This window comes from Pseudooceanicola aestuarii (assembly GCF_010614805.1).
Lineage (GTDB): Bacteria > Pseudomonadota > Alphaproteobacteria > Rhodobacterales > Rhodobacteraceae > Pseudooceanicola > Pseudooceanicola aestuarii.
This window is the reverse complement of record NZ_JAAFZC010000001.1, coordinates 342,997-397,794: the sequence shown is the minus strand read 5'-3', so window position 1 is coordinate 397,794 and position 54,798 is coordinate 342,997. Positions and strand designations below refer to the sequence as shown.

The 54,798-nt window shown below is 66.9% G+C and carries 60 protein-coding genes (2 of these 60 cut by a window edge); 38 read left to right on the top strand and 22 right to left on the bottom strand.

Going from position 1 to position 54,798, the window contains the following annotated elements:
• A protein-coding gene (locus G5A46_RS01760) for a DksA/TraR family C4-type zinc finger protein (protein WP_163846718.1) crosses the window boundary here: on the bottom strand, window positions 1-93 show its 5' end (the start). The gene continues 177 nt to the left of window position 1, outside the view; the window shows 93 of its 270 coding nt (coding positions 1-93); its start codon is at window positions 91-93; its stop codon lies off the left edge, out of view.
• Window positions 94-213: 120 nt separating this feature from the next.
• On the opposite strand from G5A46_RS01760, the gene G5A46_RS01755 reads away from it, so the two are divergent.
• A complete protein-coding gene (locus tag G5A46_RS01755; protein WP_163846716.1) occupies window positions 214-1,104 on the top strand; it encodes an alpha/beta fold hydrolase in 891 nt (296 codons plus the stop codon).
• 283 nt (window positions 1,105-1,387) lie between these two features.
• On the opposite strand, the gene parE is transcribed toward G5A46_RS01755, so the two are convergent.
• Window positions 1,388-3,346 carry a DNA topoisomerase IV subunit B gene (gene parE / locus G5A46_RS01750; RefSeq protein WP_163846714.1) on the bottom strand — a complete coding sequence of 653 codons (1,959 nt, stop codon included), beginning with the start codon at window positions 3,344-3,346 and terminating at the stop codon, window positions 1,388-1,390.
• Between the two features lie 222 nt (window positions 3,347-3,568).
• Between parE and G5A46_RS01745 the strand changes: the two genes are divergently transcribed.
• Window positions 3,569-4,927 (top strand): MATE family efflux transporter, encoded by a 1,359-nt coding sequence (locus tag G5A46_RS01745; protein WP_239520576.1) that lies wholly within the window; start codon window positions 3,569-3,571, stop codon window positions 4,925-4,927.
• A 53-nt stretch (window positions 4,928-4,980) separates the two neighbouring features.
• On the opposite strand, the gene G5A46_RS01740 is transcribed toward G5A46_RS01745, so the two are convergent.
• Window positions 4,981-5,394: a hypothetical protein gene (locus tag G5A46_RS01740; protein WP_163846710.1), complete on the bottom strand. Its 414-nt coding sequence runs from the start codon at window positions 5,392-5,394 to the stop codon at window positions 4,981-4,983.
• A complete protein-coding gene (locus G5A46_RS01735) occupies window positions 5,394-6,596 on the bottom strand; it encodes a pyridoxal phosphate-dependent aminotransferase (protein WP_163846708.1) in 1,203 nt (400 codons plus the stop codon). Before G5A46_RS01735 ends, G5A46_RS01740 begins: the two co-directional genes overlap by 1 nt.
• Before the next feature lie 85 nt (window positions 6,597-6,681).
• Here G5A46_RS01735 and G5A46_RS01730 point away from each other — a divergent pair, with 85 nt between their 5' ends.
• From G5A46_RS01730 to G5A46_RS01720, 3 genes are all read left to right on the top strand, one after another.
• Window positions 6,682-7,071, top strand: coding sequence for a helix-turn-helix domain-containing protein (locus tag G5A46_RS01730; RefSeq protein ID WP_163846706.1), 390 nt, complete (start codon window positions 6,682-6,684; stop codon window positions 7,069-7,071).
• Complete coding sequence (locus G5A46_RS01725) at window positions 7,071-7,316, top strand: FAD assembly factor SdhE (protein ID WP_163846704.1); 246 nt, start codon at window positions 7,071-7,073, stop codon at window positions 7,314-7,316. The genes G5A46_RS01730 and G5A46_RS01725 overlap by 1 nt, the downstream gene beginning before the upstream one ends.
• Window positions 7,317-7,406: 90 nt before the next feature.
• Window positions 7,407-7,907: a MarR family winged helix-turn-helix transcriptional regulator gene (locus G5A46_RS01720; protein ID WP_163846702.1), complete on the top strand. Its 501-nt coding sequence runs from the start codon at window positions 7,407-7,409 to the stop codon at window positions 7,905-7,907.
• A gap of 91 nt (window positions 7,908-7,998) precedes the next feature.
• On the opposite strand, the gene G5A46_RS01715 is transcribed toward G5A46_RS01720, so the two are convergent.
• The 5 genes from G5A46_RS01715 to G5A46_RS01695 all read right to left on the bottom strand — a co-directional run bounded on the left by G5A46_RS01715 (window position 7,999) and on the right by G5A46_RS01695 (window position 13,253).
• Entirely contained in the window at window positions 7,999-8,628 is a 630-nt protein-coding gene (locus tag G5A46_RS01715; protein WP_338050033.1) for a DUF1194 domain-containing protein, read from the bottom strand.
• Between the two features lie 56 nt (window positions 8,629-8,684).
• The gene (locus G5A46_RS01710; protein WP_163846700.1) at window positions 8,685-9,113 is read right to left on the bottom strand and encodes a VOC family protein; all 429 of its coding nucleotides are present in this window, start codon (window positions 9,111-9,113) and stop codon (window positions 8,685-8,687) included.
• 75 nt (window positions 9,114-9,188) lie between these two features.
• Window positions 9,189-10,658 carry a surface lipoprotein assembly modifier gene (locus G5A46_RS01705; RefSeq protein ID WP_163846698.1) on the bottom strand — a complete coding sequence of 490 codons (1,470 nt, stop codon included), beginning with the start codon at window positions 10,656-10,658 and terminating at the stop codon, window positions 9,189-9,191.
• A gap of 1 nt (window position 10,659) precedes the next feature.
• The gene (locus G5A46_RS01700; protein WP_163846696.1) at window positions 10,660-11,724 is read right to left on the bottom strand and encodes a hypothetical protein; all 1,065 of its coding nucleotides are present in this window, start codon (window positions 11,722-11,724) and stop codon (window positions 10,660-10,662) included.
• A gap of 152 nt (window positions 11,725-11,876) precedes the next feature.
• A complete protein-coding gene (locus tag G5A46_RS01695; RefSeq protein ID WP_163846694.1) occupies window positions 11,877-13,253 on the bottom strand; it encodes an FAD-binding oxidoreductase in 1,377 nt (458 codons plus the stop codon).
• Between the two features lie 121 nt (window positions 13,254-13,374).
• Between G5A46_RS01695 and G5A46_RS01690 the strand changes: the two genes are divergently transcribed.
• From G5A46_RS01690 to G5A46_RS01670, 5 genes are all read left to right on the top strand, one after another.
• A complete protein-coding gene (locus tag G5A46_RS01690; RefSeq protein ID WP_163846691.1) occupies window positions 13,375-14,166 on the top strand; it encodes a thymidylate synthase in 792 nt (263 codons plus the stop codon).
• Window positions 14,166-14,642, top strand: a complete 477-nt coding sequence (locus G5A46_RS01685) for a dihydrofolate reductase (protein WP_163846689.1) — start codon at window positions 14,166-14,168, stop codon at window positions 14,640-14,642. Before G5A46_RS01690 ends, G5A46_RS01685 begins: the two co-directional genes overlap by 1 nt.
• A 50-nt stretch (window positions 14,643-14,692) precedes the next feature.
• Window positions 14,693-15,100 (top strand): DUF2177 family protein, encoded by a 408-nt coding sequence (locus G5A46_RS01680; RefSeq protein ID WP_163846687.1) that lies wholly within the window; start codon window positions 14,693-14,695, stop codon window positions 15,098-15,100.
• 69 nt (window positions 15,101-15,169) lie between these two features.
• Window positions 15,170-15,451 (top strand): hypothetical protein, encoded by a 282-nt coding sequence (locus G5A46_RS01675; RefSeq protein WP_239520570.1) that lies wholly within the window; start codon window positions 15,170-15,172, stop codon window positions 15,449-15,451.
• 151 nt (window positions 15,452-15,602) lie between these two features.
• Window positions 15,603-15,929: a hypothetical protein gene (locus G5A46_RS01670; protein WP_239520568.1), complete on the top strand. Its 327-nt coding sequence runs from the start codon at window positions 15,603-15,605 to the stop codon at window positions 15,927-15,929.
• Between the two features lie 47 nt (window positions 15,930-15,976).
• Here the strand turns inward: G5A46_RS01670 and G5A46_RS01665 are convergent, their stop codons facing one another.
• Window positions 15,977-16,183: a cold-shock protein gene (locus G5A46_RS01665; RefSeq protein ID WP_163846685.1), complete on the bottom strand. Its 207-nt coding sequence runs from the start codon at window positions 16,181-16,183 to the stop codon at window positions 15,977-15,979.
• A 173-nt stretch (window positions 16,184-16,356) separates the two neighbouring features.
• On the opposite strand from G5A46_RS01665, the gene G5A46_RS01660 reads away from it, so the two are divergent.
• Both G5A46_RS01660 and G5A46_RS01655 read left to right on the top strand, forming a co-directional pair.
• Window positions 16,357-16,704, top strand: coding sequence for an ArsC/Spx/MgsR family protein (locus G5A46_RS01660; RefSeq protein ID WP_239520566.1), 348 nt, complete (start codon window positions 16,357-16,359; stop codon window positions 16,702-16,704).
• Window positions 16,705-16,718: 14 nt separating this feature from the next.
• Complete coding sequence (locus G5A46_RS01655; protein ID WP_163846683.1) at window positions 16,719-17,087, top strand: hypothetical protein; 369 nt, start codon at window positions 16,719-16,721, stop codon at window positions 17,085-17,087.
• Here the strand turns inward: G5A46_RS01655 and G5A46_RS01650 are convergent.
• The 5 genes from G5A46_RS01650 to thrS all read right to left on the bottom strand — a co-directional run bounded on the left by G5A46_RS01650 (window position 17,014) and on the right by thrS (window position 22,169).
• A complete protein-coding gene (locus G5A46_RS01650) occupies window positions 17,014-17,601 on the bottom strand; it encodes a DoxX family membrane protein (protein ID WP_163846681.1) in 588 nt (195 codons plus the stop codon). The two genes, G5A46_RS01655 and G5A46_RS01650, sit on opposite strands and share 74 nt — an antisense overlap.
• A complete protein-coding gene (locus G5A46_RS01645; protein ID WP_163846679.1) occupies window positions 17,598-18,353 on the bottom strand; it encodes an HvfC/BufC N-terminal domain-containing protein in 756 nt (251 codons plus the stop codon). Before G5A46_RS01645 ends, G5A46_RS01650 begins: the two co-directional genes overlap by 4 nt.
• Window positions 18,350-19,201 (bottom strand): MNIO family bufferin maturase, encoded by an 852-nt coding sequence (gene bufB / locus G5A46_RS01640; protein ID WP_163846678.1) that lies wholly within the window; start codon window positions 19,199-19,201, stop codon window positions 18,350-18,352. Before bufB ends, G5A46_RS01645 begins: the two co-directional genes overlap by 4 nt.
• Window positions 19,202-19,320: 119 nt before the next feature.
• On the bottom strand, window positions 19,321-19,647 hold the full coding sequence (locus G5A46_RS01635) for a BufA1 family periplasmic bufferin-type metallophore (protein ID WP_163846675.1): 327 nt from the start codon (window positions 19,645-19,647) through the stop codon (window positions 19,321-19,323).
• 575 nt (window positions 19,648-20,222) lie between these two features.
• On the bottom strand, window positions 20,223-22,169 hold the full coding sequence (thrS, locus tag G5A46_RS01630; RefSeq protein WP_163846673.1) for a threonine--tRNA ligase: 1,947 nt from the start codon (window positions 22,167-22,169) through the stop codon (window positions 20,223-20,225).
• Window positions 22,170-22,272: 103 nt separating this feature from the next.
• Between thrS and G5A46_RS01625 the strand changes: the two genes are divergently transcribed.
• The 3 genes from G5A46_RS01625 to G5A46_RS01615 all read left to right on the top strand — a co-directional run bounded on the left by G5A46_RS01625 (window position 22,273) and on the right by G5A46_RS01615 (window position 25,566).
• Window positions 22,273-23,562 carry an MFS transporter gene (locus G5A46_RS01625; protein WP_163846672.1) on the top strand — a complete coding sequence of 430 codons (1,290 nt, stop codon included), beginning with the start codon at window positions 22,273-22,275 and terminating at the stop codon, window positions 23,560-23,562.
• Between the two features lie 182 nt (window positions 23,563-23,744).
• On the top strand, window positions 23,745-24,491 hold the full coding sequence (locus tag G5A46_RS01620; RefSeq protein ID WP_163846670.1) for an alpha/beta hydrolase: 747 nt from the start codon (window positions 23,745-23,747) through the stop codon (window positions 24,489-24,491).
• A gap of 364 nt (window positions 24,492-24,855) precedes the next feature.
• Window positions 24,856-25,566, top strand: coding sequence for an alpha/beta fold hydrolase (locus tag G5A46_RS01615; RefSeq protein WP_163846668.1), 711 nt, complete (start codon window positions 24,856-24,858; stop codon window positions 25,564-25,566).
• Between the two features lie 47 nt (window positions 25,567-25,613).
• On the opposite strand, the gene G5A46_RS01610 is transcribed toward G5A46_RS01615, so the two are convergent.
• The 3 genes from G5A46_RS01610 to fsa all read right to left on the bottom strand — a co-directional run bounded on the left by G5A46_RS01610 (window position 25,614) and on the right by fsa (window position 28,040).
• Complete coding sequence (locus G5A46_RS01610) at window positions 25,614-26,534, bottom strand: tyrosine recombinase XerC (RefSeq protein WP_163846666.1); 921 nt, start codon at window positions 26,532-26,534, stop codon at window positions 25,614-25,616.
• A 12-nt stretch (window positions 26,535-26,546) separates the two neighbouring features.
• Window positions 26,547-27,254 (bottom strand): DUF484 family protein, encoded by a 708-nt coding sequence (locus G5A46_RS01605; RefSeq protein ID WP_163846663.1) that lies wholly within the window; start codon window positions 27,252-27,254, stop codon window positions 26,547-26,549.
• A gap of 132 nt (window positions 27,255-27,386) precedes the next feature.
• A complete protein-coding gene (gene fsa, locus G5A46_RS01600; protein WP_163846661.1) occupies window positions 27,387-28,040 on the bottom strand; it encodes a fructose-6-phosphate aldolase in 654 nt (217 codons plus the stop codon).
• Window positions 28,041-28,132: 92 nt separating this feature from the next.
• Between fsa and G5A46_RS01595 the strand changes: the two genes are divergently transcribed.
• The 4 genes from G5A46_RS01595 (at window position 28,133) to G5A46_RS01580 (ending at window position 33,310) form a co-directional block, all read left to right on the top strand.
• Window positions 28,133-30,334, top strand: a complete 2,202-nt coding sequence (locus G5A46_RS01595; protein ID WP_163846658.1) for a primosomal protein N' — start codon at window positions 28,133-28,135, stop codon at window positions 30,332-30,334.
• Window positions 30,335-30,590: 256 nt separating this feature from the next.
• On the top strand, window positions 30,591-31,826 hold the full coding sequence (locus tag G5A46_RS01590) for an MFS transporter (RefSeq protein WP_163846657.1): 1,236 nt from the start codon (window positions 30,591-30,593) through the stop codon (window positions 31,824-31,826).
• Window positions 31,827-31,975: 149 nt separating this feature from the next.
• Entirely contained in the window at window positions 31,976-32,848 is an 873-nt protein-coding gene (locus tag G5A46_RS01585) for a 50S ribosomal protein L11 methyltransferase (RefSeq protein WP_163846655.1), read from the top strand.
• 93 nt (window positions 32,849-32,941) lie between these two features.
• Window positions 32,942-33,310 (top strand): hypothetical protein, encoded by a 369-nt coding sequence (locus G5A46_RS01580; RefSeq protein WP_163846653.1) that lies wholly within the window; start codon window positions 32,942-32,944, stop codon window positions 33,308-33,310.
• A gap of 114 nt (window positions 33,311-33,424) precedes the next feature.
• Here G5A46_RS01580 and G5A46_RS01575 read toward each other — a convergent pair whose 3' ends face one another.
• Entirely contained in the window at window positions 33,425-33,628 is a 204-nt protein-coding gene (locus G5A46_RS01575; protein ID WP_239520564.1) for a DUF1127 domain-containing protein, read from the bottom strand.
• A 352-nt stretch (window positions 33,629-33,980) separates the two neighbouring features.
• Here G5A46_RS01575 and ruvC point away from each other — a divergent pair, with 352 nt between their 5' ends.
• From ruvC to folD, 18 genes are all read left to right on the top strand, one after another.
• Entirely contained in the window at window positions 33,981-34,487 is a 507-nt protein-coding gene (gene ruvC / locus G5A46_RS01570; RefSeq protein ID WP_163846651.1) for a crossover junction endodeoxyribonuclease RuvC, read from the top strand.
• Window positions 34,484-35,149, top strand: coding sequence for a Holliday junction branch migration protein RuvA (gene ruvA, locus G5A46_RS01565; RefSeq protein ID WP_163846649.1), 666 nt, complete (start codon window positions 34,484-34,486; stop codon window positions 35,147-35,149). The genes ruvC and ruvA overlap by 4 nt, the downstream gene beginning before the upstream one ends.
• Before the next feature lie 108 nt (window positions 35,150-35,257).
• Complete coding sequence (ruvB, locus tag G5A46_RS01560; protein WP_420821360.1) at window positions 35,258-36,268, top strand: Holliday junction branch migration DNA helicase RuvB; 1,011 nt, start codon at window positions 35,258-35,260, stop codon at window positions 36,266-36,268.
• A gap of 106 nt (window positions 36,269-36,374) precedes the next feature.
• Window positions 36,375-37,007: a hypothetical protein gene (locus G5A46_RS01555; protein WP_163849833.1), complete on the top strand. Its 633-nt coding sequence runs from the start codon at window positions 36,375-36,377 to the stop codon at window positions 37,005-37,007.
• A 128-nt stretch (window positions 37,008-37,135) separates the two neighbouring features.
• Window positions 37,136-37,525, top strand: coding sequence for a tol-pal system-associated acyl-CoA thioesterase (gene ybgC, locus G5A46_RS01550; protein ID WP_163846645.1), 390 nt, complete (start codon window positions 37,136-37,138; stop codon window positions 37,523-37,525).
• 170 nt (window positions 37,526-37,695) lie between these two features.
• On the top strand, window positions 37,696-38,391 hold the full coding sequence (tolQ, locus tag G5A46_RS01545; protein ID WP_163846643.1) for a protein TolQ: 696 nt from the start codon (window positions 37,696-37,698) through the stop codon (window positions 38,389-38,391).
• 1 nt (window position 38,392) lies between these two features.
• The gene (tolR, locus tag G5A46_RS01540) at window positions 38,393-38,869 is read left to right on the top strand and encodes a protein TolR (RefSeq protein ID WP_163846641.1); all 477 of its coding nucleotides are present in this window, start codon (window positions 38,393-38,395) and stop codon (window positions 38,867-38,869) included.
• Window positions 38,870-38,876: 7 nt separating this feature from the next.
• Entirely contained in the window at window positions 38,877-40,037 is a 1,161-nt protein-coding gene (locus G5A46_RS01535; protein ID WP_163846639.1) for a hypothetical protein, read from the top strand.
• On the top strand, window positions 40,037-41,365 hold the full coding sequence (tolB, locus tag G5A46_RS01530) for a Tol-Pal system beta propeller repeat protein TolB (protein ID WP_163846637.1): 1,329 nt from the start codon (window positions 40,037-40,039) through the stop codon (window positions 41,363-41,365). Before G5A46_RS01535 ends, tolB begins: the two co-directional genes overlap by 1 nt.
• Before the next feature lie 74 nt (window positions 41,366-41,439).
• On the top strand, window positions 41,440-41,949 hold the full coding sequence (gene pal, locus G5A46_RS01525) for a peptidoglycan-associated lipoprotein Pal (protein WP_163846635.1): 510 nt from the start codon (window positions 41,440-41,442) through the stop codon (window positions 41,947-41,949).
• 48 nt (window positions 41,950-41,997) lie between these two features.
• Window positions 41,998-42,852 (top strand): tol-pal system protein YbgF, encoded by an 855-nt coding sequence (gene ybgF / locus G5A46_RS01520; RefSeq protein WP_338050016.1) that lies wholly within the window; start codon window positions 41,998-42,000, stop codon window positions 42,850-42,852.
• 46 nt (window positions 42,853-42,898) lie between these two features.
• The gene (tilS, locus tag G5A46_RS01515) at window positions 42,899-44,161 is read left to right on the top strand and encodes a tRNA lysidine(34) synthetase TilS (protein WP_163846631.1); all 1,263 of its coding nucleotides are present in this window, start codon (window positions 42,899-42,901) and stop codon (window positions 44,159-44,161) included.
• A 78-nt stretch (window positions 44,162-44,239) separates the two neighbouring features.
• Complete coding sequence (gene ftsH, locus G5A46_RS01510) at window positions 44,240-46,150, top strand: ATP-dependent zinc metalloprotease FtsH (RefSeq protein WP_163846628.1); 1,911 nt, start codon at window positions 44,240-44,242, stop codon at window positions 46,148-46,150.
• A gap of 244 nt (window positions 46,151-46,394) precedes the next feature.
• Window positions 46,395-47,165, top strand: coding sequence for a methyltransferase domain-containing protein (locus G5A46_RS01505; RefSeq protein ID WP_163846626.1), 771 nt, complete (start codon window positions 46,395-46,397; stop codon window positions 47,163-47,165).
• A 16-nt stretch (window positions 47,166-47,181) separates the two neighbouring features.
• Window positions 47,182-47,781 (top strand): MOSC domain-containing protein, encoded by a 600-nt coding sequence (locus G5A46_RS01500; protein WP_163846624.1) that lies wholly within the window; start codon window positions 47,182-47,184, stop codon window positions 47,779-47,781.
• 436 nt (window positions 47,782-48,217) lie between these two features.
• Window positions 48,218-49,894: a formate--tetrahydrofolate ligase gene (locus tag G5A46_RS01495; RefSeq protein ID WP_163846622.1), complete on the top strand. Its 1,677-nt coding sequence runs from the start codon at window positions 48,218-48,220 to the stop codon at window positions 49,892-49,894.
• 163 nt (window positions 49,895-50,057) lie between these two features.
• Window positions 50,058-50,399 (top strand): chorismate mutase, encoded by a 342-nt coding sequence (locus tag G5A46_RS01490; protein ID WP_163846620.1) that lies wholly within the window; start codon window positions 50,058-50,060, stop codon window positions 50,397-50,399.
• On the top strand, window positions 50,396-51,298 hold the full coding sequence (gene folD, locus G5A46_RS01485) for a bifunctional methylenetetrahydrofolate dehydrogenase/methenyltetrahydrofolate cyclohydrolase FolD (RefSeq protein ID WP_163846618.1): 903 nt from the start codon (window positions 50,396-50,398) through the stop codon (window positions 51,296-51,298). Before G5A46_RS01490 ends, folD begins: the two co-directional genes overlap by 4 nt.
• Window positions 51,299-51,384: 86 nt before the next feature.
• Here the strand turns inward: folD and G5A46_RS01480 are convergent, their stop codons facing one another.
• Complete coding sequence (locus G5A46_RS01480) at window positions 51,385-51,819, bottom strand: PaaI family thioesterase (RefSeq protein ID WP_239520560.1); 435 nt, start codon at window positions 51,817-51,819, stop codon at window positions 51,385-51,387.
• A gap of 240 nt (window positions 51,820-52,059) precedes the next feature.
• Between G5A46_RS01480 and G5A46_RS01475 the strand changes: the two genes are divergently transcribed.
• Window positions 52,060-52,872, top strand: a complete 813-nt coding sequence (locus G5A46_RS01475) for a LytTR family DNA-binding domain-containing protein (protein WP_163846616.1) — start codon at window positions 52,060-52,062, stop codon at window positions 52,870-52,872.
• 7 nt (window positions 52,873-52,879) lie between these two features.
• Here the strand turns inward: G5A46_RS01475 and pdeM are convergent, their stop codons facing one another.
• Complete coding sequence (gene pdeM / locus G5A46_RS01470; RefSeq protein ID WP_163849831.1) at window positions 52,880-53,593, bottom strand: ligase-associated DNA damage response endonuclease PdeM; 714 nt, start codon at window positions 53,591-53,593, stop codon at window positions 52,880-52,882.
• A gap of 32 nt (window positions 53,594-53,625) precedes the next feature.
• On the bottom strand, window positions 53,626-54,798 hold the 3' portion of the coding sequence (locus G5A46_RS01465) for a ligase-associated DNA damage response DEXH box helicase (protein WP_163846614.1). Its footprint extends 1,230 nt past the window's final position; the window shows 1,173 of its 2,403 coding nt (coding positions 1,231-2,403); its start codon lies beyond the right edge, outside the window; its stop codon occupies window positions 53,626-53,628.

Below are 54,798 nucleotides of genomic sequence, written 5' to 3'. Positions count from 1 at the left end.
GGTCGGGCGGGCTTTCAGCCGGGCCAGTTCCTCCGCGATGGAAGCCTCAATCTGTTCGCTGACCGCGCCGTCGCGGCTCCATCCTCCGGCCATGACACGTCTCCCTGCTTGGGGACATAGATAGGGGCACGGGGCTGTCGGGCAAAGGGCGGCGTTGACATGCGCCCCCGCGCGGGGGACCGTCGCCGGCGGATGAACGGGGGGGAACAGCCGATGCGCGACCGGCAGCTGATCTTGGACGGGCAGGTGATACACCTGCGCGAATGGGGCGCGGTAGGATTGCCGAGGCTGGTGATGCTGCACGGATTCCCGGAATACGGGGCTGCCTGGGACGACCTGGCGCCGCTGCTGGCCGACAGGTTCCACTGCATCGCCCCCGACCAGCGTGGCTATGGCCAAAGCGCCGCGCCCGAAGAGGTGTCGGCCTACAAGGCCCGGCATCTGGTGGCCGACATGGCGGCCCTGATCGGCGCGCTCGACGCCGAGGCGCCACAAACCGCGCCGCTGACCGTGCTGGGCCACGATTGGGGGGCGGCGGTGGCCTATGGGTTGGCCATTGCGCGGCCCGACCTGGTGGCGCGGCTGGTGATCCTGAACGGTGTGCATCCCGGCCCGTTCCAGCGGGCGTTGAACCGGGGCGGGGCACAGGCGGCAGCCTCGCAATATTTCCACGCCCTGCGTCGCGACGGGGCAGAGGAGCACCTGGCCGCCGACGGCTACGCCCGACTGCTGGGCCTTTTCGGGCATGCCATGGACATGTCCTGGCTGAGTGGCGCGCGCCGCGCCCGCTACCTGGCGGAATGGTCGCGCCCCGGGCGGCTGCGCGGGATGCTGAACTGGTACCGCGCCTCGCCCATCGTGGTGCCCGAGCCGGGCCGGACCGCCGACGCGTCGGTCCCCGGCCCGGACCACCTGCCGGTGACCATGCCCCACCTGCTGATCTGGGGAGAGGCCGACACAGCTCTCCTCCCCGAGGCCACCGAAGGGCTGGAGGCCTATTGCACCGACCTGACCCGCGTCACGATCCCCGGCGCCGACCACTGGCTGATCCACCAGCAACCGCAGCGGATCGCCCGGATCCTGCGCGACTGGCTGCCGGGCTGAAAAACCGGCCACCGCCTTCGGGCAGAAATACCGCAGGGGTGAATTGAGCCAACGGCTCAAGAGGGGGCAGAGCCCCCTGCATTGTCTCGACCCTGGACGACATTCAGGCACGGGCCGGACGATTCTGGTTGCGGCATTGACACGCTGCGGCATGTTCGCGACCGGGGCGGCGCGCATCGTCAACGCCACCCCGTGCAATATACGCCACCTGGGTCACACGCCGCCGGGGCGGACGGATTGCACGGGCCTTTCCCAATCGCAGCCCGGTCAAGGGCCGTTTCGATCAGACGTCCAGTTCCTCGACGAAGCGGGCATTCTCCTGGATGTACTGGAACCGCAATTCCGGTTTCTTGCCCATCAGCCGTTCCACCAGGTCGCCGGTTTCGCCCGGCTCGTCCTCGTCGATGGTGACGCGGATCAGCTTGCGGCTGTCGGGGTCCATGGTCGTGACCTTCAGATCCTTGGCATCCATTTCGCCCAGGCCCTTGAACCGGCTGACGTCGATCTTGCCGCGCCCGCCCAGCCCCGATTCCAGCCAGCGATCGCGCTCGGCCTCGTCCTGAGCGTAGACATGTTTCGCGCCCTGGGTCAGACGGAACAGCGGCGGGCAGGCCAGGTACAGGTGGCCACGGTCGATCATCGGACGCATCTGGGTGAAGAAGAAGGTCATCAGCAACGAGGCGATATGCGCCCCGTCGACATCCGCGTCGGTCATGATGATGATCTTGTCATAGCGCAGGTCATCGACGTTGAACCGGCTGCCCAGCCCGACACCAATGGCCTGACACAGGTCGGCGATTTCCTGGTTGGATCCGATCTTGTTGGACGCCGCCCCCAGTACGTTCAGGATCTTGCCGCGCAGGGGCAGCAGAGCCTGGGTCTTGCGGTCGCGCGCCATCTTGGCAGATCCGCCGGCGCTGTCGCCTTCCACCAGAAACAATTCGGTGCCGTCGCGGGTGTTGGAGGTGCAATCGGTCAGCTTGCCCGGCAGGCGCAGCTTCTTGGTGGCGGATTTGCGCTGCGTCTCCTTCTCCTGCTTGCGGCGCAGCCGTTCCTCGGCGCGCAGGACCAGGAAATCCAGGATCGCACCGGCACTTTTGGTGTCATTGGCCAGCCAGGTGTCGAAATGGTCGCGCACCGCGCCCTCGACCAGTTTGGCGGCTTCTACCGTGGCCAGCCGGTCCTTGGTCTGGCCGACGAACTCCGGTTCGCGGATAAAGCATGACACCAGCGCGGCGCCGCCGGTCAACAGATCGTCGCGGGTGATCTGGGCGGCCTTGCGGTTGTTGACCAGCTCGCCATAGGCGCGGATGCCCTTCAGCACCGCGGCCCAGAAGCCCATGACATGGGTGCCGCCCTCGGGGGTGGGGACCGTGTTGCAATAGGATTGAATGAATCCGTCGCGGGTGGGGGTCCAGTTGATCGCCCATTCCACCCGGCCCGGCACGCCGAACCGTTCCTGAAAATCGACCCGCCCGGCAAAGGGATTGTCGGCATAGGCGGTGGCGCCTGCCAGCGTTTCGTTCAGGTAATCGGCCAACCCGCCGGGAAAGTGGAACGTCGCTTCGGTCGGGGTTTCGCCGTCGTCGATTTCGGATTTCCAGCGGATCTCGACGCCGGAAAAGAGATAGGCCTTGGAGCGGATGGATTTGAACAGCCGCGCCGGCTTGAACCTGTGAGAGCCGAAGATCTCCGCATCGGGATGAAAGATCGTCGTGGTGCCGCGCCGGTTCGGGGCGGCGCCGATTTCCTCAAGCGGGCCCTGCGGGATCCCTCGGGAGAACCGCTGTTCCACCAGTTTGCGGTCGCGCGCGACCTGCACGACCATCTTGTCCGACAGGGCGTTCACCACCGAGGCACCAACCCCGTGCAGACCGCCCGAGGTCTCGTAGGCCTTGCCCGAGAACTTGCCGCCCGCGTGCAGGGTGCACAGGATCACCTCCAGCGCGGATTTGCCGGGGAACTTGGGATGCGGGTCAAAGGGCATCCCGCGCCCGTTGTCGCGGATGGTGATGGAATTGTCGGCATGCAGCTCCACCTCGATCCGGGAGGCATGGCCTGCGACGGCCTCGTCCATGGAATTGTCGAGGATCTCGGCCACGAGGTGATGCAGCGCCCGTTCATCGGTGCCGCCGATATACATCCCGGGCCGCTTGCGCACGGGTTCCAGCCCTTCGAGCACTTCGATGGAGGATGCATCATACGTGTCCGGCTGCGCGCCGGCGAGGAGGTCGTCTGCCATGATCTGCCCGGTTCGATGTGAGTGGCGGACATTATGTCAGCCCGCGCCGCCCGTTGAAAGGGCCAACCGCGCCACGTCATCCCGGCAGGGGCCACGGCTGCTGGCCGACGGCACGGGGAAGGCGCATTGCGGAAAGGTCGGCAGCGCGGCTGCGGATATCGGCGCCGGGCCAGTCTTGCCCGATTGTGTTCGGGGGCGTATGGCCAGCGCATGACCGGACCGATGACATATCGACAGCACGCCGTCGCGACCCTGGCCCTGGGCCTGCCGCTTGCGGGTGGGCAATTGGCGCAATTCGCCATCACCCTGACCGATGCGGTGATGCTGGGCTGGTACGACGTGACCGTTCTGGCGGCCGAGATCCTGGCCGGGACGCTGTTCTTCGTGCTGTTCATCTTCGGGTCCGGCTTTGCCTTTGCCGTCACGCCGCTGGTCGCGGCGGCGGAAGGGCGCGGCGACACCACGCAGGCCCGGCGTGTCACCCGGATGAGCCTGTGGCTGTCCATGCTCTATGCCGTGCTGACCCTGCCCATCCTGCTGAGCGCGGAGCCGCTGCTGATCCTGCTGGGACAGAAGCCCGAGCTGGCGGCGCTGGCGGCGGATTACCTGGATATCCTGGGCTGGGGCATCTTCCCGGCGCTGGCGGTGATGGTGCTGAAAAGCCACCTTGCCGCACTGGAACGGACCAAGGTCGTCCTTGTGGCGATGCTGGTGGCTGCGGTGGTCAACGGGCTGTTCAACTACGCGCTGATCTTCGGTGCCTGGGGCTTCCCCGAGCTGGGGATCACCGGTGCGGCCATCGCCTCATTGGTCATGCACCTGGCCTCGTTGATCTTCCTGGTGATCTACGTCCAGATCGCGACGCCGGAACATGCGCTGTTTCAACGGCTGTGGCGCCCCGATTGGGAGGCCTTCGGCCAGGTGTTCCGCCTGGGTTGGCCCATCGGCACCACCACGGTGGCCGAGGTCGGGCTGTTCGCCGCCTCTTCCGTCATGATGGGCTGGCTGGGTGAAGTGCCGCTTGCGGCGCATGGCATCGCGCTTCAGATATCATCGTTGATCTTCATGGTGCACCTGGGGTTCAGCCAGGCTGCGACGGTGCGCGTGGGCCGGTTGCACGGGCGCGGCGCGGTGGCGGAGATCCGGCGCGGTGCGGTGGTGGCGATCACCATGTCGGGGATCGTCGTGGCCTTTACCATCGTGGCCTACCTGGCGCTGCCGGCGTTTCTGATCGGCCTGTTCCTGGACCCGGGAGATCCGGCGCGAGCCGAAGTGATCGCCATCGGTACGCTGCTGCTGGCCGCCTCGGCGCTGTTCCAGCTGGTGGATGCGGCCCAGGCCATGGCCCTGGGATTGCTGCGCGGATTGCAGGACACGCGGTTGCCGATGATCTACGCGGCGGTGTCCTACTGGGTTGTCGGCTGTCCAGTGGCCTATGTGTTGGGCTTCGTGCTGGATTGGGGCGGCGTCGGTATCTGGTTGGGGCTGGCCACGGGGCTGGCCTGTGCCGGGGTGCTGATGATGGGCCGGTTCTGGCGCACGGTGCTGCCGCAGCTGGCGGCCCAGCCGCAGACGGGCTGACGCGCGGGTGCGTGGCTGACGGGCCGGGCCGGCGCGCCGACCGGCCCCTCGGCTCACGTCTCCCCGGTCTTCTTCATCAGCCGTTCCGCCTTCTTGCGAACCAGCAGGGAGCGCAGGTCATGCATGGCCAGCAGCAGCTCGTCCGTGACCTCTTCCAGCTGGGCATCGGTGGCGCGCGATTGCGCCCAATGGGCGGCGAGGCCCATCTGTTCCGAAAGGCGGAAGATGTCCTCCATCTCCCGCGCCGCCAATGTCGCGCGACGATCTACCATCCAGCGGGCGATGGCCTGTTCGTCCGCTTCGGTCAGTTGGCGATCGCCATGCGGCTTCACCTCGCCATTGCGGATGTTGACCACGGCGATCTGGTCCATTTCGGACCGCCGCTGGCGATCCTCGGCGCCCACACGAAAGACGAAGGCGCCGTTCTCCCGCAGGCGGAAGTAATAGGAGGGCAGGTCGCCCGTCATCAGCGCATCCCGGCGCAAAATTCCTGAATCCGGCCGCAGGCGTCTTCCAGCGTGCTGTCCGCGGTGGCGTAGGAGATGCGGAAGTTCGGGGACAGTCCGAAGGCCGCGCCAAAGACCACGGCGACGCCGGTTTCCTCCAGCAGCGCGGTGGCGAATGCCTCGTCATCGGTGATCTTCGTCCCGGCCGCGCTGGTCTTGCCGATCAGGCCGGCGATGGAGGGATAGACATAGAATGCCCCCTCCGGCACCGGGCAGGTCATGCCCTCGATCCCGGACAGCATGGACAGGACCAGATCGCGCCGCCGGACAAAGACGGCATTGTTCTCGGCGATGAAATCCTGCGGCCCGTTCAGCGCCTCCACCGCCGCCCATTGGCTGACGGAACAGGGGTTCGACGTGCTTTGCGACTGGATCTTGCGCATCGCGGTGATCAGCGCCTCGGGTCCGGCGGCATAGCCGATGCGCCAGCCGGTCATGGCATAGGCCTTGGAGACGCCGTTGACCGTCAGGGTGCGATCGTACAGGCCCGGCTCCACCTCGGCGGGGGTGCAGAAGGTGAAATCGTCATAGGCCAGATGTTCGTACATGTCGTCGGTCAGCACCCAGACATGAGGATGCCGCATCAGCACGTCGGTCAGGCCCTTCAGCTCGTCCCGCGTGTAGCCTGCGCCGGTCGGGTTGGAAGGGGAGTTGACGATCAGCCACTTCGTGCGCGGGGTAATCGCCTCCTCCAGCTGGGCGGGCGTGATCTTGAACCGGGTGTCCAGCGTCGCCTCGACGACGACCGGCTCTCCTCCGGCCAGTTTCACCATGTCGGGATAGCTGACCCAGTAGGGCGCGGGGATGATGACCTCGTCACCGGGGTTCATCGTGGCCATCAGTGCGTTGTACAGCACCTGCTTGCCGCCCGTGCCGACATTGACCTGCGCGGGGGTGTAGACCAGCCCGTTGTCGCGCTTGAACTTGGCGCAGATCGCCGCCTTCAGCTCGGGGATGCCATCCACGGCGGTGTATTTCGTTTTCCCGTCCTCGATTGCCGCAATCGCCGCCTGCTTTATGCTCTCGGGTGTGTCAAAGTCCGGTTCACCGGCACCCAGTCCGATGACGTCCTTGCCTGCCGCCTTCAGCTCGGCCGCCTTGTTGGTGACCGCGATGGTGGGGGAGGGTTTCACACGGGACAGCGTGTCGGACAGGAAGGCCATGAGGGGGCTCCGGTTTGTAATTGCGCTGCTGGTGTCTTAGGGATTGCGCACAGGCCGATCAAGCGTGATCGGCGGAGAGGGAATGATGTCAGACGACTGGTTTGCCGCCGAAAATGCCACTTTCGGTGACCGTATCGAAGCCGCCCGCGAGGCGGCCGGAATGACCCAGACGCAGCTGGCCCGCCGGCTGGGGATCAAGCTGAACACCCTGCGTTCGTGGGAGCAGGATCTGAGCGAGCCGCGCGCCAACAAGTTGTCCACCATGGCGGGACTGTTGAACGTGTCGCTCACCTGGCTGCTGAACGGCGAGGGCGATGGCGTGACCCCGCCCCATGACGAGACGGTCCTGCCCCCGGATGTGACCGCGAACCTGAATGAAATCCGTGAGTTGCGCACCCAGATGGTCACCTTGACCGACCGTCTCGGGGTGTTGGAAAAGCGCCTGCGCACCATGCTGAAGGACCCCGGCATCTGATGAGCGAGACCCCTGAAATTCGCCGCAAGCGGCTGTACATGCGTTCCATCCGGCGCGGGATCAAGGAAATGGACATCATCCTGACCCGCTTCGCCGACAGCCACCTGGACAGCCTGTCCGCCGATGACCTGGACCTTTACGAACGCTTTCTGGCGGAGAATGATCAGGATCTTTACCAATGGGTCAGCGGCCAGGCCGCCGGGCCGGGGGAGTATGCGCCGCTGATCGGTCGGATGGTCTCCTGATTCCGTTTCCGTCGAAGGCGGCCTGATTTTAACGCAATATTCGTGATTTTGCCCGAGGTTCCACCCGGTGGGAGACGGCAGGAGACGAATATGACCATACACGATTCCTTCGCCCCCGGCAGCGAGCTGAACGGCTTCCTGGGCAGCTACGTGGATGCGCTGGCCCTGGTGGAACGGATGCACCGGCTGTTGCTGGACGTGATCAAGGACGAGTTCGAGCGGGTCGGCCTGCTGGAAATCAATGCCGTGCAGGCGCTGTTGCTGTTCAATGTCGGCGATAACGAAGTCACCGCCGGAGAGCTGAAAAGCCGTGGCTATTACCAGGGCAGCAACGTCAGCTACAACCTGAAGAAACTGGTGGACCTGGGTTACATGCACCACCAGCGCTGCGAGATCGACCGCCGTTCCGTGCGCGTCCGGCTGACCCTGCGCGGTCGGGAGGTTCGCGACAAGGTGGCGGAGCTGTTTCAACGCCACGCCATGAGCATGCAGGAAAAGGAGGTAATGAGTATCGACGGGCTGGACCGGGTGACCTCCTCCCTGCGCCGGATGGAACGTTTCTGGAGCGAGCAGATCCGGTATATCTACTGAGCGTGCGGAGCCGTCGCGAACGCCTGGCTGGCCGCGATTCGCCCGATCCTTTCGATCCGCCCGCGACATGTGGCGTCGATCTGCCGGCCAGCTAGCCGCGCCAAGGGGCCGCGCCTTGGATTCCAATCATCAGGTCATTGATCTCTCTGAATAATTTTCGGGTCATCGCGGATTGGAAGTCGGCGAAACCGGCGGCCCGCGCGACAAAGGCGCCGGGCCCGTGGGGCACGTTGCGGTCGTAGTATTCTTCCACCCCGGCCTCCGATCCCAGGATCGCCAGGCCGTTCACCGTCACACCCTCGAAGGGGAAGTTGCGATAGGCGGCCGCGGGGTGGAACCCTTCGTTGTTCTCTCCGTCCCCGGAGATGTCGAGCACCCTGCGCGCGCAATCCGGCCCCTTTTTCAGCAGGCCCGCGCCATAGCCCAGCGCATACCCCATGGCGGTGGGGAACTGGTCATAGCTGCGGCGGCTGGCGGCCAGCCGGGCGACGGCGATGTCGATGCTGCGGGGGCTGTCCAGCACCGCCCAGGGCAGGACCACCTGCTGCTGGTAGCGGCCCGACCATTCATAGACGATCAGCGCCACATGGCCGGGCGCGCCCTGAAGGATCGCGCGCCGGACATCGTCATGGTCCAGCGCGGCAGCCAGCCCGTCGCGCTGCATCCGGTATTCCGCCGCATCCACGGAGGCCGAGATATCGACCGCCAGCGCCAGCGCCAGCCGGCACTCCGCCGCCGCGAGCGACGGGGCGAGTGCCAGCCAGATCAGAAACGGGCCTACCAGTGCCCGGTGTTTTCCATGCTCGCCCAGGGCTCTTCGGGAGGCAGGGCCTCCCCCTCCTGCAACAGCTCCACCGAGATATTGTCGGGAGAGCGGACAAAGGCCATGTGGCCATCGCGCGGCGGACGGTTGATCGTCACACCGTTGTCCTGAAGATGCTTGCACATTTCGTAGATATTTTCGACCGCATAGGCGAGATGCCCGAAATGCCGGCTGTCATCGGGCAGGGCCTCGTCGCCATCCCAGTTCCAGGTCAGTTCCACGGGGCATTCTTCCTGGCCTTCGGGCGCCATGAAAATCAGGCTGAACCGGCCCTGCTCACTGTCGATGCGGCGGGTCTCCTTCAGGCCAAGAAGGCTGTAGAAGGCCATGGATTTCTCAAGGTCCTTCACCCGGACCATGGTATGCAGATACTTGACGCGCATGTCGTCCCCTTTTCACGCAGGCGGTTGAACTGGGGCGCAACCTAATCCCGCCGTTCGGCATGTCGAGCGGAAAGCCTAGAAGGCGGAACGGATGGTCAGGCCGATGCCGCTGCGGCGCGCGTCATGCAGGTCCAGGTTGGAGCGGGTGCGCGCCGTCTCCACACTGAGCACGGGGTTGAACCCCATGTAGTCCAGGTTGGAGAACTGCACCTCGATCGTGGCCGAAATCTCGCTGTCCTGGCGGCCGGTGCTGGACAGGCTGTAGCGGTCGTAATCGCGGTGCCGCCAGTCCAGGGCGATCCGGGGCATCAGACCGTGCCAGGCCTGCGCTGGCGACAGGGAGGCGCCCGCCCGCAGCTCCTGGAAATCGGCTCGGATGGCGCCGGACTGGCTGAGCGTATAGGCCGAATAGAGCCCAAGCCGCGCGCCCGCCTGCAAGGCATGGCTGTAGCCCAGGGAGACCTGGCCACGCACGGCCTCGGGCTCCAACGGGCCGCCGCGCCATTCCACCGACGCCCCGCCTGTCACCGCCGCGCGTGGGCCGGGACGTTTGCGCAGGGTGGCCTGAAAGCGCAGGAATTCACCGTAGGGATCGCCGCCATACCAGCTGCGCCCGGCCAGGGCGGTCAGCGTCGCCTCTTCGCCCCGGTCATTCAGCTTGATCGAATGTGCATAGCCAAGTGATGCCGTTGTCTCGGAAAAATCGGTGCCAGAGGTGCCGGGCGCCAATTGCCGCGCTTCTTCGGAAAGACGATAGGTGCGATGGCTGAGCCGAAACAGCAGGTCGTCGGCGCGCTGGCCGGTCTGGGCCAGCCGGTAGCGGGTGGACAGGCCGCTGTCGATCTCCGTACCCGACAGCGCACGGGCAGAGCCCAGCAGCGTCAGCTCGAAGGGCAGGCCCTCGATCGTGATGCGGTCATGGGTGCTGCCATTGTTGATATTGCTGCTGGGCGAGACGCCAAAGCGCAGCTCTGTCGCCCAGGGGTTGCGGGCGCGCAGGTAGCGGAAATCGCGCAGGGCGCGGTTGCGGGTGGTGGTGCCCGGTGCGGTCTCCATCGCGCGACGCAGCCAGAACTGCGCCATGGTGCGTCGCCCGTTCGACGACAGGGCCTGCGCACGGGTCATCGCGGCGGTATAGGATTGCGCGTCGCTGTCGGCCAGCGCCCAGGCGCGGCGCGACAGGGCCAGCGATTCGTCTGCCCGGCCCAGGTCGCGCAGGGCGCGGGCGCGCAGGATCAGCGCATCCACATCTGCCGGATCTCGGGCCAGCAGGGCCTGGGTCAAGGTGTCGGCCAACGTCGGCTGCCGGGTGCGCACGGCGATGATCGCCAGCCGCCGCATCTGTTGCGGGGACAGCTCCTGCCCGGCCTCGGCTCGCGCGATCAGTGCGGCATCGGGCAGGGGCGCGGACTGGTGTCGGACTTGGGGTGCGGTCGGGGGTGCAGATTGGGCGGTGGCGGGCGCGGTCAGGGCCAGCGCCACCGCCACCACCCCTGCCAGGCGGGCAGGCGCCCGCCCAGTATCGCGATGCGCGCCGCGCGTCATCTCAGCGTTCGGCGATGAAGGCGCCGGTTTCACGCACGGTGATGCCGTCGACCCGAGGATCGGAGGATTCGATCACGACCACGCCCGTGATCTCGTCCGGGGCGGCACCCGAGAGAACGGCATAATAGCTGCCACTTTCCAGAACTTCGGTGCCACTGGTGGTGACGATGGTGGATTGCAGCGTGCCCGAGGCCTCGCCGTTCACGTCCACCGTGTTGGGTCCGATATCCATCAACAGGACCGGCAGGCTGTTGTAGGTCACGCCGTTCTGCGCCGTCAGCGCATCCAGGATGTCCTGCGTCACCTCGGTCCCGTTGGTGTCATAGACGTGGCGGTCGTAGATGCGACCGCGAATCGCATCCTGGGCGTTGTCGCCATTGAAATCCTCGAAATCCACGTCGACGGTGATGTTGGCCACGGTGTATTCCAAACCGCCCTGACCGTCGAAATCACGCAACCCGGCATAGGCGCCTTCGAACCGGGCCTGGCCGGTTTGCGGGATCACGACAGAGGCCCCGTCGTTGCGCTGGTAGATGAACCCGCCAAAGCCGTAGGGGATGAACCCGCCGGTGCGCACCACGACGACCTCGGTATCGCCCGACGTGCTGGCAGCGTAGATCGCCTTGTAGGGCAGCTGGTCGATGTCCTTGCCGTTGACCGGGTCGGTCACGGTTTCGGGGTTCTCGTAGACGGCAAAAGGGCCGCTGCCCCCCGCCGGGCCAAGGCTGGGCACCACGTCGTCGCGGTTGAACAGGTTGGCGCCGTCGAAGGCCAGGTTGTCAAAGCTGAACGTGTCGGAGGAGGCCGAATACATCGGACGCAGGGCGAAGCCGTCGCCGTCCTCCGTCATCTCCTCGTACCGGTACAGCCCGGTGTCGGGCGTCGGATTCGCCGTGCCGGGCAGGGTGACATTGTCACCGTTGATCTGGTCCAGACCGTCGTCGGTCGTGGTGTCCTCGTCGGTGGTGGTGTCGGTTGCTTCCGTCGTGTCGAACGGATTCGTCTCGTTCCCGCAGGCCGCAAGGCTCAGGGCGACGGAAAGCACGATTGCGCTACGCCAAATCATTGAAACTGCCTCATATGCTCCGGGGCTTTGCCCTCTTGCCGGCAGGATCGGCGGGAGATTGCCGATAGTCAATCGTTTCGATGGCCGGGCGGGTGCTTCTGCGGGGGGTGTCACGAAATGGCACCTATCGGCCGGCCAGCCGCCATCGCGGATCAGCCCCGTGGCACGACCTTGCCGGGGTTCAGGATGCCCTGGGGGTCCAGCGCTGCCTTCAGGCGGCCCATCACCTGGTGGGCAGGGCCATGTTCGGCCGCCATGTAGCCCAGCTTGCCCGTGCCGATGCCGTGTTCGCCGGTGATCGTCCCCCCCAGCCGCAGGGCCAGCTCGTTGATCCGACCAGCCAGAGAGCGGGCGGAGGCCAGGTCGTCGGCGCTGTCGGGGTCAATCAGGATGACCAGGTGGAAATTGCCGTCGCCCACATGGCCCAGAATCGGCGCCCAGAGGCCGGAGGCGGTGATCGCGGCCTTGGCCTCCGCGATGCTTTCGGCCAGCGCCGAGATCGGGACACAGCAATCGGTGACCAGCGCCTGCGATCCCGGTTTCAGCGCCCGGCCCGCGTAATAGGCCTGATGGCGGGCCTGCCACAGGCGGTTGCGGTCCTCCGCCCGCGCAGCCCATTGGAAATCCTGCCCGCCATGATCGGTGGCGATGTCGCGGAACAGGGCCACTTGTTCGTCGACGCTCCGTTCAGTGCCGTGGAACTCCAGAAACAGATGCGGCAGTTCCGGCAGCGACATGTCGGGGTTGTAGAGGTTCAGCCCTTGCATCTGGACCTCGTCCAGCAGCTCGATCCGAGCCATGGGGATGCCGGTCTGAATCGCGGCGATGACCGCGTCCACCGCGCCCGCCACCCCGTCAAAGGCACATGTCGCGGCCATGATCGTTTCGGGTTGGGGATGCAGGCGGACGGTCAGGCGGGTGATCACGCCCAGCGTCCCCTCCGACCCGACGAACATATGCGTCAGGTCGTAGCCGGCTGCGCTTTTGCGGGCGCGGCTGCCGGTCTCGATCACCGTACCGTCGGCCAGCACGACCTCCAGGGCCAGCACGTTCTCCCGCATTGTGCCGTAGCGCACCGCATTGGTGCCCGAGGCGCGCGTGGCGGCCATGCCGCCCAGCGTGGCATTGGCTCCGGGATCGACGGTGAACATCAGCCCGGTGGCGCGCAATTCGGTGTTCAGCCCCTCCCGCGTCAGGCCGGGCTGAACCACGGCGTCCATGTCCTCGGGATGGATTTCCAGCACGCGGTCCATGCGATTGAAATCCATGCTGATTCCGCCGTGGATCGGCACCACGTGCCCTTCCAGCGATGTGCCGACGCCAAAGGGCACGACGGGGCAGCGCGCGGCGTGGCAGGCGGCCATGATGCGGCTGACCTCCGCGGTCGTTTCGGGAAAGACGACGGCGTCGGGCAGGGCGGCGGGGCTGTAGGCTTCGTCCCGGCTGTGCAGGTCGCGCACGGATTGGCCGGTGCTTAGCCGGTCGCCCAGCCAGCTGCGCAGCTCTTGGATCAGGGTGTCGTGGGGCATCGGGATCTCCTCTTGCCTCATCTGGTAGCGCGCGGCAGGCTGCGACCACAAGGGGCCGGATCCGGTGGCCATCCGACCGGTCCTTGCGTATACCGCGCCGAACCCTGGTCCGGAGCCTGCGATGCAGCAATATCATGACGCCCTGAACACCATCCTGCGCGACGGAGAGGTCACAACCGACCGCACCGGCACTGGCACCACCTCCTTTTTCGGGATGCAGATGCGGTTTGACCTGGCGCAGGGCTTTCCCCTGGTCACGACCAAGAAACTGCACCTGAAATCGATCATTCACGAATTGCTTTGGTTCCTCGCCGGGGACACCAACATCGGCTACCTGAAGGAAAACGGTGTTTCCATCTGGGACGACTGGGCCGATGAGAACGGCGATCTGGGGCCGGTTTACGGCTACCAGTGGCGCCACTGGCCCGGCCCGCACGGCAAGATCGACCAGATCGCGGATCTGGTCGAGGCGATTCGCACCACCCCCGACAGCCGACGCCTGATCGTATCGGCCTGGAACCCCGCCGACGTGCCCGATATGGCGCTGCCACCCTGCCACACGCTGTGGCAGGTGCGTATCCTGGGTGGCAGGATGCACCTGCAACTTTACCAGCGCAGCGCCGACATGTTCCTGGGCGTGCCCTTCAACATCGCCTCCTATGCGCTGCTGCTGAAAATGCTGGCCCATGTCACGGGGTACGCGGCAGGCACCTTTGTCCATTCCATCGGCGACGCGCACATCTATTCAAACCACATGGACCAGGTGCGGGAGCAGCTGTCGCGCTCGCCCAAACCCTTGCCGCAGGTGCAGATCCGGCGACAGGTGGACAGCCTGTTCGACTTCCGGTTCGAGGATTTCGAGGTCATCGGATATGATCCCGATCCCGCAATCCGCGCCCCGGTGGCCGTCTGATGCTGGCGCTGGTGGCCGCCCGATCGCGCAACGGCGCCATAGGGAAGGAGGGTACGATCCCCTGGCACGCGCCCGAGGATCTGCGCGCTTTTTCCAGGGAGACGCTGGGCGGGGCGATCATCATGGGGCGGCGCACCTGGAACAGCCTGCCGGCCACGCCGCTGAAGAACCGGTTGAACATCGTCATTTCCTCGGATCCCGATTGCGCGCCACTGGTCTTTGCCAACCTGGATGCGGCGATGGAACATGCGCGGGACCAGGGGTATTTCCGTCTCTATGGCATTGGCGGTGCGGGGATCTACCAGGCGTTGCTGCCGCAGGCCGACCGGCTGCTGGTGACGGATGTGGATGTCGATGTGCCAGATGCCGACACGTTCTTTCCCGAGATCGGCCCTGAATGGGTCGTGGCCCACAGCCGCGTCATCCAGACCGAGGCGCCGCGCTGCACCCTGCGCGAATGGGTGCGAAAAGACTGATCCGCCGTGGAGGCCGGCGCGTATTCCCCGCATCACTGCCGGAGACGCCCATGACCCCTGTTGCCCTCTATCTCGTGACCGCCGTGCTGTTCCTGGCTGTCGATGCGATCATGCTGAAGACCGTGCTGCGCCCAGTGTTCGAGGCACATCTGGGCGAGGCCCTGCTGGACGATCTGCGGCTGGGACCGGCGGCGCTGTTTTACCTGTTCTACGTCGGCGGGCTTGTCTGGTTCGTCTCCCTTCCCGCGCTGCGGGAGGGCGCGGTGGGGCAGGCGTTCCTGAACGGGGCGCTGCTGGGCGCGCTGGCCTATGGCACCTATGAATTCACAAATTTCGCCACCCTGCGGGACTGGTCGTGGAAACTGGTGCTGCTGGACCTGACCTGGGGCACCCTGCTGACCGGCGGAGCGGCGGCGGCGGGTGTTGCGCTGCTGCGTCTGGCGGGGCGCGCGGGGTGAAAATTCTTCGCCTCTGGCAACTTGGGTGCTAACATCCGCGTGATGACCAAAGCGACTTCGAGGACCAGAATGTTCAGATCCCTTTTCCGCGCCTCGGCCGCGCTGATGGTGCTGGCCGCGCCGGCGGCCGCCATGGACGCCAAGATTTTTCCCTATCCGGCGGCGGCGAATTATTGCCCCTATGGTCTGCAACCCGTGCAAATCAACGGCGTGATCTGCTGTGGCTCTCCCAATCAGGGGGCGACCTACCAGCAATGGAACCGACATCCGGTACGCAAACGCCACGTGGCGAAGCGCTATTACTACGACGGCTCCAAATCGCCCGCCACCTACGGCTCCAAATCGCCCTGAATTAGCGCGCTTCGACAGGCGGACAGATCAGGCGCGTCGCGGATTCGCGGCGCGTTTTCGCGTTGAAAGGCAATTGCCGCTCGGTGGATTGTCATCAAACTGTTACACTGAGGGTCCCGCCGGTCGCGAACGGCGCTGCGAAAGGACCGCCGTGTTCCACATCCCCATCCCTGCACCGCATCACCTGATCCTGTCCGTGATCGCCGCCCCGCTTCTGTGCGTTGCCCAGCCTGCCCGCGCCGCGGGGCCGATCGCCGATGTCATTTGCGACACCCGGCCGCGAATGGAACAGCGGCTGGCCGTGCACCACCGGGCGCGGCGCCATGCCATGGGCCTGCGCGGGCCGGAGCAGGTGATGGAGGTCTGGACAGCGGAGGACGGCGATTGGACGCTGGTCGTCAGCTACGCCAGCGGTCGCTCCTGCATCGTTGCAATGGGAGAGCATTGGCAGGGCCTTCGCTCGGAAGACCCTGCCTGAAGTGATTCTGACAACACCGGAGGGACGAAAACGTCCGCGCCGGTGGGTTACAGAAGTGTCAGATCGCTGGCCATTTCGCGGCCGTCACGCCCTTCGGCCAGTTCGTAGCCCACCTTCTGATTGTCGGCGAGGCCGGTCAGCCCCGATCGCTCCACAGCCGAGATGTGGACGAAAACGTCCTTGCCGCCACCTTCGGGGGCGATGAAGCCGTAGCCTTTAGTCGTATTGAACCATTTGACGGTGCCCGTCGGCATTCCCGTGTCTCCTTCTGCCGTTCCACCCGCATCGCGGGACATGCCGAAGATCCGCAGCGGTCCCGGCGTGAGACCCCCCGAAATCCCATGGCATATGGCCAAGGATTGCAGGGCTTTTGTAAAAAGCAAGCAAAACCGATAGTGATCTGACCAAGTGCAAAAGGATTAATCTGATGACCACCGGCTCTGTCCCTATTCTCGTCTACGGGCTGAAAACCTGTGACACGACGCGCGCCTGCGTGAAAGCGATTGAAAACGCTGAACTTGTAGATGTGCAGGCGCAGGGGGTGCCGGCCGCATTGCTGGCCCGGGCGGAAAAGCGGTTCGGCGCGGCGCTGCTCAATGCGCGGTCGACGACATGGCGCGGGCTGGACGCCGAGGAGCGCGCGCGGCCACCGCTGGACTTGTTGGCGGAATACCCCAAGCTGATGAAACGCCCCCTTATCATTCGGGGCGACGATCTCTATCTGGGGTGGACAGACGACACCCGCACCGCCCTGACGGCATCAGCGGACATTTGACGACGGAGGGGCACATGCGCAACGCCGCACTGATATTGGGCGTGATCGGGGGGCTGATGGGGCTGGTCGTCGGGTTCCTCAGCTATGGCTACACCGAGGCGGTGAATGCCGTTGGCGAGGTTGACGGCCTGTTTCAACAGGTTGAAAATGTTCCGCTCGTGCGGGCCGCCGGAGTGGTGTCACCGATCCTGGCGCTGGCGGGTGCGGGTATGGCCAAGGTCCGGGCGCTTTGGGGCGGCATCCTGATGCTGGCGGGTGCAGGGGGCATGTACATGGGCTATGGCCTGGGCCTGTTCACCATCTTTCCGATCAGCTTCTGCGTGGTCGCGGCGCTGCTGGCGCTGGCCGCCGGTCAGCCGGATGAGCCGAAACCGCATTTCTGAACAGCAGCGCGTCCAGCGACAGGGCGCCGCCGCCCTTGACCACCAGCAGCATCAGCAGCAGAAACCACAGCCCGCGTTGATCCAGGATCAGCCCGTCGGGCGCCCGGTCGAACCACGCGCCCAGCGTCTCGGCGTGGGCGATGCCACCGTGACCATACAGATCCGTCAGGGTCTGCACGGTGACAAAGCCGATCATTGCCAACGCCGACAGCCGCGTCAGCAGACCCAGCACGATCAGGGCGGGCAGGATGAATTCGGCCAGAGTGCCGGCCACCACCACCGCCCATTGTAGCAGACCCAGCTGGCTGGCATCGTAGCCCGCGGCTTCCATCTGGCGGGGAAAGATCTGTGCATAGGCCCCCAGCGAGGGCGAGAAGACGCCCAGCAGCCCCGCGCCCGTCTTGGTCATGGCGGAGGCCCAGTAATAGGGCAGCAAGACAGCGGCAAACAGGAACCGTGCCAGCAGGGGCAGGATCGGTTCCATCCGGGAGAGCGGTTGCGTCGGGTCGGTCATGGCGTGATCTCCACATCGGTCAGGGCGCCGGCGCCCAGCAGCAGGGACAGCAGGGCGGTCAGGTCGAAATCCGGTGCCTCGGCCATGGCGGTTTCCAGCGCGGTGGCAAGGGGGACACCGTCCAGAACAGCGGCCAGGAAGGCGCCGCCACCGGGCGGTAGCAGCCGGGGCTGAGGGTCGTAGGCGGGGCGCAGGACCACGATGTCCTGGGCCTGGCGTGCGGGGGCGGGATGCGCCGGGTCCAGCGCGTGCAGGCGGATGTCATGCACCGGCCAATCGGACCGGATCAGCCGCAAGGACGGCGCCAGCCGCAGCCGCGCGCGTGCCAGGTCGGCGCCGTCCAGCGCGCCCAGCCGGTCGGGATCGGCGGGGCTGTGGTCGGCGGCGTGGTAGGATTGGCGCAGCGCCAGTTCCAGCCGCGCCAGGTCGGGCAGCGACCCCACATGCGCCAGCGGCGCGAAATCGCGCAGATATTCGGGCAGGTCCGTGCCGTAGCGCGACATCAGCGGCGTGGTCGGCGGACAATCCCGCAGGAACCGCCCCGCCAGGGTTCGCATGTTGTCGCGCCCCAGAAGCGCGGTCAGGGCCGGAAATCCTTCCAGCAGGGCGTCGGTCAGGCTCACGGCGACATTGTTGCGATACACGGCAAAGCGGCGACCGGCGCTGCCACCCTGGCCATCGGTCAGCCCCTCGGGAACTGGCGCCTGCGGGTTCAGCACGGCCGTGCGGAACGCGGCTTGCGGGCTGGTCATGCGGGTATCCGCGCCAGGGCACGTTCGGCGCGCCTTGCCTCTGCCGCCAGGACCGGCCAGCTGGGCACGTCGGTGTCCCATTCGATCAGCACAGGGCGTGGTCCGGCCTGGTCCAGCACTAGGTCCAGCAGGCTCCAGACCGGGTCTGCCACCTCTGCCCCGTGGCTGTCGATCAACAGGGGGCGGCCGGCATCGTCGGCATCCTCGTCATGGCCGCCAAGGTGGATCTCGCCCACGGCGTCCATCGGAAAATCGGCCACGTAATCGCGCGCGTCCAGGCCAAGGTTGGTGGCCGAGACGAAGACGTTGTTCACGTCCAGCAACAGGCCACAGCCGGTGCGTCGGGTGATCTCGCGCAGGAAATCGGTCTCTGTCATCTCGCTGTCGGCGAAGGCCAGGTAGGAGGACGGGTTCTCCAGCAGCATCCGGCGGCCCAGGTTTTCCTGCACCTGGTCGATATGATCGGCGACGCGGGTCAGCGTGGCGGCGGTATAAGGCAGCGGCAGGAGATCGTTCAGAAAGGCCCCCTCATGGGTCGACCAGGCCAGATGTTCGGAAAAGCTGGCCGGGTCCAGCCAGTCGCACAGTTGTTTCAGTCGGGCCAGGTGGTCGGGATCAAGAGGTGCCTCGCCGCCGATCGACAGGCCGACGCCATGGACCGAAATGGGGAACCGCTCCGCCAGGTGCCGCAGTTGGGCGATCGGGCGCCCGCCATCGCCCATGTAGTTCTCGGCGTGGATTTCCAGCCAGCCGACGGGCGCGGGATTCGACAGGATATCCAGGTAGTGCTGCGCCTTGTATCCGACGCCGGGCAGGGCGGGCAGACAGGGTTGGGGCGTGTCGAACATCGGGGAACCTCCGGCAGGGTGGACGGTGAGCGGTGAGCGGGGTGGCCCCGGCGCCCGTGGGATGGCGGCGGGGCCGGGGTGCGGCGCGCCCGGATGGGGAATGGCGCGCCGCCTGGCGGTCAGCCCTCCATCGGCAGGTCGCGTTCCAGCGCGGCCAGGCTGCCCATCTTGCCGTCGGGCAGCATCATGCTGGTGCCGTCGGCCAGGGTCGGGCTGTCGCTTTCGCAGGTGCCGTCCTGAACGAGTGTCCAGGCGTTGCCCTGGTAATCCACCTTGGAGGTGCCGGCACAGGTCGTGCCCGGCCCGGCGGCGCAATCGTTCTCTCCGGCCAGCGACACGCCGTAGCATTTCACGTTCTCTGCGGCATGGGCGGGGGTGGCCACCTGGGCGGCGAGGGCAGCGGCGAAGGCACCCGCGATGGCGGCGGTCTTGGTCGAATTGGACATGGTCATCTCCCTTTGTTTCGTCGGGGCACCAGCAGCGGTGCACCTGCCAAAACGGTAGAAGGCGGAGGCGCTGACGAACCACTCACGAGCCCGTCATTCACGCGGCCGTCAGCGCACGTCATTCGGCGTGAAAACCATTACCGTGTCCGGGCCTGTAAACATGGGCGGTTTTCCGCGCAGCTCACGCCCGCGTGGGAGGATCGCAACATTCCTGCGCGGGAATGTTTCAGTCTTTGCGGATCTTTCTGCGCTGCGGCAGGCGCCCGCGGGGGCGACGTTATCGAAAAGATACCCCGCGCCGCCCCGCATCGGCGCCCGGACACCCCGCATGACAGGGTTTCGCGGGCGATGGGTGCCGCCTTGTCTGCGGTGCGGGCACAGGAAGAACCGGCCCGCCCAGCCCCGGGCAAAGGGCGCCCAGAGGGGGGGCTTGCCCACAGTCCGCAATCCCCCCGCAAGGTGGAGGCAATTGGCAGATCGCGGTCAAAAGAAGGGGCGCGCCCGGGCAAAGGGCGCGCCCGGTCACGGCGCATCAATGCGGGCGGGCGGTCCCGTGCCGGCGCCCGGTGCAGCCCTCAGCGCAGGTCGGGCGCCCTGGCTTCGTCAACCAGCTGGGCGACGATCTCGTCCACGGTCTGGGTGCGGGTCTGCTTTTCCCCCAGTTTGCGGGTGGAGACGGTGCCCTCCTCCACCTCCTTCATGCCGCAGGCCAGGATATAGGGCACCTTGCCGACGGAATGTTCGCGGACCTTGTAGTTGATCTTCTCGTTCCGCAGGTCGGTTTCGGCCCGGATCCCGGCGGCGCGCAGGCGCGCGGCGACGGTTTCGCAATACTCATCCGCATCCGACACGATCGCGGCCACGACCACCTGCCGGGGCGCCAGCCACAGCGGCAGCTTGCCGGAATAGTTCTCTATCAGGATACCCAGGAACCGCTCGAACGAGCCGACGACAGCGCGGTGCAGCATGACGGGGCGGTGTTTTTCCCCGTCGGCACCGATATAGGAGGCGCCCAGCCGTTCCGGCAGGTTGGGATCCACCTGGAACGTGCCGCATTGCCAATCCCGGCCGATGGCATCGGTCAGGACGAATTCCAGCTTGGGCCCGTAAAAGGCGCCTTCGCCCTCGTTGATCGTGTAATCGTATCCTGCCGCGCGGGTGGCGTTGCCCAGGGCTGCTTCCACCCGATCCCATTCCTCTTCGCTGCCGATCCGTTTGTCCGGGCGGGTGGACAGTTTCACCGACCAGTCGGTAAAGCCCAGTTCGGCGTAGATATCGGCCAGGAATTCGATGAACTTCCGGGTTTCCGCCTCGATCTGATCGGGGGTGCAGAAAATATGCGCGTCATCCTGGGTAAAGCCGCGCACCCGCATGATGCCATGCAACGCGCCCGAGGGCTCGTACCGCGCGCAGGAGCCGAACTCCGCCATCCGCAGCGGCAGGTCGCGATAGGATTTCAGCCCGTGGTTGAAGATCTGCACGTGGCAGGGGCAGTTCATCGGCTTGAGCGCGTTGACCGTCTTTTCGCGGGCATGTTCCTCGTCCACCTCGACGATGAACATGTGCTCCTGGTAATTGTCCCAGTGGCCCGAGGCCTCCCACAGCTTGCGGTTGACGACCTGGGGGGTGTTGACCTCCACATAGCCGCCCTTTTCCTGCTTGCGGCGCATGTAGTCCTGCAAGGTCGTGTAGATCTTCCAGCCGTCCGCGTGCCAGAAGATCTGGCCCGGCGCTTCCTCCTGCATGTGGAACAGATCCATCTCCCGGCCCAGCTTGCGGTGGTCGCGTTTGGCGGCCTCCTCCAGCATGGTCAGGTGGGCCTTCAGGTCGTTGCGGTTGCGGAAGGCCACACCGTAGATCCGTTGCAGCATCGGGCGGGAACTGTCGCCCAGCCAATAGGCGCCGGCGACATGCATCAGCTTGAACGCATCGGCGGGGACCTGGCCGGTATGTTGAAGGTGCGGGCCACGGCACAGATCCTGCCAGTCGCCGTGCCAGTACATGCGGATCGGCTCATCGCCGGGGATGCGTTCGATCAGCTCCACCTTGAACGGCTCGCCCGCATCCTTGTAATGCTGGATCGCGCGGGCGCGGTCCCAGACTTCGGTTCGGACGGGGTCGCGGGCGTTGATGATTTCCTTCATCTTGGCCTCGATGGCGCCCAGATCCTCGGGGGTGAACGGTTCTTCCCGGTCGAAATCGTAGAACCAGCCGGCATCCCGCACCGGGCCGATGGTGACTTTGACGTCGGGCCACAGCTCCTGCACCGCGCGGGCCATGATATGCGCCAGATCATGACGGATCAGCTCCAGCGCGGGGGCGTCGTCCTGCATGGTGTGAATGGCGATCTCCGCATCCGCGTCGATGGGCCATTGCAGATCGTGATGCGCCCCGTTCACGGTGGCGCTGATCGCCTTCTTGGCCAGCGACTTGGAGATATCGGCGGCAACTTCCGCCGGGGTGATCCCTTGCGGGACCGCCTTCGTATTGCCGTCAGGAAATTTGAGGGAGATCTGAGCCATTTGCGGCCTCCTCGTCAGTTTGGCGCCCACGGAACGCCGGGTTGCGGGTTTTGTTGCGCGCCCTAAGTGATCGGACCTGCACGCAAAGTCAACCGAGGGCCGCATGACCAAAGCCAGCAATCGCAGCCCTGTCCGGGCGCTCTTCGCACGGATCACGGGCGCCAGCCTGACGCAGGCCGCCAGCGCCCCCCGGCAAGAGGCTCGCAACGGGCTGCGCCATGTCGGGTCGCTGGCCCTGACGAAGGTGGCCGACGGTTTGATTGATCCGAAGCTTGTCCTCAGCTGGCTGTTGTCTGCCCTGGGGGCGCCCGCCGTTTATGTCGGGGCGCTGGTGCCGATCCGGGAGGCAGGTGCCCTGCTGCCGCAGATCCTGCTGGCCGGCGGGCTGGCGCGGATGGGCCGGCGCAAATGGATGTGGGCGGCGGGATCGGCGGTGCAGGGTTCGGCCGCGCTGGGCATCGCGGCGGCGGGGCTGTGGCTGGACGGGGCGGCGGCGGGGCTGGCGATCTGCCTGCTGCTGGCCGTGCTGGCGCTGGCGCGTGCCGCGTGTTCGGTCTCGTTCAAGGACATCCTGGGCAAGACGGTAGAGGAGACGCGGCGCGGCGCGGTTACCGGATTGGCAGGGTCTGTCGCTTCGGTGGCGGTGGTAGGCTTTGCGCTGCTGCTGATGTCGGGCCTGTTGCAGGACCGGGGCGCGGTGCTGGCGGCGATCGCGTTGGCCGGGATCTTCTGGCTGATGGCCGCGCTGCTGTTCGCGACGCTGGAGGAACAGCGCAGCCACCCCGCCCGCGACAGACGGCCCGCGCTGCTGGCGCCGCTACGGCAGGACGCCCGGCTGCGCCGCTTCGTGCTGGTGCGGGGGCTGCTGGTCTCCACCGCGCTGGCGCCGCCGTATCTGGTGATTCTTGCTGGCGGCGAAGACGGAGCCGTCCTTGGCCGGTTGGGGGCGCTGGTGCTGGCCTCGGCGTTCGCCTCGCTGGTCAGCTCCTATGTCTGGGGGCGGCTGGCGGACCTGTCGTCACGGCGGGTGCTGGCGGCTTCGGGATTCGGTGGCGGCATGGCGATGGCGGCGATGCTGGCGCTGCACGGCCTGGGGCTGGGCGCGGCTGCCTGGGCCGGGCCGGTGGTGCTGTTCGTGCTGATGATCGCCTATCACGGGGTGCGGCAGGGCCGGTCGGTCTACCTGGTGGATATGGCCCCGGAGGACGCACGCAGCCGCTATACCGCCGTGGCGAACACCCTGATCGGCGGGCTGCTGCTGGTGTCGGGCGTGTTCGGTGGCGGGCTCAGCCTGATCGGGCCGGCCTGGGCGCTGGCCGGTTTCGCGGCGCTGGCGCTGTGCGGCGGAGTGCTGGCGCTGGCCCTGCTGGAGGAGGTGGAGACGCAGGGCTGACGAGTGGGTTCCGCGGTAGGGCCGCCCGCCACACCTTGCCCGTGGCGGGGGCCATCGGCGGGCCGTTGCCTGCTGCCTTTCGCCCGCCGCCCTGATCATGACCGCGCGCACTTGCCCCTGATCATGTCGCCATGGCATTGCATCGCCCAACGGAAGACCACCCGAAACGGGAGAGACAGACCATGGCCGAAACCCAGTTCCTGACCAATGCCCAGGGCCGCCGCATCGCCTATCACCAGACGCCCGGACAGGGGCCGGGGGTGGTGTTCCTGGGCGGTTTCATGTCCGACATGCAGGGCACCAAGGCGACGCATCTGGAGGATTGGTGCCGGGCGCAGGGCCGCGCCTATCTGCGGTTCGACTATTCCGGCCACGGTGAAAGCAACGGCAATTTCACCGACGGCTGCATCGGCGACTGGGCACAGGATGCCGAGGACGCGATATCCCTGCTGACGGAGGGGCCTCAGATCCTGGTCGGGTCGTCCATGGGCGGCTGGATCTCCCTGCTGATGTGCGCCCGTTTGGCCGATCGCGTCGCCGGGCTGGTGACCATCGCCGCCGCCCCCGATTTCACCGAGGACAGTATGTGGGCCGGGTTCGACGACATTCTGCGCGCCAAGCTGATGAAGGAAGGGCGGATCGCCATCCCTTCGGATTACGGCAGCCCCTATCCGATCACCCGCCGCCTGATCGAGGACGGTCGCGATCACCTGTTGCTGGACGCGCCGATCCAGCTGCCGTTTCCCGTGCGCTTCCTGCAGGGTACGGCGGACACGGATGTGACCACCGACAAGGCCATGCGCCTGCTGGAGGCCGCCCGTGGCGCCGATATCCGCCTGACGTTGGTCAAGGGCGCCGATCACCGGTTCTCCACCCCCGAATGCCTTGACTTGCTGACTCAGGCGATTGCGGAGGTCAGCCAGCCCTGATGCCGGACCGGTGCACGGCGCCATGCCACGCCGCATGCCGTGTGGGTGCGGCGCCGGGGCTGGTCGCCGGGCCACGTGCCAGGCTTCTGCGCCGGGGGTCTTGCGTTTCCGGTGGCATCTGAAAAACTGTGCGCAGTCCGGCCCTTGGTCCGCTCTGCCCGGTGGGTTCTCTGTCACCGGGGCAGGGTAGCCGGGGGCCATTCCCCACGGGGCGCCCGCGCAAGGGGCCGCCCGTGGCCACCTGATCCTGCGGGGCGGGCCGTGCGCCATGCGGCTGTGTGCCCCGACCCGTCCGCCCCCTCCGTGGGCGCGCGCCCGGACCCGATCCGGTAACCGTGCGGCCGCATCCCTGAGCGAGTGAATGATGAGCGAACCCCTCGTCCTGATTCCCGGCCTGATGTGTGATGCGCGGGTCTTTGGCACGCTGATGCGGTCGATGGCGACGGAACGCTGCGTGACCATCGCCATGCCCACACGGGGTGACCGGATGGAGGCCTTTGCCGACAGCTTGCTGTCCGAATTGCCGCAGCGCTTTGCCCTGCTGGCCTACGATCTGGGCGGTGGTGTCGCGCTGGAGATGGTGCGCAAGGCGCCGCAGCGGATCACCCGGCTGGCGCTCCTGTCGACCTCGCCATTGGCCGATACGCCGCAGCAATCCGCCGACCGGGAAGCGCTGCTGGTCAAAGCCCGCGCCGGACGGCTGGAGGACGCCCTGCGCGCCGCCCTGCCGCTGAACGCGCTGGACGACACGCCCCGGCGCCGCGATCTTCAGAATGGCTATGTGAAGATGGGGATGGATCTTGGCGTCGAGGTGCTGACCCGTCAGATCCGGGCGCTGCAACGGCGCCGCGACCAGCAGGCGGCGCTGCGGCGGTTGCGGGCGCCGACGCTGGTCCTGTGCGGCGCCGCGGACACCCTGACCCCACCCAGCCGTCACGAGTTCATGGCCAGGATGATCCCCGATGCGGAGCTGGCGGTCCTGGATGGGGCGGGGCACCTGCCGACGCTGGAACAGCCCGACACCGTGCGCGCGGCCCTGCAACGCTGGCTGGCGATGCCCTACCTGCTGAAGTAGGGGGGCGGGCGCGGCGGATGGGATGGCCCTCCTGTCCGGGATCTTTCTCAGGCGCGGGGGTGCGCCTTGCGGTAGACATCCATCAGCCGGGCGTTGTCCACGGCGGTATAGGCCTGAGTCGTGGACAGGGAGGCATGGCCCAGCAATTCCTGAATGGCCCGCAGATCGCCGCCCGCGTTCAGCAGGTGGGTGGCGAAGGAATGGCGCATTGCATGGGGGGTGGCACTGGCGGGCAAGCCCATCTGGGCGCGCACCTGAGCCATTACCGACTGGATCGCGCGGGCCGACAGGGCGCCGCCCTTGATGCCGCGAAACACCGGGTCATCCCCCTCCAGCGGCCAGGGCGACAGCGCCAGATAGCGGTCCACCGCGTCGCGTGCCGGGGCGATGACCGGCACCACGCGTTCCTTGCCCCCCTTGCCGGTGATCCGCAGCGAGACGCCCATCGGCAGGTCGGCGCCGCGCAGCGACAGCGCCTCTGAAATCCGCAACCCGCAGCCATAGAGCAGAGTCACCACCGCCACGTCGCGCGCCGCCACCCAGGGCCGGTGATCCTGCTCGCCGACGATCTGCAACAGATCGCGGGCCGTATCCTCGGCCACCGGGCGGGGCAGTTTGCGCTGATAGCGGGGGGTGCGGGTGGAGAGGACGGCGGTTGCGTCGAAGCCCTCCCGCTCTGACAGGTAGCGGTAGAAGCCGCGCACGGCAGAGACCTTGCGCGCCAGCGACCGCTTGCCCAGGTTGCCCTGCCGCAGCTGCGCCATCCAGGCCCGCATGTCCGAGGTCCCGACCTCCGCCAGCGGGGCAAGCCCGGCGGCGCCGCCCCGGTGGATCGCGATGAAGGCCAGGAATTCGCCCACGTCGGCGGCATAGGCGGTGATCGTGGCCTCCGCCCGGCCGCGCAATGCGCGCTCCCCCTCCAGCCAGGACTGGAGCGCGTCTCGCGCCGCGGGAGAGATCAGGCTCATCCCCGGCGCCCCTCAGGACAGCCAGCGGCGCATCGTACGTTCGAACACGCCGGCAAAGAAGGTCAGCAGATCGGTGCCCTGTTGCGGGGCGAATTGATGCGGATCCTCCGATCCCAGCAGCAGCATCCCCGGCAGGCGACCGGGGCCGAAATCAAGGCGCAGACAGGCCTCCGACAGCATCCAGTCGGCCTGTTCGGCATACAGCGCCTCCCGCCCGCCTTGCAGCTGGCGCAGCATCACGACCTTGTCCGGGCCGTGACGGTGGCCGTCCATGTAGGCAGCGACAAAGCCCGGTTCGACCACGCGCAGCACCTGGCCCAGCCGGCGCACGGCGGGATCGTTGCCGTCCTGGGTGCTTTCCAGCACCAGGTGCAGACAATCGACGCCCAGTATTTCGGCCACGTCGCCGCCAAGGTCGCGCAGGAACGTCTCGAATTCGTCGGGGTCCATCAGGCGCAGGATCGCGCGATGCACCTGGTTGGTGCCGGCGAGGTTCTCGTAGGCGGCGGCGATCACCGACCTGTGGGTGTCCTCCAGCCGGTCCAGCCGGGCCTCCAGCCGTTCCATGGCGATGCCGCGCAGATCGACGATGTTGTTGCCCATCGTCTTTTCATTCGCGGCGATCAGGGCGCGCATCACGTCCTTGTCGTCCAGGATGGAATCGGGATGGGAAATGATGCGATCGCGCATCTGCGCGTCGAGTTCGGGAATGCCGCTCATGCCTGCCTTACCTCTTTTCGGCGACAGGATAGCAGATCCGGCGCCTGATTGGGGTGTTTTCTGCCCCGCCTGCGCCGGTTTTCCGGTTCGCAGCATCCCGGACGGGCCGGGCGGCGGGGCAGGCGGTGGAGATCAGAGGATCTTGATTCCCGCCGCCTTGATGTCGGACAGGAAGGCGTCCAGCCCCTTGTCGGTCAGCGGATGGGAGGCCAGAGACTTGATCACGGCGGGCGGTGCGGTGATCACGTCGGCACCGATGCGCGCGCTGTCGGCGACATGGTTGACCGTACGGATCGACGCGGCCAGGATCTGCGTCTCGAAGCCGTAATTGTCATAGACGGTGCGGATGTCCTCGATCAGCTCCATGCCGTCGATGTTGATGTCGTCCAGCCGCCCGATGAAGGGAGAGATGAAGGTCGCCCCGGCCTTGGCCGCCAGCAGCGCCTGATTGACGGAGAAGCACAGGGTGACATTGACCATGTTGCCCTCGTCCGAAAGCACCTTGCAGGCCTTCAGCCCGTCCCAGGTCAGCGGCACCTTTACGGCGATGTTGTCGGCGATCTGGGCCAGCTTGCGGCCCTCGGCGATCATCTCTTCGGCATCGGTGGCGGTGACTTCGGCGCTGACCGGGCCTTCGACCAGGTCGCAGATCTCCTTGGTCACTTCCAGAATGTCGCGGCCGGATTTCTTGATCAGCGAGGGGTTGGTCGTGACACCGTCCACCATGCCCAGATCGTTCAATTCGCGGATCGCCTCGATATCGGCGGTATCGACGAAAAATTTCATTGCGGCTCCCTCCTCGGGGATTGATATTCCTCGTCCTGCGTTTAACCGATAGGGTCCATGTCCGAAACCCCCATGACATCCCGAGGCCCAGCGTGACCGCCGATCTTCCCGACCATTTCGCGGCCGGGCAAGTCGTGTCCGTGCTGACCACCCAGCCGCTGGATCGGCCGCTGGATTACCTGGCGCCCGACGGCGGGTGCCATATGGGCGCCTTTGTCCAGGTGCCGCTGGGTCCGCGCCAGGTGTCGGGCGTGGTCTGGGGGCCGGGGGCGGGCGATTTCCCACGGGAGAAATTGCGCGCTGTGGCCCGTGTTCTGGACGTGGCCCCGATGCGCGAAGAGATGCGCGAATTCCTGATCCGGGCCGGGGCCTACACCCTGACGCCGCTGCCCGCGATGCTGCGGCTGGCGACCCGCGCGCCGGGGCTGGGGGCGCCGCCCTCGATGCAAAAGGTCTATGCGCTGGGCCATCGGGAGCCGGACCGAATGACCCCCGCCCGCCAGAAGGTGCTGGCCGTGCTGGAGGAATTCGACGGCGCCGTCTTCGCTCAGACGGAGCTGGCAGAGGCCGCCGGCGTCTCGACCTCGGTGATCAAGGGGCTGGTGGCTCAGGGCGCGGTGGAGGAGCGCGCGGCGCCGCGCGATCTGCCCTATCCGCATCTGGACCCGGCCCGGCGTGGCAAGCCGCTGACCGACAGCCAGCGCGCGGCGGCCGACCACCTGCGCGCGGGCATCGCGGCGCGGCAGTACGGCACAACGCTGCTGCGCGGTGTCACCGGCTCTGGCAAGACGGAGGTCTATCTGGAATCGGTCGCGGCCTGTCTGTCGCAGGGGCGGCAGGCGCTGGTGCTGCTGCCGGAAATCGCCCTGTCCGCCGAGTTCCTGAAACGGGTGGAGGCCCGGTTCGGCGCCAAACCTGCCGAATGGCATTCCGGCGTCACCCAGACCGAACGCCGCCGTGCGTGGAAAATGGTGGGACAGGGCGAGGCTCAGCTGGTCGTCGGCGCCCGGTCGGCCCTGTTCCTGCCCTATCGCGATCTGGGCCTGATCGTCGTGGATGAGGAACACGACACCTCCTACAAGCAGGAGGACGGTGTGCTGTACAACGCGCGGGATATGGCGGTGCTGCGGGCCTCGCTCACGCAGGGGCGTGTGGTGTTGGCCTCGGCCACGCCGTCGCTGGAAAGCTGGGTGAATGCCAAGGCGGGGAAATACGACCGGATCGACCTGACCGACCGGTTCGGCGCGGCGGTCCTGCCGCGCATGGCGGCCATCGACATGCGGAGGGAGGCGCTGGAACGGGCGCGCTGGATCTCTCCCACGTTGAAAGGCGCGATCCGCGACCGGCTGGAGAAGGGAGAGCAATCGTTGCTGTTCCTCAACCGCCGCGGCTTTGCCCCCGTGACGATCTGCCGGGCCTGCGGGGAGCAGATCGGTTGCGATCATTGCGATGCGCGGATGGTCGAACACCGGTTCCTGAAACGGCTGGTCTGCCACCAATGCGGCGAAAGCAAACCCGTGCCGGAGGCCTGCCCCTCCTGCGAGGTCGAAGGCAAGCTGGCCCCGGTCGGCCCCGGTGTCGAACGGCTGACGGAGGAGGCGGAGACATTGTTCCCGGAGGCCCGGATCGCCACGCTGTCCTCGGATCTCTTTTCCTCCGCCCGCGCGCTGAAAGCGGGGGTGGAGGCGATTGCCCAGGGGGGCGCCGACATCATCGTCGGAACCCAGCTGGTGGCCAAGGGGCACAATTTTCCGCTGCTGACGCTGGTGGGGGTGATCGACGCGGATCTGGGGTTGCAGGGGTCGGACCTGCGGGCCGCCGAACGGACCTTTCAGCTGATGCGGCAGGTGGCGGGGCGTGCCGGGCGGCAGGACCGGCCGGGGGAGGCGCTGTTGCAGACCTTCCAACCCGAGCATCCGGTAATCCGCGCCATCCTGTTCGGCGACGAGACGGAGTTCTGGGATGCGGAGGCCGCCGCCCGGCAGGCCGCCGGAGTGCCGCCTTTTGGCCGGATGGCCGGGATCATCCTGTCCGCCGGTCGGGAGGAAGACGCATTTGCCGCCGCGCAGACTTTGGTGCGCAACGACGGCGCGCTGCGTCGGGCCGGGGCGCAGGTGCTGGGCCCTGCCGCCGCGCCCATCGCGCGCATCCGGGGACGGCACCGGGTGCGCCTGCTGGTCCGTGCGCCCAAGGGGGCGCCGCTGCAACAGGCCGTCGCCGACTGGATCGCCCCCATGCGACTGCCTCGCGACACGCGGCTGAGCGTGGATATCGACCCGCAGAGCTTCCTCTGACAGCCATGGTTCTGGGTTCGGGTAGCTGGGAATGGATTTAGGGCGCGGCTCGGGCGGCTGCGTGCGATCTGCCCGGCTCCGCAGGGCGGCAGGTTACTCGGGCTTTTGACCCGAAGGCCGACCCGAAAGCCGCCCGCCGAGATCGCGCCACGCCTCGCCGCAGTCCTCCTATCCCCGCGACGCCTGCGTTCCCGCGCTGGCGCCGTTGCGGAACTGAAATCTCGCCTTTCGCGGGTCAGGGGCGTATGGGATTCGCATGACACGCACGACTCGCCTTGATCAGGCAGCGGAGCTGCCGATCTGGCGGCGACCTGTCACTCTGCTGTTCCTCATGGCTGCGGCCATGCCCGTGGCCTTTGCGACGTGGTCGGCGCTGCTGAACAATTTCGTCATCGAAGTGGCGCAGTTCGACGGATCGGACATCGGCTGGCTGCACACGGTGCGCGAGATCCCCGGTTTCCTGGCCGTGGGAGTGATCGCCGTCATCCTGTTTGTCCGCGAACAGGTGCTGGCGATGGTGTCGCTGATCCTGCTGGGCGTGGCCACGGCAATTACTGCCTGGTTCCCCTCGCTTGGCGGGATCCTGATGATCACGCTGCTGTCGTCGATCGGGTTCCATTACTACGAGACGGTGAACCAATCCCTGCAATTGCAATGGCTGACCAAGGAAGAGGCTCCGCGCGTGCTGGGCCTGCTGCTGGCCGCCGGATCGGCGGCGACGCTGGCCTCCTACGGGCTGATCGTTCTGCTGTGGGAGCCGCTGGGCCTGACCTACAACATGGTCTACCTGGCCTCGGGCGGGTTCACCGCGTTGTTGGCGCTGTTCGCCCTGCTGGCCTATCCGCAATTCGAGGCGCCGAACCCGCAGATCAAGAAAATGGTGCTGCGCCGCCGCTACTGGCTGTATTACGCGATGCAATTCATGGCGGGCGCCCGGCGGCAGATCTTCGTGGTGTTCGCGGGGTTCATGATGGTCGAACGCTTCGGCTTTGCGGTGCACGAGGTCACGGGCCTGTTCCTCATCAACCTGGTCGCCAATATGATGATCGCGCCGCTGATGGGCCATGCCGTCGCCCGGTTCGGGGAGCAGAAGACCTTGCTGTTCGAATATGTCGGGCTGGTGATCGTCTTCACCGCCTATGCGGGGGTGTACTACTTCAGCTGGGGCGTGCTGCTGGCCGCCACGCTCTACGTCATCGATCACCTGCTGTTCGGGCTGGCGCTGGCGCTGAAGACCTATTTCCAGAAGATCGCCGATCCGCGCGATATCGCGCCTACGGCAGCGGTTGCCTTTACCATCAACCACATTGCGGCGGTCTTCCTTCCGGCCGGTCTGGGCTACTTGTGGCTCTACTCACCCGGTGCGGTCTTTGTCGTGGCGGCGGGGATGGCGGCAACCTCCTTCGCGTTGGCGCTGCTGATCCCGCGCCATCCTGCGCCGGGCAACGAGACGCGGCTGGGCCTGGTGCGCGACAGCGCACCGGCGGAGTGACCGTCGCCTGCTGTGCCAAACGACCCTGGCCGCCGCCGTGCCTGCCCCCGCCCGATCAGCCGCGCCCGCTTGCGAGCGGCGCCGGTGTCATCCCCGCTTGACCCCGCGCGCCGACGCGCATACCCCGCGCCAAACCCAAGGAGCGTGCCATGCCCACCTTTACCGCCCTCACGACCCTGCCCGGCAAGGCCCAGGCCCATGCGCTGGGGGAGGCGATGGATCGCCTGACCCCCGAGCCCACCGGCGTCGGGGTGTTCGAGATGGAAGACGGTTCGGGCCTGTGGGAGGTCGGCGGCTATTTCACCGAAAGCCCCGACACCGCCGGGCTGGCGCTGCTGGCCACGATGCATGGCGCGCAGCCCTTCGCCGTATCGGAGCTGCCGGAAACCGACTGGGTGGCCAAGGTGCGCCGGGAGCTGGCGCCGGTGCGCGCCGGTCGGTTCTTCGTCTACGGATCACATGACGCGGACAAGGTGCCAGAGGATTGCGTGCCTCTGCTGATCGAGGCGGCGATGGCCTTCGGCACCGGGCATCACGGGACCACGCTGGGGTGCCTTCGGGCGCTCGACCGGCTGGACAATCAGGGCATCCGCTGTGATCGCGTCGCCGATATCGGCTGCGGCACCGCCGTGCTGGCGATGGCGGCGGCCCGGATCTGGCCCGGCACGCCTATAGCCTCGGACATCGATCCCGTCGCGGTCGAGGTGGCAGAGGCCAACCTGACCGCCAATGGCATGGCCGGACGCCTGACCTGTGTGGAAGCGGCGGGCTTTGACCATCCGATCCTGCAGGACGGCGCCCCCTATGGCCTGATCTTTGCCAATATCCTGATGGGTCCGCTGATCCATCTGGCGCCCGACATCGCCACCCACCTGGCGCCCGGCGGCCATGCCGTCCTGTCCGGCCTGCTGGTCGAACAAGCCGAGACGGTGCAAGCCGCCTATACGGACCAGGGTCTGACCCTCGCCCACCGCGAAGATATCGGGGAATGGACCACGCTGACCCTGGCGCGGGCGGAATAGACATCCCCCGCCGTCACCGGAATTCTGCCGCAAAACCGCCCGAAACTGACGTCATACTGGTCCGACTGGCTCCAAACCGCGTCAGAGGCGACCATGCGAAACAGCTTTTTCGGAGAATTCGACGAGCGTATCACCCGGATTGATCGGAAGCACCAGAAGATGCGCGGCGGCTATCGTGCGCAGGATGACGGCACCGGGTTGATCCGCATCCGCCCCAATCCCCGTTTGCGCCGAACCCTGCTGCGGCGCCCGTTGCGGGTGGTGGTGTTCCTGGTCCTCGGGCTGACCCTGTTCAAGGCGGTGCTGCTGACCGACCTGGGCCCCGCCACCTATGCAGCGCGGCTGGCGCCACTGGCCGATGGGGCCATCTGGGACCGCGCCGGCGGTTTCGTCATGCAGGTCGACCCGGTGACGCGGGCGATCTCGCATCAATTGAATGCGGCCCTCGCAGCGCTGTTCTGACTGGCCCTGCCCTGAGCGGGTCCAAGGCGGATCGGACATGAAAAGGGCCGGCACTGTTCACCAGCCCCGGCCCGGATCCCCCATCCACGACGTCAGCGCGTCGCGGCGGTCGTGTCAGCGGCGGACACCGTCGATGTCACCGCGGCTCAAGCCGATGTCATACAATTCGTGATCGGTCAGGCGGCAAAGCGCGTCGCGAGTGACGCGGGCATCGTTCCAGTCGCGCAATGCCTGGTGGGCGAGGGACAGGCCACGGCCGAGACGGCCGAAAACGGCAGTGCCGTCGATGGTGCGGGGTACATAGAGCATGGCAGACATGGGGATTGTCCTTTTTTCGGGCCGCTGGGGCGTGTGGTCGAAACCCGAACTAGGCGCGCGAAAACCGCCGCGCAATACACCATTTCTGCACAGGCCACTTGCGATTTTTGCATGGCTGAAATCCGCTGTAACTGACTGAAACAAGGAGAAATAATCCGCCTCTCATGATGTCGTTTTCAGACCATCTTTCGCCGTTTCGGAGCGCCGGTATCCCGGCGCCGACATGGCGGTGTCGTTTTTGGTTCGTCCGGCAAATGACTTGGAGAATGTTCCCGTTTCGTGCTAGATCGGAAAAAAGATCTGCGGAACCGGGTTCAGCAGGCGGGCAGTGGCGCGAAAGGCGGGCAGAACCATGCGGATTATCGGGTTGGACCCCGGATTGCGCCATCTTGGATGGGGCGTGATTCGGGTCGAGGGTAGCAAGATCACCCATGTCGCAAACGGCACCTGCGACACAATCGCCGGCACGGGGGAGGGCGATCTGGCGCTGCGGCTGCTGTCGCTGCACGATCAATTGACTGCCGTGATCGCGCAATACGCCCCCCAGGCCGCAGCGGTGGAGCAGGTCTTTGTCAACCGGGACGGCGCCGGAACGCTGAAGCTGGGGCAGGCACGGGCGATCGCCCTTCTGGTGCCCGCGCAGGCCGGTCTGTCGGTGGCGGAATACGCGCCCAACAAGGTAAAGAAGACGGTGGTCGGCGTCGGCCATGCGGAAAAGCAGCAGGTGGATCACATGGTGCGGCTGCAATTGCCGGGCTGCGCGCCGTCCTCTCCCGATGCGGCGGATGCGCTGGCCATCGCGATCTGCCACGCGCATCATAGGCGGGCACCGGGTTTGCGGGAAAGGACCACGGCATGATCGGACGGTTGGCCGGGCGGATCGACGCCAAGGGGATGGACCACGTGCTGCTGGATGTGCGCGGCGTGGGCTATATCGTGCATTGCTCGGACCGTACGCTGGCCGCGCTGCCGCCGGTGGGCGGGCAGGCCGCGCTGTACACCGATCTGCTGGTGCGGGAAGACCTGCTGCAATTGTTCGGCTTTCCGACCATGGTGGAAAAGGAATGGCATCGCCTGTTGATGTCGGTCCAGGGGGTGGGGGCCAAGGCGTCGCTTGCGATCCTGGGCACGCTGGGCCCCGACGGGGTCAGCCGCGCCATCGCCCTGAGCGACTGGAACGCGGTAAAGGCTGCCAAGGGCATCGGCCCCAAGACCGCGCAGCGCGTCGTGAACGAACTGAAGGACAAGGCGCCGGCCATCATGGCCATGACCAGCCCGCCCGCCGCCGCCTCGGCCCCGGACACGGTGATCGCGGACACGGATGCGCCTGCTCCCGTCCCCGCCGCTGCGCCGGTCTCTGACCCTGATGCCAGCGCCCAGGCCGATGCCCTGTCGGCGCTGACCAACCTGGGATATCAACCGGGAGAGGCCGCCGCTGCCGTGGCCCGCGCCATGGAGGAGGCCGGCGACACCGCCGGGGTGATCCGTACCGCGCTGCGTCTTCTCGCGCCCAAGGAGTGATGATGACCCGATCCGCCCGCCGCTGTGCCTCTGACCCGGCCCGCCTGCCTGATCTCGCCGCCCACCGAACCGGGGCTGCCCGTGTCTGATGCCGGTCCCGATCCGCTGATGCGGCCCGCTCCACTGGAAGAAGACGCCGCCGCCGACACCCGCGCCCTGCGGCCGCAGGGTCTGGGCGAATTTATTGGCCAGGCGGAGGCGCGGTCCAACCTGCGCGTCTTCATCCAATCCGCCCGCCAGCGGGGGGAGGCGATGGACCACACGCTGTTCCACGGTCCGCCCGGTCTGGGGAAAACGACGTTGGCGCAGATCATATCCCGCGAATTGGGGGTAAATTTCCGCATGACTTCGGGCCCGGTGCTGGCCAAGGCCGGGGATCTGGCCGCGATCCTCACCAATCTTGAGGCGCGCGATGTCCTGTTCATCGACGAGATCCACCGCCTGAACCCCGCGGTGGAGGAAGTCCTCTATCCCGCGCTGGAGGATTTCGAGCTGGACCTGGTGATCGGCGAAGGCCCCGCCGCGCGCACCGTGCGGATCGAATTGCAGCCCTTTACTCTGGTCGGGGCGACTACGCGGCTGGGCCTGCTGACCACGCCGCTGCGCGACCGGTTCGGCATTCCGGTGCGGCTGCAATTCTACACGGTGGAGGAATTGTTCGAGATCGTCACCCGCAACGCCCGCCTGCTGGGCGCCCCCGCCGACCGCGACGGCGCGATGGAGATTGCGCGGCGCGCCCGCGGCACGCCCCGGATCGCCGGGCGGTTGCTGCGCCGGGTGGTGGATTTCGCGGTGGTGGAGGGGGGCGGCCACATCTCCCGCGCGCTTGCCGACAGCGCGCTGACGCGGCTGGGCGTGGACGGGCTGGGGCTGGACCTCTCCGACCGGCGCTACCTTCAGCTGATCGGGGAAAGCTACAGCGGCGGCCCGGTGGGCATCGACACCATCGCCGCTGCGTTGTCCGAAAGCCGCGATGCGATCGAGGACGTGATCGAACCCTACCTGCTGCAACAGGCGCTGATCCAACGGACGCCACGCGGGCGGATGCTGGCGCCGCGCGGCTGGCGGCACCTGGGCCTGAACCCGCCGAAGGGGGTGCCGGATCTGTTCGACGATTGACCCCGGCATTGCATCCCCCGTTTCTGGGCCTTAGGGCATGACCCCGCAGTCAGATCCTGGCCGTTCAGGCCCCAGACCCGAGGATGACGTGAGCACCGGACCCGAGATTTCCGCCCCCGATGTAGAGGCCCTGTTCACCGATCCGGAGACCGGGTTCCGTTTTGCCCGATGGGGCCGGCCTGTGGTGCCGGTCGTCTTTGGCGCGGCGGACGAGAGCATCGGCGTGCTGAAGGGCGCGATCGAGGCGGTGGTTGCCACCGCCGGGCACAGCATGGCCGAAACGGATCCCGAACTGGGCGCCAACCTGATGGTGTTCTTCATGCAGGATTGGCAGGAACTGGCCGAACTCCCCAACCTCGGAGAGATGGTGCCGGACCTGCCCCGGCTGCTGGACCGGCTGGCGGCCAGCGGAGCGGATCAGTACCGGTTCTTCCGCTTCGACAGCGACATGTCGATCAAGGCGAGCTTTGTGTTCATCCGCATGGGGGGCGCCATGGCGGCGATGCCGGCCGCCGATCTGGGGCTGGAGCAGGCGATGAAATCGCTGCTGTCGTGGTCTCCTGCGGCCTTTTCCGGTCGCTCTGCGCTCGCCACGATCGAGGGACGACGCGGCGCCGTGCTGCGCCCGGATCTGGCCGCCATCCTGAACGCCGCCTATGATCCGGTGCTGCCCGTCGCTTCCGAGGATCCGGTGATCACCCACCGCATCGCCGCACGCGCCCGCCGCGCCTTTGCCTGAGCGATAGCGCCGGGAGGGGCAGGGCGGTTTGGTGATCGCGCGGGCGGCGGGTTGCGGTTTGTTTGACGGCTTGCCCTTCGTCCGCGCCGGTGCTTTGCTGGGTGGGCCCAATCAAAGGACGCCCGCCCGTGGATCACCGTTTCTCCCTGCGTGTCTATTACGAGGACACGGACCTTGCGGGCATCGTCTACTATGCCAATTACCTGAAGTTCATCGAACGCGCCCGGTCCGAATGGGTGCGCGGGCTGGGAGTCGATCAGGCGGCGTTGAAGGAAGACGAGGGGCTGGTGTTCGCCGTCCGCCGGGTTGAGGCCGATTACCTGTCCCCCGCCCGGTTCGACGACATGCTGGAGGTCATCACCCGCCCCGAGGCCGTGACCGGCGCGCGCATCGTGCTGGAGCAGGACGTGGTCCGTGACGGGGAGGTTCTGTTCAGCGCCACCGTGACGCTGGTGATGCTGTCGGGCAATGGCCTGCCGACGCGGCTTCCGGCAAATATCCGCCTGCTTTTGCACTGACCCGCCGACAGAAGGCGCCAAAGCCCGCGTATCAGCCGTGTCGGGGGGCGCTGGCGGTGGCTCCTCGCGGCAATATGATGGCCAATACGCTTGATCTGCGCTAGTTTGCGCAGCAATGAGGCCACGAAACCAGGCCCGACGCTGAGTTGGCACCGAGACAGAGCAGGTACATGGAAACAGAAACCCTCGCACTCGCGCAGGAGATGGATTTCTCCATGTGGGCGCTTTTCGCCCGCGCGACCTTTACCGTGAAAATGGTCATGCTGATGCTGATCGTCGCTTCGTTCTGGAGTTGGTCGATCATCGTGCAGAAGCTGATCGCCTATCGCCGTGCGCGGTGGGAGGCGTCGCGGTTTGATCGCGCCTTCTGGTCGGGGGAGCCTCTGGACGGGCTCTATGAACAGATCGGGCCGGACCCGCGCGGCCGCAGTCAGCGCATCTTTGCCGCCGGGATGACGGAATGGCGCCGCTCCCACCGGGAGGACGGGCGCATGATCGCGGGCGCGCAGGCGAGGATCGACCGATCCATGGACGTGGCCATCGCCAAGGAGGCGGAAACCCTGCAATCGGGCCTGCCGGTGCTGGCGACCGTCGGATCCACCGCGCCGTTTGTCGGGCTGTTCGGGACTGTCTGGGGCATCATGCATGCCTTCATCGGTATTGCGGAGCAGCAGAACACCAATCTGGCCGTGGTCGCCCCCGGCATCGCGGAGGCGCTGCTGGCCACCGGTCTGGGGCTGCTGGCGGCGATCCCGGCGGTTGTCTTCTACAACAAGCTTTCGGCGGACAGTGACCGGCTGGTCGGCGGTTACGAGGCCTTTGCCGACGAATTCTCCACCATCCTGTCGCGTCAGCTGGACAGCTGACATGGGCGCGGGTGTGGTGCAGAAATCCGGCGGATCGGGGCGGCGCGGGCGGCGGCGCGGTGGTCGCGCGCGGCCCATGGCGGAGATCAACGTGACGCCGTTTGTCGACGTGATGCTGGTGCTGCTGATCATCTTCATGGTCGCGGCGCCGCTGATGGTCGCGGGCGTGCCCGTGGAGCTGCCCAAGACGGCGGCAGAGGCGCTGCCTTCCGACGCGGAAGAGCCGCTGACCGTGACCGTCACAGCGGAGGGGGGCGTGATGATCCAATCGGCCGAAACGGATCGCGCCGACCTGGTGAACAAGCTGCGCGCCGTGGCCGCCGAGCGGTCCTCGGATCGGGTTTACGTGCGCGCGGACGGCAATGTGCCCTATGCGCAGGTCATGGAGGTCATGGGCGCGCTGAACCGGGGCGGGTTCTCCAACATCGGGTTGGTGACGGAAAGCGGCGGTCCGACGCTGGACGCCGGGACCAACTGAGGTCGTCTTGAACATCGGGCATGTCATATCCGGGACAGGCCATGCCGCGCTGATCGGCTGGCTGTTCCTTGGCGGTTGGGCCGCGCCGGAACCTCCGCCGGTAGAGGTGCAGGAAGTCTCCGTCATCTCGACGGAGGAATTCGCGCGGCTCGAAAACGCGGCCCGCCCGCCGGGGGCGGATACGGATGTGGCCGCGCCGCAGCCGCCTGCCCCGGACGAGGCCGAAAGCCCCGGATTGCCGGAACAGGCGCAGGACCGGCCCCCGCAGGTGACCGCACCGGACCCGGCGCCGGAGACCACCCCGCCCGACGCCGCACCGCGCCCGCCCGAGCCCATTGCACCGCCGCAGGCCGAAGCCGCCGATGCGCCGCCCGTGTTGTCAGCGCCGGAGACCCCGCAGGACAACCTGCCCACCGCCGAGCAGCGTCCGGCGGCCCGCCCGGTGCCGCGCATTTCTCCCGATCCGGTGCCCGCGCCTGACCGCGACGTGGCCGCCGATGACATCCGCCGGGACGAAACCGCCCCCACGCCGGAGCCGGAGCGCCAGGCGCCGGAGGAAACCGAAAGTACCGCGCCAGAGGAAACCGCCCCCGAGATCGTGACCGAGGCGGAGGAGGAGGACAGGCCGCTGGCGCCCACCCGCTCGCCCCGTCCGCGGGCCCGTCCGGATCGCCCGGAGCCCGAGGTGGAGATCGCCGAGACCCCCGCGCCGGAACAACCGGCCCCCGATCCCGCGCCCACCGCCACGCCGGAGCGCGCAGAGGAAAAAGACGCCATCGCCGATGCCCTCGCCCAGGCCATCGGCGGCGCCGACACGCCGTCGGAGACCCCGCGCGCGCCCGCTGGCCCGCCCCTGACCTCCGGAGAGAAGGAGGCGTTGCGCCTTGCGGTGCAGAATTGCTGGGTCGTCGATCCGGGATCGGCCTCCAGCGATGTGGTGATCACCCTTGGCTTCGACATGGATCGCAGCGGGCGTGTGATTCAAAGCTCCATCCGGCGGATCTCTGCCGAGGGGGGCGATGCCTCCGCGCAATCAATTGCGTTCGAAACCGCCCGACGTGCCGTGCTACGCTGTGAACGCGGCGGATATGACCTACCGTCAGAGAAGTTCGAGCAATGGCGCGAGATCGAAATGACATTCAACCCGGAGAAAATGCGGAACCTATGATGCGTAACCTGATTGCCAGCCTCGTCATCGCGGTTTTGCCCTTCGCGGCCGCCGTTCCCGCCATGGCCCAGACCGATGGCCCCCTGCGGATCGAGATCACAGAAGGCGTGATCGAACCCTTGCCCTTTGCTGCGCCTGCCTTCGTGGCGGAGAACACGGCCGCCAACCAGATGGCGCAGGATATCGCCCGCGTCGTGGCCGAAGACCTGTCCGGCACGGGCCTGTTCCGGGAGATCCCGCGCGATGCCTTCATCGGGTCGATCACCAGTTTTTCCAGCCCTGTCGAATATTCCGACTGGAAGGCAATCAACGCCGAGGCGCTGATCACCGGCGCTGTGTCGATGGACCCGTCCGGCCGGCTGGACGTCAAGTTCCGCGTTCACGACGTGTTCGCCAACCAGGAATTGGGGGACGGGCTGCAATTCTCCGGGACCGAAGCCGGCTGGCGCCGGATGGCCCACAAGGTCGCCGATACGGTCTATTCCCGGATCACCGGGGAGCAGGGCTATTTCGACAGCCGCGTGGTCTACGTGTCCGAAACCGGACCCAAGGACGAGCGGCGCAAGCGCCTCGCCATCATGGATTACGACGGCTACAACGTGCAGTACCTGACCGACAGCGCCTCCATCGTGCTGGCGCCGCGGTTTTCGCCCACCGGGGACCGGGTGCTGTATACGTCCTACCAGACGGGGTTCCCGCGCATCTACCTGCTGGATGTCGAAAGCGTCGGGCGCAATGTCGTTGACGCGGCGGGCGGTGAGATGAGCTTTGCGCCCCGCTTCGGCCCCAACGGGCGGACCATCGTCTATTCCGCCACCTCGGGTGGGAATACGGACCTGTTTCGCATGGACCTCGGCTCGGGTCAGACGACGCGCCTGACGGAAGCCCCGTCGATCGAGACGGCGCCCAGCTTCTCTCCCGATGGCAGCCAGATCGTGTTCGAAAGCGACCGTTCCGGCGCGCCGCAACTTTACGTCATGCCCGCCAATGGTGGTGAGGCGCAGCGCATTTCCTTTGGCCAGGGGCGGTACGGCACCCCGGTCTGGTCGCCGCGTGGCGACATGATCGCCTTTACCAAGCAGAACAACGGCCGGTTCCACATCGGCGTGATGCGCACCGACGGCAGCGGCGAACGCCTGCTGACCGCATCCTTCCTGGACGAGGGGCCGACCTGGTCGCCCAACGGCCGCGTCATCATGTTCACGCGCGAAACGCGGGGCGAAACCGGGTCGTCTTCGCTTTATTCCGTGGACATAACCGGCCGGAACCTGAAACGTGTCCGCACCGAGGGCGGAGCCTCCGACCCGGCGTGGTCCCCCTTGCAATGAAGCACCTGCGGGGGATGTCGCGCAGGCGTCGCACCTGTTAGGATACAGTGAATTCGAGCATCAGAAGGTCCATGATGAAACACCTGACCAAAGCCGTTCTTCTTGTTGCGGGCCTGACGCTCGCCGCCTGTACCAATGCCGACCGGTTCGGGGATGACTACGGATCCTCCTCCGCCAGCCAGACCGCGGCGATCACGCCTGGCAGTGCATCCGATCCCGCCTCGCCGCTGTATTTCCAGCAAAGCGTCGGCGACCGCGTGCTGTTCCTGGTCGATCAGTCCAGCCTGACGGATACCGCGCGCTACACCCTGGATGGGCAGGTCGCCTGGCTGAACGCCAACCCCGATTACAGCGCGGTGATCGAGGGTCATGCGGACGAGCAGGGGACGCGGGAATACAACCTGGCCCTGGGCGCGCGCCGCGCCAACGCGGTTCGCGAATACCTGATCACCAGCGGCGTCGCGGGCAACCGCCTGCGCACCGTCAGCTACGGAAAGGAACGCCCGATCGAGATCTGCTCCGAAGAGGCCTGTTATGCCAAGAACCGTCGCGCGGTGACCACCCTGGCCGCCGGCAACAGCTGATCCGCGCCTTCGGGCCCGACCCCAATGCCACAGAGACGGAGCATCGCCTTGCGCCTGACCGCCCTTCTGCTTTCCGCCACGCTGCTTTTTCCGGTCTCCGCCCTTGCGCAGGACCGGCAGGAGACGCTGGCCGACATCCGCCAGCAACTGACGACGCTGCACGTCGAATTGCAACGCCTCAAGCGGGAGCTGAGCACCACGGGCAGCACCGGGCAGGCGGTGGTTTCCGGCTCGCCGCTGGAACGGCTGAACGCCATCGAATCCGAAGTGCAGCGCCTGACCTCCAAGACCGAGACACTGGAATTCCGCATCGACAGCGTGGTCAAGGACGGCACCAACCGGATCGGTGATCTGGAATTCCGACTGGTGGAACTGGAAGGCGGCGACACCTCGCGGCTGGGCGAAACCACGACCTTGGGCGGCGGCTCTCTGCCGCAGGGCGGGGGCGGCGCGTCCATGGGTGCGGGCGGGGGCGGCGGCACGACTCTGGTCGGTCCGGGCCAGTCCGGCCCGCAGCTTGCCATGGGGGAACAGGAGGATTTCGACGCCGCGCAACAGGCGCTGGACGCGGGCGAACATGCCGCCGCGGCGCGCGCCTTCCTCGACTTCTCCAACACCTATCCCGGCAGCCCGCTGGAAGCCCGCGCCCAGTTCGGCCGGGGCCGCGCGCTGGAGGCGGATGGCAATATCAAGGAAGCGGCCCGGGCCTATCTGGCAGCCTTTACCGTGGCACCCGAAGGCGAGGACGCGCCGTCCTCCCTTTATCGGTTGGGGCGGTTGTTGGGTCAGCTGGGGCAATCGAACGAGGCCTGCGTGACCCTGGGAGAAGTGCCCCGCCGGTTCCCCGGCTCCGCTGCGGCGGGCGAGGCCCAGGCAGAGCTGCGGGCGCTGAGCTGCTCGTGACGCCCACGGCGCCGTCGGGCGCGGCGCCGTGTGCCGGGTGGCCGTCATGACGGCGGACGCGGCAGGGACTGCGGGCGCCACGGCCTTGCGCCGCCATTTCACCGATCCGCTACCCCGGCTGGGGGTGGCCGTGTCCGGGGGCAGCGACAGTCTGGCCCTGCTCTGCCTGCTGCGCGATCACGCTACGGCAGATGCGCCCGGGATGGCGCTGCATGTCGCCACCGTTGATCACAACCTGCGGCCCGAGGCCCGGCAGGAGGCGGCACAGGTCGCCCGGCTTTGCGCCCGCTGGGGCCTGCCTCATACGGTGCTGACCTGGACGGGGTGGAACGGGCAGGGCAATCTTCAGGACGCTGCGCGCCGGGCCCGGCTGCGCTTGCTGGCGGATTGGGCGCGGGGGCAGGGGATCGCCGACGTGGCGCTGGCCCACAGCGCCACCGACCAGGCGGAGACCTTGTTGATGCGGCTGGCGCGCTCTGCCGGGGTGGACGGGCTGGCGGCGATGGCGCCGCGTCGCGTGGCCCATGGCGTGACCTTTCACCGCCCGCTGCTGGGCCTGACCCGCGAGGCTCTGCGCGAGATCCTGACCGCCCGCGCGATCCCCTGGGCAGATGATCCGTCCAATGACGACCCCCGGTTTCACCGCATTCGGCTGCGCCAGGCCCGCGCCCAGCTGGACGCGTTGGGCCTGACGGTCCCGGCCCTGGCTGCCACCGCCGCCCAACTGGGCGAGGCCCGCGCCGCCCTGGATGCCGCCACCAGCGCCGCGGCGCGCCGGCTGGTCACGGCCGATCGCGGCATCCTGCGGATCGACGCGGTCGGCGTTGGGCGGGAAACCGCCGAGATCGCCCGCCGTCTTCTGGCCCGTGCTTTGCGCTGGATCAACGGCGCCGACTACCCGCCCCGCCGCGCCGCATTGGCGGATGCGCTGGCCGTTCTGCACCGGGGCGGCACCCATACGCTGGCCGGTTGTGTGCTGATGTCAGACGGCACACAGGCGCAGCTGATGCGCGAATTGAACGCAGTTGCCGGTGCGCGGACGCCCCTGGGGGGGCTCTGGGATGGGCGCTGGAGGCTGGAGGGCCCTCCAGCACCGGGGGCGGAGATCCGCGCCCTGGGCGCCGCCGGGCTGACGCAATGCCCGGATTGGCGCGTGGCGGGACTGCCGCGCGCCGCGCAGATGGTCGGTCCGGCCTTGTGGGCGGGTGATCGGCTGCTCTGCGCGCCGCTGGCCGAAACCGCGCCGCGCTGGTCCGCGCGGCTGATCCGCGACGAGATGACCGGTGACGCCGCGTCCATGGCGGATTGAACGTGGCGCCGTAAAACATATTTAAGTGCCTACGGCTCTGTGATACCCGCAGGGTCAACCTTCTAAGGGAGAGGTTCTTTGGGCACCGCTAGAAATATCGCCTTCTGGGTCGTTCTGCTGCTTCTCGTCGTCGCACTGTTCAATTTGTTCAGCGGCTCCGGCAATACGTTGCAGAGCCGGGAGATTCCGTATTCGCAATTCGTGGAGCGGGTGAACGACGGGGACGTGAATTCCGTCACGCTGGACGGCGAACAGGTCCGGTTCAGGGGCAGCGACGGCAATGATTACGTCACGATCAAGCCGGAAGACGCGGAAATCACGAACCTTCTGATCGACCAGTCGATCCCCGTCAGCGCCAAGAGCCAGGAAGAAAGCGGGTTTCAGACCTTTATCATCTCGCTTCTGCCGATCCTGCTGCTGATCGGTGTGTGGATCTATTTCATGAACCGGATGCAGGGCGGCGGCAAAGGCGGGGCCATGGGGTTCGGCAAAAGCCGGGCCAAGCTGCTGACGGAAAAACACGGCCGGGTCACCTTTGACGACGTGGCCGGCATCGACGAGGCCAAGGAAGAGCTGGAAGAGATCGTCGAATTCCTGCGCAACCCGCAGAAGTTCAGCCGTCTGGGGGGCAAGATCCCCAAGGGCGCGCTGCTGGTTGGCCCTCCGGGCACCGGCAAGACGCTGCTGGCCCGCGCGATCGCGGGGGAGGCGGGTGTGCCCTTCTTCACCATCTCCGGCTCCGACTTCGTGGAAATGTTCGTCGGTGTGGGCGCGTCCCGCGTGCGCGACATGTTCGAACAGGCGAAGAAGAACGCACCCTGCATCGTCTTCATCGACGAGATCGACGCCGTGGGCCGTCATCGTGGCGCGGGCTACGGCGGGGGCAATGACGAACGCGAGCAGACGCTGAACCAGCTGCTGGTCGAGATGGACGGGTTCGAAGCCAACGAAGGCGTCATCATCCTGGCCGCCACGAACCGCCGCGATGTGCTGGACCCCGCGCTGCTGCGTCCGGGCCGGTTCGACCGCCAGGTCACTGTTCCCAACCCCGACATCAAGGGCCGGGAGAAGATCCTGGGCGTGCACGCCCGCAAGACCCCGCTGGGCCCCGATGTCGACCTGCGCATCATCGCGCGCGGCACGCCGGGCTTTTCCGGGGCGGATCTGGCCAACCTGGTGAACGAGGCAGCCCTGATGGCGGCCCGCGTCGGTCGCCGGTTCGTCACCATGGTCGATTTCGAGAATGCCAAGGACAAGGTCATGATGGGCGCGGAGCGGCGGTCGATGGTGCTGACCAACGACCAGAAGGAAAAGACCGCCTATCACGAGGCCGGCCATGCCATTGTCGGGCTGGAACTGCCGAAATGCGATCCGGTCTACAAAGCCACGATCATTCCGCGCGGCGGTGCCCTGGGCATGGTCGTCTCCCTGCCGGAGATCGACCGGCTGAACTGGCACAAGTCCGAATGTGAGCAGAAGTTGGCGATGACCATGGCGGGCAAGGCGGCGGAGATCCTGAAATACGGTGCCGACGAAGTGTCCAACGGTCCGGCTGGCGACATCCAGCAGGCCAGTGGCCTGGCTCGTGCGATGGTCCTGCGGTGGGGCATGTCCGACAAGGTCGGCAATGTCGATTACGAACAGGCGCACGAAGGCTACATGGGCAATGGCGCCGGCGGTTTCTCTGTCTCCGCCCATACCAAGGAGCTGATCGAGGAAGAGGTGAAGCGCATGATCGACGACGCCTATCAATGGGCGTTCAAGATCCTGTCGGAGCAGAAAGAGGAATGGGAGCGCCTGGCAGAAGGGCTTCTGGAATACGAGACCCTCACCGGCGAGGAGATCAAGCGCGTGATCAAGGGCGAGCCGCCCCGCGCCGACGAGGACGAGGATGACGACAAGCCCACCGGCGGTGCCTCGGTCACGGCGATCCCCAAGACCAAGCCGCGCGGCAAACCGGGCGGGATGGAGCCGGAACCGACGGCCTGAGCTTGCTTGAAACGGAAACCGGCCGGGCCTTTGCCCGGCCTTTTTCTTGCCAATCCGGGGGGGCGCCCTAATCTGCCAACCGGATCGGCACCGTGGGGACGCCGGTACGGCACGGAAGCGACCCGTTCGGGGTCGATGCCGGGTCGCCCGCCGGGACGTCGGTCCCGACCGCCCGGCCAGTCCCGCCGCCGTGCGACACGGGCGACACACCGGAAAGACCCGGCCCCCGAAGGAAAGGATTGCCATGACGCCAAACGATTGGAACCCCACCGCCTATGCCCGATTTCGCGGGCTGCGCCTGCGCCCGGCGCTGGACCTGCTGGGGCAGCTGCCCGACCTGCCCGAAGGCGCAATGGTCGATCTGGGCTGCGGCGCCGGGGTGGTCGGTCCGGTGCTTCGAACGCGGTTCGGTGGACGGCGACTGACGGGGGTCGACAGCTCTCCGGCGATGCTGGAACAGGCCGCGCAGGCCGGTTGCTACGACGATCTGGCCGAGGCCGATATCGCGCAATGGCAACCCGCCGCGCCGCCGGCGCTGATCTTCTCCAATGCGGCGCTGCACTGGCTGCCCGATCACGAGGCGCTGTTGCCCCGGCTGGCCGGGCTGCTGGCGCCCGGCGGCGTGCTGGCGGTGCAGGTGCCGAACCAGAACCGCGCGCCCTCGCATCGGCTGTGGGCCGATATCCGGGACAAGCACGCCGGCGCCGGTACCGCGGATATTCCCGGCATTCTGGACCCGGTGGATTATCACCGCCTCCTGTCGCCGCTGGGACAGCTGGACCTGTGGGAGACGGAATACCACCAGCAGCTGGCCACCACCGGCGAGGGGCACCCGGTGCGGCGGTTCACGCAATCGACGATCGCGCGCCCTTATCTGAAAGGGTTGGATACGGCGGTGGCGGATCGGATCGTGGCCGAATATGACAGCGTGATGGAAACGATCTACCCGGTGCAGCCGGACGGGTCTGTCCTCTTTCCTTTTCGGCGACTTTTCTTCACTCTGCGCCGCGACTGACCTGACGGAGACTGCCATGCAAGCGCTCAAGCCGACTTCCTTTACCGCCCGTATTGTCTGGCTTGGCCATGTGGCGGACCGCGATGCGGCGCTGGCCTCCGACGCGGTGACGACCATGGCGGCGACCTTTGCCGGCCCGCAGGGAGAGGCCCATGGCGGCCTGACCCGACCGTCGTGCTCACGGGTGCTGCAACAATTCGCGCGTGGGACAGAGATCCGCAATGTGCGCCAGTTCTCCATCGTCTCTGCCGAGGATCTGGCCGCCACGGCAGCGGAAATGGGGGTCGACCGACTGGACCCCGCCTGGCTGGGCGCCACCATGATGGTGGAGGGTCTGGCCGATTTCACCCACCTGCCGCCGTCTTCGCGGCTTCAGGCGCCTTCGGGCGCGACGCTGGTGGTGGATATGGAAAACCGCTCCTGCATGCTGCCCGCCCCGGTGATCGAGAAGGCGTATCCCGGACGGGGCAAATTGTTCAAATCCGCCGCCCGCGACCGGCGTGGCGTCACCGCCTGGGTCGAACGGGAAGGGGATTTTCAACTGGACGACGTGTTGACCCTTCACATTCCCGATCAACCGGTGTGGCTAAATCTGGAAAAGGCCCGCGCGGAATAATCCGCGACGGGCCTCTAGCGGGGGGCTCGGGGGAGGGAGGGCCTGGGCGTGATTGATGCGGCTCCGCGCCCGTTCGGGGGATCAGGCCAGCAATGCGGCGGCCCCCACGAGGGTCAGGGCGAAACTGATGTGAATGACGAAAGCTGCGGCGTTCATGTGTTCTATCCTGCGTTATATCCGGGGCGTTTCGCGGATCCTGCCCGCTGCCCTTGTGTTGCCATTCCAACGCCCCGGCGTCGCAATTGGTTCCTGCCGCGCCCCGTGCGCCCAACCGGCGCCGCCTGGTCCCGCGCCGAAAACCGCAGCGGATTGGTCGCAATCCGGGCGGTGTGATCCGCCGCTCTGCGTTAAGAGCGATACATGATGCGCGACGCGCCCCGCCCGCCCCGACGCCGGCTTCCCATGCCAGCCCACTTGACCGACAGGATGCCCTGCAATGACCTACCGCTCTGACATCGAAATCGCGCGCGACGCACAGAAGAAACCGATTCAGGAGATCGGCCAGCGGCTGGGCATCCCCGCCGACAGCCTGCTGCCCTATGGTCACGACAAGGCCAAGATCAGCCAGGCCTTCATCGACAGCGTCCAGGACCGCCCCAACGGGAAGCTGATCCTGGTCACCGCGATCAACCCGACCCCGGCAGGCGAGGGCAAGACCACCACCACCGTCGGTCTGGGCGACGGCCTGAACCGCATCGGCAAGAACGCCGCGATCTGTATCCGGGAGGCCTCTCTGGGACCGTGTTTCGGGATGAAGGGCGGCGCCGCGGGTGGCGGGTTGGCGCAGGTTGTGCCGATGGAAGAGATGAACCTGCATTTCACGGGCGATTTCCACGCCATCACCAGCGCGCACAACCTGTTGTCGGCCATGATCGACAACCACATCTACTGGGGCAACGCGCTGGAGATCGACGAGCGCCGCGTGGTCTGGCGCCGGGTGTTGGACATGAACGACCGCGCGTTGCGCGATACCGTGACCGCCCTGGGCGGTGTGGCCAACGGCTTTCCCCGGCAGACCGGGTTCGACATCACCGTCGCCTCCGAGGTGATGGCGATCCTGTGCCTGGCGCGGAATCTGGGCGACCTGCAACAGCGGCTGGGCGACATCATCGTGGCCTATACCCGCGACCGCGCCCCGATCCATGCCCGCGACATCAAGGCCGACGGCGCCATGACCGTGCTGCTGAAAGACGCGATGCAGCCCAATCTGGTGCAGACGCTGGAGAACAACCCCGCCTTTGTCCACGGCGGCCCCTTCGCCAATATCGCCCATGGCTGCAATTCCGTCACCGCCACCGCGACGGCCCTGAAGCTGGCCGATTACGTGGTGACGGAGGCCGGGTTCGGCGCCGACCTGGGGGCGGAGAAGTTCATGAACATCAAATGCCGCAAGGCGGGACTGGCGCCCGACGCTGTGGTGATCGTCGCCACCGTGCGCGCGATGAAGATGAACGGCGGCGTGGCCAAGGCCGATCTGGGCACGGAGGATGTCGGAGCGGTCCGCGACGGCTGCCCCAATCTGGGCCGCCACATCGCGAATGTGAAACAATTCGGCGTGCCGGTGGTTGTCGCGATCAACCATTTCGTCACCGATACCCCGGCAGAGGTTGCAGAAGTGCAGGCCTATGTCGCCGAACAGGGGGCGGAAGCGATCGAATGCCGGCACTGGGCCGAAGGCTCCGCCGGAGCCGAGGCGCTGGCCCGCCATGTCGCCGATCTGGCCGACAGCGGCACCGCTCAATTCGCGCCGCTCTACCCTGACGAGATGCCCTTGTTCGAGAAGATGGAGACGGTCGCCAAGCGGATCTACCATGCCGACGAGGTTCTGGCCGATCAGAAGATCCGCGATCAGCTGAACCAATGGGAGGCGGCGGGATATGGCCATCTGCCGGTCTGCATGGCCAAGACGCAATACAGCTTCTCCACCGATCCTACCTTGCGCGGCGCCCCCACCGGCCACGGCGTGCCGGTGCGGGAGGTCCGGCTGTCGGCCGGTGCAGGCTTCGTCGTGGTGATCTGCGGGGAGATCATGACCATGCCCGGCCTGCCGCGCGTCCCCTCGGCGGAGGCTATCATGCTCAATGACGCCGGCCAGATCGAGGGGTTGTTCTAGGGGGCTCGGGCGAGGGCCGCTTAGGAGGGATCGGCGCTTTCCAAGGCCCTCCCCGTCTGTGAGGTTTGCTCTGCTGATTGCGCGGGTCCGCCGTCCGGGTGGGAGGATCTGGCGCGTCTGTCGGGGCTGGCCGCGCGCGCCGTCCCGTCCTATGAGACGTGCCATGACCGATACATCCCGTGATACCACCACCCCGCGCCCCGATCCTGCCAGCCTGACCGGCTTGGCGGAGGTCCGCGCCGGGATCGACGCGATCGACGGGGCCTTGCTGACCCTGCTGGCCGAACGCCAGGCCCATGTTGACCGCGCCGCAACGCTGAAGGCCGGGGCGGGGATTGCCGCCGCCGCCCCCGCCCGCGCCGCCGCCGTGCTGGAACGCGTGCACCACAAGGCCGGGCAGGCGGGCGTCGATCCGCATGTGGCCGTGGCCATGTGGCGCGTGATGATCGACCATTTCATTCGTCGCGAACAGGCGACATTGGGCACCACAGGAGAAGACGCATGACCGCCACCCGTATCGACGGCAAGGAATTCTCGGCTCGTGTCAGGGCCGACGTCGCCACACACGTCGCCCGGCTGAAGGCCGATCACGGCATTACCCCCGGGCTGGCCGTTGTTCTGGTCGGCGAGGATCCCGCCAGCCAGGTCTATGTCCGCAGCAAGGGGAAGCAGACCGTGGAGGCCGGGATGCAGAGCTTTGAACACAAGCTGCCAGTCGAGACCGCGCAATCCGATCTGCTGAATCTGGTCGCACGGCTGAACGCGGATCCGGCGGTGCATGGCATTCTGGTGCAGTTGCCCCTGCCGGATCACATGGACGAAGCTGCTGTCATCAACGCGATCGACCCGGCAAAGGACGTGGATGGCTTTCACATTTCGAATGTCGGGCGTTTGGCCACGGGGCAAAGCGCCATGGTGCCCTGCACGCCGCTGGGGTGCCTGATGCTGCTGCGCGATACCTTCGGATCGCTGTCGGGCAAGACGGCGGTGGTTATCGGACGGTCCAACATCGTCGGAAAGCCGATGGCACAATTGCTGCTGCGTGACAGCTGCACTGTGACCATTGCCCATTCCCGCACCGCCGATATCGCCGAGGTTGTGCGTCGGGCGGATATCGTGGTCGCGGCGGTGGGACGCCCGCAAATGGTGCCGGGCGACTGGATCAAGCCCGGCGCGGTGGTGATCGACGTCGGCATCAACCGCATCGACGCCCCGGAACTTGGGGAAGGCAAGACGCGGCTGGTGGGCGATGTGGATTTCGACAGCGTCGCGCAGGTCGCGGGCGCGGTCACCCCGGTGCCGGGCGGTGTGGGTCCGATGACCATCGCCTGCCTGCTGGCCAACACGCTGACCGCCTGCTGCCGCGCCGCCAACCTGCCGGAGCCGGAGGGGCTGACCGCCTGATCCGCCAGACTGCCTGATCCGCCTGAAGGTTCTACCCCTTGCCGCGCCCCGTCCAGGGGACGCCCGGCGCCGGGGGGCGCACGGTCTCAGGCCGGGACAGGCGCCATGGTGCCTTGCAGGAGCGCCACGTCGCGCAGGCCCGCCCCGTCGCGCGCCTGCACCCTGGCGGTCACCACGCAGAGCCGCCGTCCGGCCTTCTCCAGCCGGCCGGTGGCAATCAGCAGGTCACCACGGGCCGGGGCCAGCAGGTTGATCTTGATCTCGGCGGTGACGACCTCCATCCCCGGTTCCAGCGCCGTCAGCGCCGCGTAGCCCGCCGCCGTATCTCCGATCGCAAAGCTTAGCGCGGCATGGCCATGGCCCTGTTGCTGGGTCGCGATCGGCAGGATGGGCGCGGTGATTACCACGCGGCCCTGCGCGATTTCCCGCAAGCGCGCGCCAAAGGTCTGCATCATCGTTTGCCGGGCAAAGCTATTTTCGATACGCTTGCGCATATCCTGTTCTTTTTTCTCAATGCTCATTCTCTCATTGACCTTCCAATTTCATTGTCAGACCCGGTTCCCACACATATCCGCCCCCTGTCCGGTCTTCTCGGAAATCCCTCTTCGATGTCGTCGCAGCGGCGTTTTGCAATGATTCGCAAGGTCTTGTCTCGCAGTGTGATGGCAACGGTTTCGCCGGTCTGCCTGCTTGGCTGGGGCATTTTTACATGTCTGGCGAGCTTATTGGGCATTCTCGGAACCGATAGCATCCTTTCACCCGTGGCGCGGGTGACATTCTGGGGGCTGGCCGGGTTTTTCGGCCTGTTTGTGGGCAATGCAATACGCGGCACCTTTGCTTTTCATTGGGGGTTGGGCACTTTGGGCACCGCCCTTGCGGCGCCTCTGGTGATTGCGCTGGTCGTGGCGCCGGCCTGCTGGGCGGCGTTGCAGGGCCTGCGCGACGAAGGGTCCGACCCCGGAGAGCCACTGCTGTTCTGGGGGTTGGGGGTGCTGGCGCTGTCATCGCTGTCATCGTTGACGCGGCTCCTGCTGCAACGTCATATCGACCGCGCGGCGCGCAAGGCGGTGGCGCATATGCAGGCGGCCAGCATCCCCGATCGCGCGCGCCCCGAGGTGGTGGATGTGCCCACGCCCGAAGCCAAGCCCGCGGCGGAGCCTGCCAGTACCGGCGCGGCGATCGCCGACCCGCCGTTCCCTTGCGCGTTCGGGACTGGCAGCCCCCCTCCGGCCATGGCGCCAATGTCCCCCCCGGCACCCATGCGGCCCCGGCTGTATGATCGGTTGGCGGCCACCGGCGGGACGGTGCAGCACCTTTCGGCCGACGATCACTTGGTGATCGTCGGGCGCGACACCGGGCGGGAACAACTGCGCCTGCGCTTTGCCGATGCGGTACGGGAAATGGATGACGTGGAGGGGATGCTGACCCATCGCTCACATTGGGTGGCACGGGCGGCAGTGGCGGGATTCGACCGCGAACCGGGGGGCAAGATGTTCGTGCTGCTGCGCAACGGGGCGCGGCTGCCGGTGTCCCGGTCGCATCGGCAGGCGCTGGAGCGGACGGGGCTGGCCTAGCTGGCCCTCAAGGCGACGCCTGGCGCGGCATCGGAATCGCGGTGGGCCGGGTACCGGTCAGGATCGCCACTGCGCGCGGACCCATCAAGGCGGTCAGCGTCGCGTGATCGGACCGCAGGCCGCCGGTATAGGTGCCGAAGGCGGGCAGGATCAGCCGCGTGTCGTCGTGCAGGAAACAGGCGCGTGCCGGGCCGGCACCGCGCCGCCGCAGACCGGCTTTTGGGTGGTAATGACCTGAAACCTCGGCCGTTTCTGCCGGGTTGGCGATATGGCGAAAAGTCAGCGGTCCAAGGCGCAGTGCAGTCAGATGGGTGCCGCCCAGATCGACGGGTCCGGGATCGTGGTTGCCCTCGATCCAGATCCAGCGGCGCCCGGCCTGAAGGCGCGCGATCCACTGCCGGGCGGTGTCTGGCAGGGCGCGTGCGGCGACGGCATCGTCGAAACTGTCGCCCAGGCAGATGACGCAGGCGGGGTCGGTGGCGGTGATCGCGTCCTGCAACCGGCGCAGGGTATCGCCGGTTTCGTAAGGGGGCAGCATGGCCCCGGCGCGGCGGCCCTGGCGTTCGGATTTGCCCAGGTGCAGGTCCGACACACACAACAACCGTCGTGCGGGCCAGTGCAGCGCGCCGGAGCCCATGGCCACCAGCCTTGCCCCCGCCAGCGTGAAGGGCAGGCCCTGTGGGCCGGCGTCCACCGTGACCCCAGCCGCGCCCTCAGCCATGCCCCCCGGCCCGGTTGTGTCGTGCGGCGCGCTCATGCCAGCCCGGCCTCTTTCATCAGGCGCTGTGCCTCGTCGGCTTCCAGCCGGTCGCGACCTGCGCCGTCGACGGGCACGCGACCAACCTCCAGAAATAGCGGCGCGGCCAGGGGGGTGACGCGGCCGGGGCGGATATGGTCGATCCGCCCTTCGACCCGGCGCAGCATTCCCTCGATCCTGGCGAAATCGACAAGGCCGCGCATCGCCTCGGTCCGGGTGATCCGCATCAACAGATGATCAGGATCGTAGCGTAGCAGCGTGTCATACAGGATATCGGACGAGAACGTCGCCTGTCGGCCAGATTTGCGAACCTGGGGCAGGTTGCGCTGAATCAACCCCGAGATCGTGGCGGCGCCGCGAAAGGTCCGTTTCATCACCGCGTTGCCCGCCAGCCAGCCATCCAACCCGTCGCGCAGCCGGGTCAGATCAAACAGCGGCACAGGATCGCCTGCCGCTTCAAGGCCCCAGATCAGCGTGGCGTAATCGGTGGCGACAAATCCCAACGGCGCCAGCCCGTCCTCCTCCATCCGCTTGGTCAGCAGCAGGCCCAGAGTCTGCTGGGCGTTGCGCCCGGCAAATCCGTAGACGCACATGTGTTCGCGCCCCTCGAAAGGGAAGCTTTCGATCAGCAGCCGGCCCGGTTCCGGCAGGCGTGACATCTGTCGGTGCAATTGCAGCCACTCGGCGGTGGCTGGCGGTAGGCCCGGCCAGCTGTCCTGTTGCAGCATTCGCAGGATGCGGTGCGACAATTGTGTCGATGTGGCGAACTTGGTGCCCGAAAACGTCGCGATCCGGGGTTTGCGGGCGGCATCGCGAGACACTTCCACCGTCATGTCGCGCAGACCCTCGTAGCGTACGATGCGCCCGCCGATCAGGAAAGTATCGCCGGGCGAGAGTGAGGCGGCAAAGCTTTCTTCCACCTCGCCCAGGGGCTTGCCGCCGCCGCGCCGCAGACGAACCTTGAGCGTGTCGCTGTCCTGGATCGTGCCGATATTCATGCGGATCAACTGTGCCGCGCGGGGGTCGCGCAACTGCCATTGGCCGTCCGGGGTCTGTTGCAGGCGCTGCCATTTGTCATAGGCGCGCAGGGCGTAGCCGCCGGTGGCGCAGAATTCCAGGCAATCGTCGAAAGTGGCGCGGGTCAGCCCGGCATAGGGGCCGGCGCCGCG

Coding starts and splice junctions, on each gene's coding strand:
- pal (WP_163846635.1), top strand. CDS start 41,440: ATGAAACACCTGACCAAAGCCGTTCTTCTTGTTGCGGGCCTGACGCTC.
- G5A46_RS01735 (WP_163846708.1), bottom strand. CDS start 6,596: ATGGCCTTCCTGTCCGACACGCTGTCCCGTGTGAAACCCTCCCCCACC.
- G5A46_RS01625 (WP_163846672.1), top strand. CDS start 22,273: ATGACCAAAGCCAGCAATCGCAGCCCTGTCCGGGCGCTCTTCGCACGG.
- folD (WP_163846618.1), top strand. CDS start 50,396: ATGACCGCCACCCGTATCGACGGCAAGGAATTCTCGGCTCGTGTCAGG.
- fsa (WP_163846661.1), bottom strand. CDS start 28,040: ATGAAATTTTTCGTCGATACCGCCGATATCGAGGCGATCCGCGAATTG.
- G5A46_RS01720 (WP_163846702.1), top strand. CDS start 7,407: ATGACCATACACGATTCCTTCGCCCCCGGCAGCGAGCTGAACGGCTTC.
- bufB (WP_163846678.1), bottom strand. CDS start 19,201: ATGTTCGACACGCCCCAACCCTGTCTGCCCGCCCTGCCCGGCGTCGGA.
- G5A46_RS01680 (WP_163846687.1), top strand. CDS start 14,693: ATGACCCCTGTTGCCCTCTATCTCGTGACCGCCGTGCTGTTCCTGGCT.
- G5A46_RS01695 (WP_163846694.1), bottom strand. CDS start 13,253: ATGCCCCACGACACCCTGATCCAAGAGCTGCGCAGCTGGCTGGGCGAC.
- tilS (WP_163846631.1), top strand. CDS start 42,899: ATGACGGCGGACGCGGCAGGGACTGCGGGCGCCACGGCCTTGCGCCGC.
- G5A46_RS01685 (WP_163846689.1), top strand. CDS start 14,166: ATGCTGGCGCTGGTGGCCGCCCGATCGCGCAACGGCGCCATAGGGAAG.
- G5A46_RS01650 (WP_163846681.1), bottom strand. CDS start 17,601: ATGACCGACCCGACGCAACCGCTCTCCCGGATGGAACCGATCCTGCCC.
- G5A46_RS01490 (WP_163846620.1), top strand. CDS start 50,058: ATGACCGATACATCCCGTGATACCACCACCCCGCGCCCCGATCCTGCC.
- G5A46_RS01495 (WP_163846622.1), top strand. CDS start 48,218: ATGACCTACCGCTCTGACATCGAAATCGCGCGCGACGCACAGAAGAAA.
- ruvB (WP_420821360.1), top strand. CDS start 35,258: ATGCGGCCCGCTCCACTGGAAGAAGACGCCGCCGCCGACACCCGCGCC.
- G5A46_RS01580 (WP_163846653.1), top strand. CDS start 32,942: ATGCGAAACAGCTTTTTCGGAGAATTCGACGAGCGTATCACCCGGATT.
- G5A46_RS01745 (WP_239520576.1), top strand. CDS start 3,569: ATGACATATCGACAGCACGCCGTCGCGACCCTGGCCCTGGGCCTGCCG.
- G5A46_RS01705 (WP_163846698.1), bottom strand. CDS start 10,658: ATGACGCGCGGCGCGCATCGCGATACTGGGCGGGCGCCTGCCCGCCTG.
- G5A46_RS01710 (WP_163846700.1), bottom strand. CDS start 9,113: ATGCGCGTCAAGTATCTGCATACCATGGTCCGGGTGAAGGACCTTGAG.
- G5A46_RS01655 (WP_163846683.1), top strand. CDS start 16,719: ATGCGCAACGCCGCACTGATATTGGGCGTGATCGGGGGGCTGATGGGG.
- G5A46_RS01675 (WP_239520570.1), top strand. CDS start 15,170: ATGTTCAGATCCCTTTTCCGCGCCTCGGCCGCGCTGATGGTGCTGGCC.
- G5A46_RS01610 (WP_163846666.1), bottom strand. CDS start 26,534: ATGAGCCTGATCTCTCCCGCGGCGCGAGACGCGCTCCAGTCCTGGCTG.
- G5A46_RS01660 (WP_239520566.1), top strand. CDS start 16,357: ATGACCACCGGCTCTGTCCCTATTCTCGTCTACGGGCTGAAAACCTGT.
- G5A46_RS01585 (WP_163846655.1), top strand. CDS start 31,976: ATGCCCACCTTTACCGCCCTCACGACCCTGCCCGGCAAGGCCCAGGCC.
- G5A46_RS01690 (WP_163846691.1), top strand. CDS start 13,375: ATGCAGCAATATCATGACGCCCTGAACACCATCCTGCGCGACGGAGAG.
- G5A46_RS01740 (WP_163846710.1), bottom strand. CDS start 5,394: ATGACGGGCGACCTGCCCTCCTATTACTTCCGCCTGCGGGAGAACGGC.
- G5A46_RS01755 (WP_163846716.1), top strand. CDS start 214: ATGCGCGACCGGCAGCTGATCTTGGACGGGCAGGTGATACACCTGCGC.
- ruvC (WP_163846651.1), top strand. CDS start 33,981: ATGCGGATTATCGGGTTGGACCCCGGATTGCGCCATCTTGGATGGGGC.
- thrS (WP_163846673.1), bottom strand. CDS start 22,169: ATGGCTCAGATCTCCCTCAAATTTCCTGACGGCAATACGAAGGCGGTC.
- G5A46_RS01645 (WP_163846679.1), bottom strand. CDS start 18,353: ATGACCAGCCCGCAAGCCGCGTTCCGCACGGCCGTGCTGAACCCGCAG.
- G5A46_RS01725 (WP_163846704.1), top strand. CDS start 7,071: ATGAGCGAGACCCCTGAAATTCGCCGCAAGCGGCTGTACATGCGTTCC.
- ruvA (WP_163846649.1), top strand. CDS start 34,484: ATGATCGGACGGTTGGCCGGGCGGATCGACGCCAAGGGGATGGACCAC.
- G5A46_RS01480 (WP_239520560.1), bottom strand. CDS start 51,819: ATGAGCATTGAGAAAAAAGAACAGGATATGCGCAAGCGTATCGAAAAT.
- G5A46_RS01605 (WP_163846663.1), bottom strand. CDS start 27,254: ATGAGCGGCATTCCCGAACTCGACGCGCAGATGCGCGATCGCATCATT.
- G5A46_RS01505 (WP_163846626.1), top strand. CDS start 46,395: ATGACGCCAAACGATTGGAACCCCACCGCCTATGCCCGATTTCGCGGG.
- G5A46_RS01635 (WP_163846675.1), bottom strand. CDS start 19,647: ATGTCCAATTCGACCAAGACCGCCGCCATCGCGGGTGCCTTCGCCGCT.
- tolR (WP_163846641.1), top strand. CDS start 38,393: ATGGGCGCGGGTGTGGTGCAGAAATCCGGCGGATCGGGGCGGCGCGGG.
- G5A46_RS01665 (WP_163846685.1), bottom strand. CDS start 16,183: ATGCCGACGGGCACCGTCAAATGGTTCAATACGACTAAAGGCTACGGC.
- tolQ (WP_163846643.1), top strand. CDS start 37,696: ATGGAAACAGAAACCCTCGCACTCGCGCAGGAGATGGATTTCTCCATG.
- G5A46_RS01590 (WP_163846657.1), top strand. CDS start 30,591: ATGACACGCACGACTCGCCTTGATCAGGCAGCGGAGCTGCCGATCTGG.
- tolB (WP_163846637.1), top strand. CDS start 40,037: ATGCGTAACCTGATTGCCAGCCTCGTCATCGCGGTTTTGCCCTTCGCG.
- G5A46_RS01575 (WP_239520564.1), bottom strand. CDS start 33,628: ATGTCTGCCATGCTCTATGTACCCCGCACCATCGACGGCACTGCCGTT.
- pdeM (WP_163849831.1), bottom strand. CDS start 53,593: ATGGCTGAGGGCGCGGCTGGGGTCACGGTGGACGCCGGCCCACAGGGC.
- G5A46_RS01500 (WP_163846624.1), top strand. CDS start 47,182: ATGCAAGCGCTCAAGCCGACTTCCTTTACCGCCCGTATTGTCTGGCTT.
- parE (WP_163846714.1), bottom strand. CDS start 3,346: ATGGCAGACGACCTCCTCGCCGGCGCGCAGCCGGACACGTATGATGCA.
- G5A46_RS01700 (WP_163846696.1), bottom strand. CDS start 11,724: ATGATTTGGCGTAGCGCAATCGTGCTTTCCGTCGCCCTGAGCCTTGCG.
- G5A46_RS01620 (WP_163846670.1), top strand. CDS start 23,745: ATGGCCGAAACCCAGTTCCTGACCAATGCCCAGGGCCGCCGCATCGCC.
- G5A46_RS01615 (WP_163846668.1), top strand. CDS start 24,856: ATGAGCGAACCCCTCGTCCTGATTCCCGGCCTGATGTGTGATGCGCGG.
- G5A46_RS01730 (WP_163846706.1), top strand. CDS start 6,682: ATGTCAGACGACTGGTTTGCCGCCGAAAATGCCACTTTCGGTGACCGT.